This is a genomic window from Acidovorax sp. GW823-FHT02H02 (assembly GCF_058797075.1).
Genome location: NZ_JBXAJH010000013.1, coordinates 112,332 through 154,404 on the forward strand (window position 1 = coordinate 112,332; position 42,073 = coordinate 154,404).

Annotated in this window: 46 protein-coding genes and 2 tRNA genes (1 of these 48 running past the window's edge); 35 read left to right on the top strand and 13 right to left on the bottom strand. The window is 62.9% G+C overall.

The features are described from left to right. The 17 genes from hisG to tatC all read left to right on the top strand — a co-directional run. Positions 1-133, top strand: partial view of an ATP phosphoribosyltransferase gene (gene hisG / locus AC1RDS_RS14745; RefSeq protein ID WP_026437142.1) — the end only. It extends 515 nt beyond the left edge of the window; 133 of the gene's 648 nt are visible here — the last part of the coding sequence; its start codon lies off the left edge, out of view; it ends in the stop codon at positions 131-133. Positions 134-153: 20 nt separating this feature from the next. Further along, positions 154-1,476, top strand: a complete 1,323-nt coding sequence (gene hisD, locus AC1RDS_RS14750; protein ID WP_348682300.1) for a histidinol dehydrogenase — start codon at positions 154-156, stop codon at positions 1,474-1,476. Positions 1,477-1,582: 106 nt separating this feature from the next. Beyond that, a complete protein-coding gene (hisC, locus tag AC1RDS_RS14755) occupies positions 1,583-2,707 on the top strand; it encodes a histidinol-phosphate transaminase (RefSeq protein ID WP_348682299.1) in 1,125 nt (374 codons plus the stop codon). Beyond that, a complete protein-coding gene (gene hisB / locus AC1RDS_RS14760; protein ID WP_092699930.1) occupies positions 2,704-3,339 on the top strand; it encodes an imidazoleglycerol-phosphate dehydratase HisB in 636 nt (211 codons plus the stop codon). Before hisC ends, hisB begins: the two co-directional genes overlap by 4 nt. 51 nt (positions 3,340-3,390) lie before the next feature. Next, complete coding sequence (hisH, locus tag AC1RDS_RS14765) at positions 3,391-4,068, top strand: imidazole glycerol phosphate synthase subunit HisH (RefSeq protein WP_092699928.1); 678 nt, start codon at positions 3,391-3,393, stop codon at positions 4,066-4,068. 64 nt (positions 4,069-4,132) lie between these two features. Next, a complete protein-coding gene (hisA, locus tag AC1RDS_RS14770; protein WP_092699926.1) occupies positions 4,133-4,879 on the top strand; it encodes a 1-(5-phosphoribosyl)-5-[(5-phosphoribosylamino)methylideneamino]imidazole-4-carboxamide isomerase in 747 nt (248 codons plus the stop codon). Continuing rightward, positions 4,869-5,753 carry a D-hexose-6-phosphate mutarotase gene (locus tag AC1RDS_RS14775; RefSeq protein ID WP_348682298.1) on the top strand — a complete coding sequence of 295 codons (885 nt, stop codon included), beginning with the start codon at positions 4,869-4,871 and terminating at the stop codon, positions 5,751-5,753. The genes hisA and AC1RDS_RS14775 overlap by 11 nt, the downstream gene beginning before the upstream one ends. A gap of 489 nt (positions 5,754-6,242) precedes the next feature. Beyond that, the gene (gene galE / locus AC1RDS_RS14780) at positions 6,243-7,253 is read left to right on the top strand and encodes a UDP-glucose 4-epimerase GalE (protein ID WP_092699922.1); all 1,011 of its coding nucleotides are present in this window, start codon (positions 6,243-6,245) and stop codon (positions 7,251-7,253) included. Between the two features lie 116 nt (positions 7,254-7,369). After that, positions 7,370-8,170: an imidazole glycerol phosphate synthase subunit HisF gene (gene hisF, locus AC1RDS_RS14785; protein WP_092699921.1), complete on the top strand. Its 801-nt coding sequence runs from the start codon at positions 7,370-7,372 to the stop codon at positions 8,168-8,170. Between the two features lie 112 nt (positions 8,171-8,282). After that, entirely contained in the window at positions 8,283-8,681 is a 399-nt protein-coding gene (gene hisI, locus AC1RDS_RS14790; RefSeq protein ID WP_208859744.1) for a phosphoribosyl-AMP cyclohydrolase, read from the top strand. Positions 8,682-8,686: 5 nt separating this feature from the next. Then, a complete protein-coding gene (locus AC1RDS_RS14795; RefSeq protein ID WP_092699917.1) occupies positions 8,687-9,085 on the top strand; it encodes a phosphoribosyl-ATP diphosphatase in 399 nt (132 codons plus the stop codon). Then, a complete protein-coding gene (locus tag AC1RDS_RS14800; protein ID WP_026437581.1) occupies positions 9,082-9,468 on the top strand; it encodes a DUF4870 family protein in 387 nt (128 codons plus the stop codon). The genes AC1RDS_RS14795 and AC1RDS_RS14800 overlap by 4 nt, the downstream gene beginning before the upstream one ends. Beyond that, positions 9,461-10,492: a patatin-like phospholipase family protein gene (locus AC1RDS_RS14805; RefSeq protein ID WP_092699915.1), complete on the top strand. Its 1,032-nt coding sequence runs from the start codon at positions 9,461-9,463 to the stop codon at positions 10,490-10,492. Before AC1RDS_RS14800 ends, AC1RDS_RS14805 begins: the two co-directional genes overlap by 8 nt. 44 nt (positions 10,493-10,536) lie before the next feature. Then, on the top strand, positions 10,537-10,893 hold the full coding sequence (locus AC1RDS_RS14810) for a histidine triad nucleotide-binding protein (protein WP_092699913.1): 357 nt from the start codon (positions 10,537-10,539) through the stop codon (positions 10,891-10,893). 89 nt (positions 10,894-10,982) lie between these two features. Further along, positions 10,983-11,225 (top strand): Sec-independent protein translocase subunit TatA, encoded by a 243-nt coding sequence (tatA, locus tag AC1RDS_RS14815; protein ID WP_092699911.1) that lies wholly within the window; start codon positions 10,983-10,985, stop codon positions 11,223-11,225. Between the two features lie 20 nt (positions 11,226-11,245). Beyond that, positions 11,246-11,707 (top strand): Sec-independent protein translocase protein TatB, encoded by a 462-nt coding sequence (gene tatB / locus AC1RDS_RS14820; RefSeq protein ID WP_092699909.1) that lies wholly within the window; start codon positions 11,246-11,248, stop codon positions 11,705-11,707. A gap of 53 nt (positions 11,708-11,760) precedes the next feature. Continuing rightward, positions 11,761-12,555 (top strand): twin-arginine translocase subunit TatC, encoded by a 795-nt coding sequence (gene tatC / locus AC1RDS_RS14825; protein WP_287880295.1) that lies wholly within the window; start codon positions 11,761-11,763, stop codon positions 12,553-12,555. Between the two features lie 159 nt (positions 12,556-12,714). Here the strand turns inward: tatC and AC1RDS_RS14830 are convergent, their stop codons facing one another. Beyond that, the gene (locus tag AC1RDS_RS14830; protein ID WP_092699905.1) at positions 12,715-13,860 is read right to left on the bottom strand and encodes a S1C family serine protease; all 1,146 of its coding nucleotides are present in this window, start codon (positions 13,858-13,860) and stop codon (positions 12,715-12,717) included. A 369-nt stretch (positions 13,861-14,229) separates the two neighbouring features. Between AC1RDS_RS14830 and AC1RDS_RS14835 the strand changes: the two genes are divergently transcribed. Both AC1RDS_RS14835 and pdxA read left to right on the top strand, forming a co-directional pair. Continuing rightward, positions 14,230-14,979 carry a Nif3-like dinuclear metal center hexameric protein gene (locus AC1RDS_RS14835; RefSeq protein ID WP_092699903.1) on the top strand — a complete coding sequence of 250 codons (750 nt, stop codon included), beginning with the start codon at positions 14,230-14,232 and terminating at the stop codon, positions 14,977-14,979. A gap of 97 nt (positions 14,980-15,076) precedes the next feature. After that, positions 15,077-16,105, top strand: a complete 1,029-nt coding sequence (pdxA, locus tag AC1RDS_RS14840) for a 4-hydroxythreonine-4-phosphate dehydrogenase PdxA (protein ID WP_348682395.1) — start codon at positions 15,077-15,079, stop codon at positions 16,103-16,105. 78 nt (positions 16,106-16,183) lie between these two features. On the opposite strand, the gene mscL is transcribed toward pdxA, so the two are convergent. Continuing rightward, positions 16,184-16,612, bottom strand: a complete 429-nt coding sequence (gene mscL / locus AC1RDS_RS14845; RefSeq protein ID WP_026437572.1) for a large conductance mechanosensitive channel protein MscL — start codon at positions 16,610-16,612, stop codon at positions 16,184-16,186. A 144-nt stretch (positions 16,613-16,756) separates the two neighbouring features. Between mscL and petA the strand changes: the two genes are divergently transcribed. The 6 genes from petA (at position 16,757) to AC1RDS_RS14875 (ending at position 20,958) form a co-directional block, all read left to right on the top strand. Next, the gene (gene petA / locus AC1RDS_RS14850; protein WP_287880301.1) at positions 16,757-17,353 is read left to right on the top strand and encodes a ubiquinol-cytochrome c reductase iron-sulfur subunit; all 597 of its coding nucleotides are present in this window, start codon (positions 16,757-16,759) and stop codon (positions 17,351-17,353) included. A gap of 11 nt (positions 17,354-17,364) precedes the next feature. Beyond that, on the top strand, positions 17,365-18,780 hold the full coding sequence (locus AC1RDS_RS14855) for a cytochrome b (protein ID WP_287880304.1): 1,416 nt from the start codon (positions 17,365-17,367) through the stop codon (positions 18,778-18,780). Positions 18,781-18,798: 18 nt separating this feature from the next. Beyond that, positions 18,799-19,560 (top strand): cytochrome c1, encoded by a 762-nt coding sequence (locus AC1RDS_RS14860; protein ID WP_092699895.1) that lies wholly within the window; start codon positions 18,799-18,801, stop codon positions 19,558-19,560. A 100-nt stretch (positions 19,561-19,660) separates the two neighbouring features. Further along, positions 19,661-20,272: a glutathione S-transferase N-terminal domain-containing protein gene (locus tag AC1RDS_RS14865; RefSeq protein WP_007854512.1), complete on the top strand. Its 612-nt coding sequence runs from the start codon at positions 19,661-19,663 to the stop codon at positions 20,270-20,272. Positions 20,273-20,312: 40 nt separating this feature from the next. After that, positions 20,313-20,831 (top strand): ClpXP protease specificity-enhancing factor, encoded by a 519-nt coding sequence (locus tag AC1RDS_RS14870; RefSeq protein ID WP_092699893.1) that lies wholly within the window; start codon positions 20,313-20,315, stop codon positions 20,829-20,831. A 51-nt stretch (positions 20,832-20,882) separates the two neighbouring features. Further along, positions 20,883-20,958: transfer RNA gene (locus AC1RDS_RS14875), tRNA-Thr, on the top strand. A gap of 44 nt (positions 20,959-21,002) precedes the next feature. On the opposite strand, the gene AC1RDS_RS14880 is transcribed toward AC1RDS_RS14875, so the two are convergent. Then, positions 21,003-21,302: a DciA family protein gene (locus AC1RDS_RS14880; RefSeq protein WP_026437567.1), complete on the bottom strand. Its 300-nt coding sequence runs from the start codon at positions 21,300-21,302 to the stop codon at positions 21,003-21,005. A 367-nt stretch (positions 21,303-21,669) separates the two neighbouring features. Between AC1RDS_RS14880 and secA the strand changes: the two genes are divergently transcribed. The 4 genes from secA (at position 21,670) to AC1RDS_RS14900 (ending at position 27,129) form a co-directional block, all read left to right on the top strand. Beyond that, positions 21,670-24,423 (top strand): preprotein translocase subunit SecA, encoded by a 2,754-nt coding sequence (gene secA, locus AC1RDS_RS14885; RefSeq protein WP_348682684.1) that lies wholly within the window; start codon positions 21,670-21,672, stop codon positions 24,421-24,423. A gap of 96 nt (positions 24,424-24,519) precedes the next feature. Further along, positions 24,520-25,749, top strand: a complete 1,230-nt coding sequence (gene argJ, locus AC1RDS_RS14890) for a bifunctional glutamate N-acetyltransferase/amino-acid acetyltransferase ArgJ (RefSeq protein ID WP_287879201.1) — start codon at positions 24,520-24,522, stop codon at positions 25,747-25,749. Between the two features lie 56 nt (positions 25,750-25,805). Next, positions 25,806-26,678: an ATP-binding protein gene (locus AC1RDS_RS14895; RefSeq protein WP_092701225.1), complete on the top strand. Its 873-nt coding sequence runs from the start codon at positions 25,806-25,808 to the stop codon at positions 26,676-26,678. Next, the gene (locus AC1RDS_RS14900; protein ID WP_287879204.1) at positions 26,668-27,129 is read left to right on the top strand and encodes an NUDIX domain-containing protein; all 462 of its coding nucleotides are present in this window, start codon (positions 26,668-26,670) and stop codon (positions 27,127-27,129) included. Before AC1RDS_RS14895 ends, AC1RDS_RS14900 begins: the two co-directional genes overlap by 11 nt. An 81-nt stretch (positions 27,130-27,210) precedes the next feature. Here the strand turns inward: AC1RDS_RS14900 and AC1RDS_RS14905 are convergent, their stop codons facing one another. The 8 genes from AC1RDS_RS14905 to AC1RDS_RS14940 all read right to left on the bottom strand — a co-directional run bounded on the left by AC1RDS_RS14905 (position 27,211) and on the right by AC1RDS_RS14940 (position 33,918). Then, positions 27,211-27,429, bottom strand: coding sequence for a DNA gyrase inhibitor YacG (locus tag AC1RDS_RS14905; RefSeq protein ID WP_092701228.1), 219 nt, complete (start codon positions 27,427-27,429; stop codon positions 27,211-27,213). A 13-nt stretch (positions 27,430-27,442) separates the two neighbouring features. Next, complete coding sequence (zapD, locus tag AC1RDS_RS14910; protein WP_092701231.1) at positions 27,443-28,198, bottom strand: cell division protein ZapD; 756 nt, start codon at positions 28,196-28,198, stop codon at positions 27,443-27,445. A gap of 88 nt (positions 28,199-28,286) precedes the next feature. After that, positions 28,287-28,895, bottom strand: a complete 609-nt coding sequence (coaE, locus tag AC1RDS_RS14915) for a dephospho-CoA kinase (RefSeq protein WP_092701234.1) — start codon at positions 28,893-28,895, stop codon at positions 28,287-28,289. Positions 28,896-28,897: 2 nt separating this feature from the next. Then, complete coding sequence (locus AC1RDS_RS14920; RefSeq protein WP_092701237.1) at positions 28,898-29,767, bottom strand: prepilin peptidase; 870 nt, start codon at positions 29,765-29,767, stop codon at positions 28,898-28,900. Further along, positions 29,764-30,984 (bottom strand): type II secretion system F family protein, encoded by a 1,221-nt coding sequence (locus AC1RDS_RS14925; protein WP_092701240.1) that lies wholly within the window; start codon positions 30,982-30,984, stop codon positions 29,764-29,766. The genes AC1RDS_RS14920 and AC1RDS_RS14925 overlap by 4 nt, the downstream gene beginning before the upstream one ends. A 20-nt stretch (positions 30,985-31,004) precedes the next feature. Continuing rightward, the gene (gene pilB / locus AC1RDS_RS14930) at positions 31,005-32,741 is read right to left on the bottom strand and encodes a type IV-A pilus assembly ATPase PilB (RefSeq protein ID WP_092701243.1); all 1,737 of its coding nucleotides are present in this window, start codon (positions 32,739-32,741) and stop codon (positions 31,005-31,007) included. A 125-nt stretch (positions 32,742-32,866) separates the two neighbouring features. Next, a tRNA-Pro gene (locus tag AC1RDS_RS14935) sits at positions 32,867-32,943 on the bottom strand. Positions 32,944-32,988: 45 nt separating this feature from the next. Continuing rightward, positions 32,989-33,918, bottom strand: a complete 930-nt coding sequence (locus AC1RDS_RS14940) for a polyprenyl synthetase family protein (protein WP_208859756.1) — start codon at positions 33,916-33,918, stop codon at positions 32,989-32,991. Positions 33,919-34,150: 232 nt separating this feature from the next. On the opposite strand from AC1RDS_RS14940, the gene rplU reads away from it, so the two are divergent. The 4 genes from rplU to proB all read left to right on the top strand — a co-directional run bounded on the left by rplU (position 34,151) and on the right by proB (position 37,205). Further along, the gene (gene rplU / locus AC1RDS_RS14945; protein ID WP_005794184.1) at positions 34,151-34,462 is read left to right on the top strand and encodes a 50S ribosomal protein L21; all 312 of its coding nucleotides are present in this window, start codon (positions 34,151-34,153) and stop codon (positions 34,460-34,462) included. A gap of 15 nt (positions 34,463-34,477) precedes the next feature. Next, positions 34,478-34,735: a 50S ribosomal protein L27 gene (gene rpmA, locus AC1RDS_RS14950; RefSeq protein WP_026437555.1), complete on the top strand. Its 258-nt coding sequence runs from the start codon at positions 34,478-34,480 to the stop codon at positions 34,733-34,735. Positions 34,736-34,901: 166 nt separating this feature from the next. After that, positions 34,902-35,972: an Obg family GTPase CgtA gene (cgtA, locus tag AC1RDS_RS14955; RefSeq protein ID WP_092701246.1), complete on the top strand. Its 1,071-nt coding sequence runs from the start codon at positions 34,902-34,904 to the stop codon at positions 35,970-35,972. 93 nt (positions 35,973-36,065) lie between these two features. Next, a complete protein-coding gene (gene proB, locus AC1RDS_RS14960; protein WP_092701249.1) occupies positions 36,066-37,205 on the top strand; it encodes a glutamate 5-kinase in 1,140 nt (379 codons plus the stop codon). Between the two features lie 107 nt (positions 37,206-37,312). Here proB and AC1RDS_RS14965 read toward each other — a convergent pair whose 3' ends face one another. Beyond that, a complete protein-coding gene (locus AC1RDS_RS14965; protein ID WP_287879215.1) occupies positions 37,313-37,993 on the bottom strand; it encodes an RNA pyrophosphohydrolase in 681 nt (226 codons plus the stop codon). Between the two features lie 91 nt (positions 37,994-38,084). On the opposite strand from AC1RDS_RS14965, the gene AC1RDS_RS14970 reads away from it, so the two are divergent. Then, positions 38,085-39,827, top strand: a complete 1,743-nt coding sequence (locus tag AC1RDS_RS14970) for a proline--tRNA ligase (RefSeq protein WP_348682683.1) — start codon at positions 38,085-38,087, stop codon at positions 39,825-39,827. Further along, the gene (locus tag AC1RDS_RS14975; RefSeq protein ID WP_348682682.1) at positions 39,824-40,501 is read left to right on the top strand and encodes a lytic transglycosylase domain-containing protein; all 678 of its coding nucleotides are present in this window, start codon (positions 39,824-39,826) and stop codon (positions 40,499-40,501) included. Before AC1RDS_RS14970 ends, AC1RDS_RS14975 begins: the two co-directional genes overlap by 4 nt. A 28-nt stretch (positions 40,502-40,529) precedes the next feature. Here the strand turns inward: AC1RDS_RS14975 and paeA are convergent, their stop codons facing one another. Continuing rightward, positions 40,530-41,870 carry a polyamine export protein PaeA gene (gene paeA / locus AC1RDS_RS14980; protein WP_092701261.1) on the bottom strand — a complete coding sequence of 447 codons (1,341 nt, stop codon included), beginning with the start codon at positions 41,868-41,870 and terminating at the stop codon, positions 40,530-40,532. Between the last annotated feature and the right edge of the window lie 203 nt (positions 41,871-42,073).

Consider the following 42,073-nt stretch of genomic DNA (forward strand, 5'->3'; position numbering starts at 1 on the left):
TGTTGAGGTCGAGCGCATCATGGACATCAGCTCGCACCTGGTGGTCAACCAGGCGGCGCTCAAGCTCAAGCAGGCGCCGCTGCGCCGCATCATCGATGCGTTTGCCTCGGCCATCCCTGCGCCAAAGAACTGAAACCTCCACTGCATAACACTATGACTTTGGTAGCTGCTCCCGCCCGTCTGTCAACCGCTGCAGCCACTTTTGAGGCTGATTTTGCAGCCCGCCTGCACTGGTCTGCCGATACCGACGCGGCCATCGAGCAGCGCGTGGCCGACATCCTGGCCGATGTGCAGCAGCGCGGCGATGCGGCGGTGCTGGAGTACACCGCCCGCTTCGACGGCCTCTCGGCGCCGGGCATGGCGGCACTGGAGCTGACGCAGGTCGAACTCAAGGCCGCGTTCGACGCCATTCCCACCGTGCAGCGCGCCGCCTTGCAGGCGGCCGCCGCTCGCGTGCGCAAGTACCACGAAGCGCAGAAGAAAGCCTCGGGCGAGAGCTGGAGCTACCGCGACGAAGACGGCACGCTGCTGGGCCAGAAGGTCACGCCGCTCGACCGTGTGGGCATCTACGTGCCCGGCGGCAAGGCCGCCTACCCGAGCAGCGTGCTCATGAACGCCATCCCCGCCCATGTGGCCGGTGTGGGCGAGATCATCATGGTGGTGCCCACGCCGAAGGGTGAAAAAAACGCCCTGGTGCTGGCCGCCGCCTACGTGGCCGGTGTCACGCGCGCCTTCACCATCGGCGGCGCGCAGGCCGTGGCCGCGCTGGCCTACGGCACGGCCACGGTGCCGAAGGTGGACAAGATCACTGGTCCCGGCAATGCCTATGTGGCCAGCGCCAAGAAGCGCGTGTTCGGCACGGTGGGCATCGACATGATCGCCGGCCCCAGCGAAATCCTGGTGCTGGCCGATGGCAGCACACCGGCCGACTGGGTGGCCATGGATCTCTTTTCCCAGGCCGAGCACGACGAGCTGGCGCAATCCATCCTGCTGTGTCCTGATGCGGCCTATATCGATGCCGTGCAGGCCGCCATCGACCGCCTGCTGCCCACCATGCCGCGCGCCGAGATCATCGCCAAAAGCCTCACCGGCCGCGGCGCGCTGATCCACACGCGCAGCATGGAAGAGGCCTGCGCCATCAGCAACCGCATCGCGCCCGAGCACCTGGAAGTGAGCAGCCGCGACCCGCACCGCTGGGAGCCCCTGCTGCGCCACGCGGGCGCCATCTTCCTGGGCGCCTACACATCCGAGAGCCTGGGCGACTACTGCGCCGGCCCCAACCATGTGCTGCCCACCAGCGGCACGGCGCGCTTCAGCTCGCCCCTGGGCGTGTACGACTTTCAAAAACGCAGCAGCCTCATCGAGGTGAGCGAAGCCGGTGCGCAGACGCTGGGCCAGATCGCCAGCGTGCTGGCCCATGGCGAGGGCCTGCAGGCCCACGCGCGGGCGGCGGAGCTGCGCCTCAGGCCGTCGTAACCCTGGCCGCCGTGCTGACCGAGGCCTGTGTACACGCTGCGCCGCTGAACGCCTGGCGCGTGCTCCACCCCTTTCTTGTGGCCCCCAACGAACTGGAAACCGCCGAATGACCCACGCCGATCCATCTTCCCCGCTGCAGGCCCTGGCCCGCATTCGCCCCGATGTGCGCGCCATGCACGCCTATGCCGTGCAGCCCGCCACCGGCATGCTCAAGATGGACGCGATGGAGAACCCGTTTCGCTTGCCCGCCCATCTGCAGGCCGCGCTGGGCCAGCGCCTGGGCGCGCTGGCGCTCAACCGGTACCCGGGAGAACGCATGGCCGACCTGCAGGCCGCGCTGGCGCGCCATGCCGGCATGCCCGAAGGCCACCGCATCGTGCTGGGCAATGGCTCGGACGAGCTCATCGGCCTGGTGTCGCTCGCCTGCGCCCGACCGGGCACCGGTGAGCGCCCCGTGGTGCTGGCACCCGTGCCGGGCTTCGTGATGTACGCCATGAGCGCCCAGCTGCAGGGGCTGGACTTCGTGGGCGTGCCGCTCACGCCCGACTTTGCGCTGGATGAGCCCGCCATGCTGGCCGCCATCGCGCGGCACCGGCCCGCCATCACTTTCATTGCCTACCCCAACAACCCCACGGCCACGCTGTGGGACGAGGGCGCGGTGCAGCGCATCATCGACGCCGCGGGTGCCCAGGGCGGCGTCGTGGTGGTGGACGAGGCCTACCAGCCCTTTGCCAGCCGCACCTGGATCGACCGCATGCGGGCCGAGCCCGCGCGCAACGCCCATGTGCTGCTCATGCGCACGCTCAGCAAGTTCGGCCTGGCCGGCGTGCGCCTGGGCTATCTCATCGGCGCGGCCGCGCTGGTGGCCGAGATCGACAAGGTGCGCCCGCCCTACAACGTGAGCGTGCTCAACTGCGAGGCGGCGCTGTTCGCGCTGGAACATGCCGAGGTGTTTGCGGCGCAGGCGGCCGAACTGCGCGCCCAGCGCACCGAGCTGCTGGCCGCGCTGCGCGCCATGCCGGGCGTCGAGAAGGTGTGGGACAGCCAGGCCAACATGGTGCTGGTGCGGGTGGCGGATTCGGCCAAAGCCTACGAGGGCATGAAAACCCGCAGCGTCCTCGTCAAGAACGTTTCTACAATGCACCCATTGCTGGCCAATTGCCTGCGTCTCACGGTGGGCGCCGCCGAAGACAACACCCAGATGCTGGCCGCCCTGCAGGCTTCCTTATGACTTCCTCCGCTCTCGTCACCTCCACGTCTCCCGATCCCCTGGCCGACCGCATCGCCGAGGTCAGCCGCAACACCGCCGAAACCCGCATCTCGGTGCGCGTGAACCTCGACGGCACCGGCCAGGCCAAGCTGCACACGGGCATCGGCTTTTTCGACCACATGCTCGACCAGATCGCCCGCCACGGCCTGATCGACCTCGATATCGATTGCGAGGGCGACCTGCATATCGACGGCCACCACACGGTGGAAGACGTGGGCATCACCCTGGGCCAGGCGTTTGCGCGCGCTGTGGGCGACAAGAAGGGCATCCGCCGCTACGGCCACGCCTACGTGCCGCTCGACGAAGCGCTCTCGCGCGTGGTGGTCGATTTTTCGGGCCGCCCGGGCCTGCACATCGATGTGAAGTTCACCTCCGGCAGCATCGGCCAGCTCGATACGCAGCTGGTGTACGAGTTCTTCCAGGGCTTCGTGAACCACGCAGGCGTCACGCTGCACATCGACAACCTCAAGGGTGTCAACGCGCACCACCAGTGCGAGACCATTTTCAAGGCGTTCGGGCGCACGCTGCGCGCGGCGCTGGAGCGCGATCCACGCTCGGCGGGTGTCATCCCGTCCACCAAGGGTTCGTTGTGAGATATTTGGTCAAATCAGGCGCTGGCGCTTGATGGATAAGTGCTGGTAGCTATGAATATGGAAGTAAAAACCGTTGCGGTGGTCGATTACGGCATGGGCAACCTGCGCTCGGTGTCTCAGGCCGTGCAGGCTGCGGCCCACGATACGGGCTGGACGGTCGTGGTCACCTCCCGCCCCGAGGACGTGCGCGCCGCCCAGCGCATCGTGCTGCCAGGGCAGGGCGCCATGCCCGACTGCATGCGCGAGTTGCGCGAATCCGGCCTGCAGGAATCGGTGCTCGAAGCTGCGGCCACCAAGCCGATGTTTGGCGTCTGCGTGGGCATGCAGATGCTGCTGGACCACAGCGCCGAGGGCGACACGCCGGGCCTGGGCCTGATCCCCGGCGACGTGCTCAAGTTCGATCTGGCGGGCAGGACGCAGCCCGACGGCAGCCGCTACAAGGTGCCCCAGATGGGCTGGAACCAGGTGCGGCAGATGCCCCACGCCCACCACGGGGGCGGCGTGCACCCGGTGTGGGCTGGCGTGCCGGACAACAGCTACTTTTACTTCGTGCACAGTTTCTACGCTGTGCCGCAGAATCCTGCCCATTGCGCAGGGCAAACGGACTATGGCGGCTGGTTTGCGGCCGCCATTGCGCGCGACAATATTTTCGCCACGCAGTTCCATCCGGAAAAGAGTGCGGAGCACGGCCTGGCGCTGTACCGCAATTTTCTGCACTGGAATCCCTGATTTCTTAACTTCCACCCGTTCGGGCCGAGCCGTGCTCGCCCTTTCCCTCCCGAACTTCACCACCATGCTGCTCATTCCCGCCATCGACCTGAAAGACGGCCACTGCGTTCGCCTCAAGCAAGGCGATATGGACCAATCCACCACCTTTGGCGAAGACCCTGCCGCCATGGCCCGCAAATGGGTGGATGCCGGCGCGCGCCGCCTGCATCTGGTGGACCTGAATGGTGCCTTCGCCGGCGTGCCCAAGAACCACGGCGCGATCAAGTCCATCCTCAAGGAGGTGGGCGAAGAGATCCCGGTGCAGCTGGGCGGTGGTATCCGCGACCTGGACACCATCGAAAAATACATCGACGGTGGCCTGCGCTACGTGATCATCGGCACGGCAGCGGTCAAGAACCCCGGCTTTTTGAAAGACGCCTGCAGCGCCTTCGGCGGTCACATCATCGTGGGGCTGGATGCCAAGGACGGCAAGGTCGCCACCGACGGCTGGAGCAAGCTCACCGGCCACGAAGTCGTGGACCTGGCCCGGAAGTTCGAGGACTGGGGCGTCGAATCCATCATCTACACCGACATCGGCCGCGACGGCATGCTGTCGGGCATCAACATCGATGCCACCGTGAAGCTTGCGCAGGCGCTGTCCATCCCCGTGATCGCCTCGGGTGGCCTGTCGAACATGGCTGATATCGAGCAGCTGTGCGCTGTGGAGAGCGAAGGCGTCGAAGGCGTGATCTGCGGCCGCGCCATCTACAGTGGCGACCTCGACTTTGCTGCGGCCCAGGCGCGCGCCGACTCGCTGGGCCATGCCGCCTGACAGCGCGGCGGTGGCTGCGTGGGGTGGCACAGAGATTTTTCAGGGGCAGCCCTGCATCCGCCTGCAGACGCCCCTGGGCGATAGCGCGCTGGTGGCCTTGCATGGTGCCCAGGTGCTCTCGTGGGTGGCCGGCGGGCGCGAGCGCCTGTACCTGAGTCCCCAGGCGGTTTTCGATGGCCAGTCGGCCATCCGTGGCGGCATCCCGCTGTGCTTTCCCCAGTTCAACCAGCGCGGCCCCTTGCCCAAGCATGGCTTTGCGCGCAATCTGGCCTGGCGCCGCGTGTTGTCGGGCGGTGATGGCGATGCGCAGTCGGTTGTGTGCCTGGAACTTGCCGACAGCGAGGCCACGCGCGCCTGGTGGCCCGAGCGCTTTGCGGCGCAGCTGACGGTGGCGCTGGGGGCAGGCAGCCTGCGGGTGCAACTGGCGGTGCGCAATACGGGCGACACGGACGCCGATGCCTGGAGTTTCACCACCGCGCTGCACACCTATCTGCGCGTGGAGAATGTCGAGCATGTCCACCTGCGCGGACTCGATGGCTGCGCGCGCTGGGACGCAGTGGCGGACGCACGCGGCGTGCAGCGGGGCGCGGTGCGCCTGGCGGGTGAATACGACTGCGTCTTTCAGGCGCCCGCCGGGCCCATGCAACTGCTCGACGGTGCCCAATGGCTTCAGATCACCCAGAGCGCCAGCCTGTCCGACACCGTGGTCTGGAACCCGGGGGCTGAACTCTGCACCCGGCTGGCAGACATGCCACCCGATGGCTACCGCTCCATGCTGTGCGTGGAAGCGGCCCGGATCGACCAGCCCGTGACCCTGGCGCCGCAGGCGCAGTGGCAAGGTTGGCAAGAACTCAGGGTGCTGCAGGCGTCCTAGTGCGACAGCCTTGTCGCGTTCGCTAGGGGATGCAGAGGGACGTGATCAAGGTGCGCTCGGCAGACCGTGCGCACGGCCAGGGATCGTTCGCGGAAGGTGGGCGCAGATCCGATGGTTCCGGCCGGATGATGCGGTGGGCGGTTACGGATATCCTATAAGAGCTTGTTGACGATCTCGCAGGGGATCGCGTTGGAGCGCAATCGGGATGAGTGGATGCTTCAGGTGCGCCGCATGGGCTCGTGCCCATGCAAGCGGCCGGGGCAGCCTTGTCGCCCGATTTCGCTCCAACCCTTCGGGCAGCGGTCTTTGCGGGCGGTCTGCGGCGTTGCGGCGCTTGTGGATAGCCGGGCTATCCACTGCGCACCGCGCTTTGCATCCCATCGCGCAAAGACCGCTGCGCGACCCCAGGGAGATCGTCAACAGGCTCTGAGAACCTGTGCAAAGAGCGGGTCGATCGATTCCCGTCGTTTCATGGAAGTGGTGCTTTAGATGATTCTTGTAACCGGCGGCGCCGGCTTTATTGGCTCGCACACCTGCGTGGCTCTGGCCCAGGCGGGCATTCCCTGTCTGATTCTGGACAACTTTTGCAACAGCCGCCGCTCGGTGCTGGAGCGCCTGGGGCGCATCACGGGCACGCAGCCCCTGTGCATCGAGGGCGATGTGCGCGATGCACAGGGGCTGGCGCGCGTGTTCGCGCAGCATCCCATCGAGGGCGTGATCCACTTTGCCGCACTCAAGGCCGTGGGGGAGTCGGTGCGCGAGCCGCTGCGTTATTACGACAACAACGTCGCTGGCACGGTGACCTTGCTGCGCGCCATGCAGGCGGCGGGCGTGCACACGCTGGTGTTCTCCTCATCGGCTACTGTCTATGGCGAGCCTGCGTCGGTACCGATCCGCGAGGATTTTCCCCTGTCCGCCACCAACCCCTACGGCTGGAGCAAGCTCATGATGGAGCAGGTGCTGGCGGATGTGGACCACGCCGAGCCTGGCCAGTGGCGCATTGCGCGGCTGCGCTATTTCAACCCCGTGGGCGCGCACGAGAGCGGGCTCATCGGCGAAGACCCCCAGGGCGAGCCGGGCAACCTGATGCCCTATGTGGCGCAGGTGGCGGCCGGGCAGCGCGCATCCCTGAGCGTGTATGGCAACGACTACCCCACGCCCGATGGCACGGGCGTGCGCGACTACATCCATGTGTGCGATCTGGCCGAGGGCCATGTGGCCGCCCTGCGTTATCTGCGCGAGCACGCCGGGCTGCTCACCGTGAACCTGGGCACCGGGCAGCCGGTGTCGGTGCTGGAGATGGTGCGCGGCTTCGAGCAGGCCAGCGGCCGTGCCGTGCCCTACCAGATGGTGGCGCGGCGGCCGGGTGATGTGGCGCAGTGCTGGGCCGACCCGGCGCTGGCCGAGCGGCTGCTGGGCTGGCGCGCCCGCCACGGGGTGGACCGCATGTGCGCCGATGTGTGGCGCTGGCAAAACGGGGTGGCGCGCACGCTGGGGTGAGATCGTCCACTCGTTCCGTGAACATGCACAGGTTCTGAGGGCTGCACTGCACTGGTGGTGCGCCTGCGTGGTATCTTGTTGCCCCCAACCAGCCTTGCCGATAGCGCTTTCATTCCATGCTTGCCAAACGCATCATCCCCTGCCTTGACGTGACCGGTGGTCGTGTCGTCAAGGGCGTCAACTTTGTCGAATTGCGCGATGCGGGCGACCCGGTCGAGATCGCCGCGCGCTACAACGCGCAGGGTGCCGACGAACTCACGTTTCTGGACATCACCGCCACTAGCGACGGGCGCGACCTGATCCTGCACATCATCGAGGCGGTGGCCAGCCAGGTGTTCATTCCGCTCACCGTGGGCGGGGGCGTGCGCACGGTCGATGACGTGCGCCGCCTGCTCAACGCGGGGGCCGACAAGACCAGCTTCAACTCGGCCGCCATTGCCAATCCCGACGTGATCAGCGCGGCATCGGCCCGCTACGGCGCGCAGTGCATCGTGGTGGCCATCGATGCCAAGCGCCGCTCCGAAGAGGAGGCGCTGCGCCAGGGACCCGATGGCCGGACCGTGGGCCCCGGCTGGGATGTCTACAGCCATGGCGGGCGCAAGAACACCGGCCTGGATGCCGTGGCCTGGGCGAGCGAGATGGCGCAGCGCGGCGCCGGCGAGATCCTGCTGACCAGCATGGACCGCGACGGCACCAAGGCGGGCTTTGATCTGGCCCTCACGCGCGCCGTGAGCGATGCCGTCAGCGTGCCCGTGATTGCCTCGGGCGGTGTGGGCAACCTCGACCATCTGGCTGACGGCATCCAGATCGGCGGTGCCGACGCCGTGCTGGCCGCCAGCATCTTCCACTACGGCGAGTTCACGGTGTTGCAGGCCAAGCAGCACATGGCCGAGCGCGGGATTCCGGTGCGTCTGTGATCGTCATTTGCTCACTATTTGATGGCTTTAGCGCTTGATACATAAGCGCTATAGCCTCAAAAGGCTTCAAGGCCGGGGTGGGCGCACCGCGCCGTCACCCAAATCATCGACAATCGCACCCATGAACTGGCTCAACGAAGTGAAGTGGGATGCGCAGGGCCTGGTGCCCGTGATTGCGCAAGAGCAGGGCACGGGCGACGTGCTGATGTTTGCCTGGATGAACCGCGAGGCGCTGCAAAAAACGGCAGAACTGGGCCGGGCCGTGTACTTCAGCCGCTCGCGCAAAAAGCTGTGGTTCAAGGGTGAAGAGTCGGGCCATGTGCAGACGGTGCATGAAATCCGCCTCGATTGCGACAACGACGTGGTGCTGCTCAAGATCACCCAGCTCGGGCACGAGCCCGGCATTGCCTGCCATACCGGCCGCCACAGCTGCTTTTTCAGCGTGCTCCGGGACGGCGCCTGGCAGGCGGTCGAGCCGGTCTTGAAAGACCCTGAATCCATCTACAGATAACACCCATGAGTTCCAACGATTCCCTGGCCCCGACTTCGCAGGACGCGCTGGCGCGTCTGGCTGCCGTCATCGAAAGCCGCAAGCCGTCGAACGGCGGCGATCCGGATAAGAGCTACGTTTCGCGCCTGCTGCACAAGGGGCCGGATGCGTTCCTGAAGAAGATCGGCGAAGAGGCCACCGAGGTGGTCATGGCGGCCAAGGACGTGGACCATGGCGCCGACAAGGCCAAAATCGTCTACGAAGTGGCCGACCTGTGGTTCCACTCCATGATTGCGCTGGCCCACTATGGCCTCACGCCCGCCGACGTGCTGGCCGAACTCGAGCGCCGCGAGGGCACCAGCGGTATCGAGGAAAAAGCCTTGCGCAAGGCGGTTGCGCGTGCGGCCCAGGAAAAATCGCCATGAACGACATCATCGATGTGCAGACCAACGACGAGAAGGCCGAGGGCCTCAAGGCCTGGGGCTGGGTCAGCTATGTGCTGCACCTGATCGTGGCCGTGGGTGCCGTCATCCCGGGCGCGCAGCCGGGCGCGGCGCTGCTCATCATCGCGCTGGTCATCGACCTGGTGAAACAGGGCGAGGGCGCGGGCACCTGGCAGGCCAGCCACTTTGCCTGGCGCATCCGCACGGTGTTGTGGGCGGGGGTGCTGTACATCGTCACGGCGCCGCTGTGGCTGCTGTTTTTCTTTCCCGGCTGGGTGGCCTGGGGCCTGATCTCCATCTGGTTCCTGTACCGCATCGTGCGCGGCATGGTGACCATGAACAACAGCCAGGCCATCGATGCCTGAGCGCGGCACGCTGACACCCATCAATCTGGCGCTGCAGGGCGGCGGCTCGCATGGCGCGCTGACCTGGGGCGTGCTGGACGCGCTGCTCGAAGATGGGCGCCTGATGATCGGTGGTATCAGCGGCACCAGCGCCGGAGCCATGAACGCCGTGGCGGTGGCGCATGGTTTTGCGCAGGCGGCCCAGCAGCACAAAGATCCGAAAGAAGCCCACGCGGCCGGATGCGAACTGGCCCGCGCTGCGCTGACGCGGCTGTGGGAAGGCGTCGGGACGCTGGGCAGCCTGATGTGGGGCACGCCGCTGGCAGCCGCCAACCCGCTGCTGGGCATGATGAACCGCTGGTTGTCGCCCTACCAGACCAATCCCCTGGACATCAACCCCCTGCGCCGGCTGCTGGAGCGCGAGGTGGATTTCGAACTGCTGTGCGCCGCCAAGGGCGCCTCCGGCCCCAAGGTGTTTGTGTGTGCCACCAATGTGCGCACCGGGCGCGGCGAAATCTTCTCGGGCGCACGGCTCAGCGCCGACGCGGTGATGGCGTCGGCCTGCCTGCCGCTGTTGTTCAAGGCCGTGGAGATCGAGGGCGAACGGTACTGGGATGGGGGTTATTCCGGCAATCCCGCGCTGCACCCGCTGATCTACCAGACCGACACCTCCGACATTCTGCTGGTGCAGATCAATCCGACCGAGCACCACGGGCTGCCCGACACGGCCCCCGAAATCCTCGAACGCATGAACGAGGTGACCTTCAATGCCAGCCTGCTGGCCGAACTCCGTGCCATCGAGTTCGTGCGGCGCCTGCTGGCCGAGGGCAAGCTGGACGCGCGCCGCTACAAGAACGTGCGCATGCACCGCATTGACGGTGGCGCGGTGCTGGCCCCATTTGGCGCTGACAGCAAGGCGCGCGCGGACATGGCCTTTGTGCGCAAGCTGTTCGCGCTGGGGCGCACGGCAGGCCAGGACTGGCTGAAAGCGCACCACCGCGATGTGGGTGTGCGCCCCTCCCTCAACATCGCCGACAATGTGTAACTGCCCGTGTGCCTTTGGGCGCTGAGCCAGCCTTCTTTTTCGCCATGCACGATCCAAACTGCCTTTTCTGCAAAATCATCGCAGGCCAGATTCCTTCGAAGAAGGTCTATGAAGACGAGGAAATCTTTGCCTTCCATGACATCCACCCCTGGGCGCCGGTGCACTTTTTGATGGTGCCCAGGCTGCACATCCCCTCGATGGCGCAGGTCACGCCCGAGCATGCCGGCCTGCTGGGCCGCATGCTGGCACTGGCGCCGCGCCTGGCCCTGGAGCAGGGCTGCAATCCGTATCCAGAGGGGGGGTTTCGCATCGTGGCGAACACGGGGCTTGAAGGCGGGCAGGAGATCCACCATCTGCACATGCATGTGATCGGTGGTCCGCGCCCCTGGCTCAAGGGCTGAATGCTTTTCCCCCTGGGGGTTGTGCAGGCGCTTTGAACTCCTGTCGCGGCCGCCGTCTAAAATGATTCCAATTCGTTAGGAGATATTCCATGGGTTCTTTTTCCATCTGGCACTGGCTGATCGTGCTGCTGATCGTTGTGATGGTGTTTGGCACCAAGAAACTCAAGAACATGGGTTCTGACCTGGGAGGCGCTGTCAAGGGCTTCAAGGACGGCATGAAGGATGGCTCCTCGCCGGACACCAACGCTGCAACGCCCCCCGCCGGTCAGGTGGCCAACCAGGCCACCGCCGACAAGACCACCATCGATGTCGAAGCCAAGCAAAAGAGCTGAGTTCGGGCGCTGGCGCTTCCATGATTGATATTGGCCTGTCCAAGATGGCGCTGATCGGCGTGGTGGCACTCATTGTCATCGGGCCCGAGAAGCTGCCGCGCGTTGCCCGCACGGTGGGCGCCTTGCTGGGCAAGGCGCAGCGTTACGTGGCGGACGTGAAGTCCGAGGTGAACCGGTCCATGGAGCTCGACGAGCTCAAGAAGATGAAGGACACGGTCGAAAACGCGGCCCGGGATGTGGAGCAATCCATCCAGACCAGCGCCAGCGAATTCGAAAAGGACCTGGCCCAAGCCAGCGGTACGGCCAGTGCCGACCTGCATGACCCGTTCGCCGTGGTGCCCGCCTACAGGCACCCGGGCAAGAACTGGCGCCTGAAAAAGGGCGCCATGCCCCAGTGGTACAAGGCGCGCAGTGGCGTGCGTACCAAGGCCCTGTCGGGCGCGGCGCGCGTTGCGCGCTACCGGCCACAGAAATTCCATTGATGCTGCATCCTGCCGCGCAGCGGGGGCGTTGCTGACGCCCGCGAAATTCCAACATGTCCGAAACCCCCTCCCAAGACGAACTGGCCGGCACCGAGCAGCCGTTTGTGCAGCACCTCATGGAACTGCGCGACCGCCTGGTCAAGGCCATCATCGCCATCGGTGTGGCGGCAGCGCTGCTGTTCTTCTTTCCCGGCCCTGGCGCGCTCTACGACTTTCTGGCGGCGCCGCTGGTGGCCCATCTGCCCAAGGGGGCCACGCTGATCGCCACCTCGGTGATCTCGCCTTTCATGGTGCCGCTCAAGATATTGCTCATGTCGGCATTTCTGCTGGCATTGCCTGTCGTGCTGTGGCAACTGTGGGCGTTTGTGGCGCCCGGCCTCTATTCGCACGAAAAGAAGCTGGTGCTGCCCCTGGTGGTGTCGAGCACCGTACTGTTTTTCATCGGGGTGGCTTTTTGCTACTTCTTCGTCTTCGGGCAGGTGTTCAGCTTTATCCAGGGCTTCGCGCCCAAGAGCATCACGGCGGCGCCAGACATCGAGGCCTACCTCGGCTTCGTGCTGACCATGTTCCTGGCGTTCGGCATGGCATTCGAGGTGCCCATCGCGGTAGTGGTGCTGGCCCGCATGAACATTGTGAGTGTGGAAAAGCTCAAGAGCTTTCGGGGTTATTTCATCGTGATCGCGTTCATCATCGCGGCCGTGGTCACGCCTCCGGATGTGGTGTCCCAGCTGGCATTGGCCGTTCCGATGTGCCTGCTCTACGAAGTGGGTATCTGGGCGGCCCAGATCTTCATCAAGCACACCAAGGCACCCGAAGACGCCGAAGAGGCGGCATCCTCCTCGTCCTGACCACGGCGGAACCGGATGCCGATCCTGGTCTGAAGTAAAAATAGCTTCCAGTGCTTGTCCATCAAGCGCTGGAAGCTATTTTTTTAGGAGCTTCAGAGAGTGCGTTGCAGTGCCAGCGCGACGATGACATCACCGCGCCAGCGCTTCAACATCGCCTTGTCAGCGCTTCACGGCACGCTGCGGCCTGGGGCGAACCCCGGGGGTGACCTTCAGGTCCACCATGGCATCGCCGCGCTGCACGGCAAATGGGGTGGCGGTGCCGGGCTTGAGGGCCGCCACTGCCGTGAGCAATTCAGAGACGTTGGTAACGGCCTTGCCATCGACGCGCACGATCACGTCACCGGGTCGCAGGCCGGCCTGGGCGGCCGGTCCATCCTGCAGCACGCCGGTGATGATCACGCCCTCGGTGGCTTTCACGCCAAAGGTTTCTGCCAGTTCGGGCGAGAGTTCATTGGGCTCTACGCCAATCCAGCCCCGGGTCACCTGACCGTCTTTCACAATGCCGTCGAGCACCAGCCGGGCGGTGGACACGGGGATGGCGAAGCCTATGCCCATGCTGCCACCGGAGCGCGAATAGATGGCCGTGTTGATGCCCAGCAGGTTGCCATTGACGTCCACCAGCGCGCCCCCCGAGTTGCCGGGGTTGATGGCTGCATCGGTCTGGATGAAGTTTTCGAAGGTGTTGATGCCCAGCTGGCTGCGGCCCAGCGCGCTGATGATGCCGCTGGTCACCGTCTGGCCCACGCCGAAGGGATTGCCGATGGCCAGCACCCGATCGCCCACGGCGACCTGGTCGGAGTTGCCCAGCACGATGACGGGCAGCTTGTCGAGTTCCACCTTGAGAATGGCCAGATCGGTGTCGGGGTCAGTGCCGATCACGGTGGCCCGGGCACGGCGGCTGTCGGTGAGCGTGACCTCGATCTCGTCAGCGCCCTCGACCACATGGTTGTTGGTGAGGATGTAGCCGTCGGGGCTGATGATCACACCGCTGCCCAGTCCGGTTTGGGACTGGCTGCCCTGGTCGCCAAAGAAGAACTGGAACCACGGATCGTTGCTGCGCGGGTGCCGCACTTCCTTGCTGGTGTTGATGCTGACCACGGCAGGCGCGGCTTTGCGGGCGGCGCTGCTGAGGCTTCCAGGTTCCGGTTGCGCGGAACTTGTGGCGGGCGCCTCGACCAGCGCAATGCCTGCACCCGAGCGCGTGGTGCCCCGGCCCAGCCAGTCCGGCTGCAGGGTGGCGACAACAAAGTAGGCGGCAACGAGCACCGTCACGGACTGGGAAAAGAGGAGCCAAATGCGCTTCATGGTGTTTTGAGTGACTCTGGGAGTGGGTGCCGGGAAAGCCGTGTCCACATTGTTGGCGGACCGCCGATGATTGTCGCTGAACGGTCAGTTTCCTGCGCACGGCTGCCTTCAGTTGTGAGGGCGGTTCTCTGCTTTGCGAGAGGGGTGATCGTGAAATTTTATTCAGCGTTGTTGCCGTGTTGCGCATGGTGTAAACCCACTTGGGCCTGGCCGAATCCCCCAATCCCGGGGCGGCGGCCGCAGGCGCGTCTGCGGCATTGTGCTGGCGGCAGCGCTGTCGGCAGCGCACCTTTGGCGTGGCCAAAGAGTTGATGTTTCTTGCCGCCAAGACCAGCGCCATGGCGTGCGGGCGGCGGTGACAATACCGTGATGAGCATTTCCCGCACCACACTCGTGCAGGCATTTGACAGCCTGCTGCAACCCGAGCGTTTCAAGGACTACGGCCCCAATGGCCTGCAGGTCGAGGGCAAGGCCGACATTGCCTGCATCGTGAGCGGCGTGACGGCCAGCCGGGCGTTGATCGAAGCCGCCATTGCGCGCCGGGCCGACGCCATTTTTGTGCACCATGGCCTGTTCTGGCGCGGACAGGATGGCCGCATTACTGGCTGGATGCGCGAACGCCTGCGCCTGCTGCTGGCGCATGACATCAACCTGTTTGCCTACCATCTGCCGCTCGATGCGCACCCCGAAGTAGGCAACAACGCGCAGCTGGGGCGGGTGCTGGGCTGGACGGCCGACCAGCGCTTTGGCGAGCAGGACCTGGGCTTTGCCGGGCCGGCCGCGCTGGATGGCGCGCAGGCGCTGGCAGACCATGTGGCACGGGCGCTGGGCCGCCCCGTGACGCTGGTGCAGCCAGCGGCGCGGCGCATCCGGCGCGTGGCCTGGTGCACGGGCGGGGCGCAGGGTTATTTCGAATCGGCCATTGCCGCAGGGGCCGATGCCTTCATCACCGGCGAAATCTCGGAGCCCCAGGCCCACCTGGCGCGGGAAACGGGTGTGGCCTTCATTGCCGCCGGCCACCATGCCACCGAGCGTTATGGTGCCCCCGCCGCTGCCGCGCGGGTGGCGCAGCAGTTGGGGGTGGAGCACCATTTCATCGAGATTGACAACCCGGCGTGAGCGGAGTGTGGTGCTCCATGTATTCATGCTATTTAATTGATAGCTTCTGGCGCTTTATTTAAGGGCGCTTGCGGCTGATTTGATCCAAAATTTCATCATGCAAACCATTGCCATCACCCAGGGTGACCCAGCCGGTATCGGTCCCGAAATCGTTGCCAAGGCCTTTCGCGACGCTCCCGACATGCTGCGCGGCTGCTTTGCGGTGGGCGATCTGGCCACCCTGCGCCGCGCTGCGCAGTGCATCGTGCGCCCTGGCGTGCCGGAGTTGCCGGTAGCGCTGATCGCATCGCCCGATGACGCCTGGCAGGTGCCATCGCGCTGCATGCCGGTGCTGCAATTGCCTGGCTTGCCCGGCCCCGTGCCGTGGGGCCAGGTGAGTGCCGCGGCCGGCCGTGCTGCAGCCGACTGCGTGGTGTGGGCCGCGCGAGCCGCCCTGCAGGGCCACATTGCGGCCCTGGTGACGGCGCCGTTGCACAAGGAGGCGCTGTCTGCCGCGGGGGTGAGCTTTCCCGGCCATACCGAGTTGCTGCAGGCCGAGGCGGCGGCCTATCAGGGCGTGCCGCTGGCTGCCATGCCGGTGCGCATGATGCTGGCCAGTGATGAACTGCGCACGGTGCTGGTCAGCATCCACCTGTCGCTGCGCGACGCCATTGCGGCCGTGACGCGGGAAAACATCTTGCAGACCCTGCAGATCACCCATGCCGCGTTGCTGCGAAGCCTGGGGCGGGCGCCGCGCATGGCGGTGGCGGGCCTCAATCCGCACGCCGGCGAAGGGGGCTTGTTCGGGCGCGAGGAAATCGACAGCATCGTGCCCGCCGTCGCCGATGCGCGTGCGCTGGGCATGGATGTGCATGGCCCGTTGGCGCCCGACACGGTGTTCATGCGCGCGCGCCACACGCCGCAGCATGCCGGGGAGTTCGATGTGGTGCTGGCCATGTACCACGACCAGGGCTTGATCCCCGTGAAATACCTGGGGGTGGACAAGGGGGTAAACGTGACGCTGGGCCTGCCGCTGGTGCGCACCAGTCCAGACCACGGCACCGCTTTCGACATTGCCGGCCAGGGCGTTGCCGATGCTGCAAGCCTGGTGGAGGCGGTCCGGATTGCGCGCCAGATGGTCCGATAAAAACAAACGCCCTCAGCAGGTGCTGAGGGCGCTGGCAATGGTGGAGCGGCAAGGGTGCCGCGTGCCCATGAACGCGTTTCAGCGCTTGAGGCTGTCGCGGATTTCGCGCAGCAGAACGATGTCTTCAGCGGGTGCTGCAGGGGCTTCTGGCGCTGCGGGCGCTTCGCGCTTGAGGCGGTTGATCTGTTTGACCATGATGAAGATGATGAACGCAAGAATCAGGAAATTCACCGCCACGGTGATGAAGTTGCCGTAAGCGAACACCGGGACACCGGCCTTCTTGATGGCATCCAGCGTCTGCGCCGTCCCCGCCGGTACCTCGCCCAGCGCGATGAACATGTTGGAAAAATCGAGCTTGCCAAACACCAGGCCCACCAGGGGCAGGATCAGGTCGGAAACCACCGAATCGACAATCTTGCCGAAAGCGCCACCGATGATCACGCCGACGGCCAGGTCGATCACGTTGCCCTTGATCGCAAATTCGCGGAACTCTTGCATCATGCCCATGGTTATTTCTCGATTAATTGCGGATGCGCAAGTATTGCTCAGTTTGCAAGCCTGTCAACGCGGGCCTGCACATTGAATTACCCATTTTCACTCCGCTACAATTCGCAGTTGACCCCAATCTAGCGATGTTCATCGAGGATCCCCATGAGTGACACTCCAATCGACTCCAGCAAGCGGACGTGGATCATCACGTCTGCCTGCGCTGGTGCGGTGGGCGGCGTGGCAGCTGCCGTACCTTTCGTGAGTTCTTTCCAGCCCTCCGAGCGAGCCAAGGCCGCAGGTGCCGCCGTTGAGGTGGATATCTCCGCCCTCAAGCCCGGAGAAAAAATGACCGTGGAGTGGCGCGGCAAACCGGTGTGGATCCTGAAGCGCACCGCCGAGCAGCTGGAATCCCTGGCGCAAACCGAGCCCCAGGTGGCCGATCCAAAATCCGATCGCAAGGCCTACCCTATTCCTGAGTACGCCAAGAATCAGCACCGCTCGATCAAGCCCGAAGTGTTTGTCGGCGTGGGCATATGCACCCACCTGGGCTGCTCGCCAGGTGACAGGTTCCAGACTGGTCCTCAGCCGTCGCTGCCCGATGACTGGCATGGTGGCTTTCTGTGCGCTTGCCATGGCTCCACGTTTGACGTGGCCGGTCGGGTGTTCAAGAATAAGCCCGCACCTGACAACCTCGAGGTGCCGCCGCACATGTATCTCTCCGATACACGTCTGATCATCGGCGAAGACAAGAAGGCCTGAAGGAGCACTACATGGCCCACGAATTCAAAGAAATCTCCCCCAACGCCTCGGCCGGTGCCAAGGTCACGAACTGGTTCGAAAACCGTTTTCCAACGGCGTTCGATGCCTACCGCGTGCACATGTCGGAGTACTACGCTCCGAAGAACTTCAACTTCTGGTACGTCTTTGGCTCGCTGGCACTGGTGGTGCTGGTGATCCAGATCGTCACCGGGATCTTCCTGGTGATGCACTACAAGCCAGATGCAGCGCTGGCGTTTGCATCGGTCGAATACATCATGCGTGATGTGCCCTGGGGCTGGCTGATCCGCTACATGCACTCTACGGGGGCCTCGGCGTTCTTCATCGTCGTCTACCTGCACATGTTCCGTGGCCTGATCTATGGCAGCTACCGCAAACCGCGTGAACTGGTCTGGATCTTTGGCTGCGCGATTTTCCTGGCGCTCATGGCTGAAGCCTTCATGGGCTACCTGCTGCCCTGGGGTCAGATGTCGTACTGGGGTGCGCAGGTGATCGTCAACCTGTTTGCCGCCATTCCTTTCGTCGGTCCTGACCTGGCACTGCTGATTCGTGGCGACTATGTGGTCGGCGATGCGACGCTCAACCGCTTCTTCAGCTTCCACGTGATTGCTGTGCCGCTGGTGCTGCTGGGCCTGGTGGTAGCCCACTTGCTGGCCTTGCACGATGTGGGGTCCAACAACCCCGATGGCGTGGAAATCAAGGCGCCCAACGCGCCCAAGGATGCCAAGGGCAAGCCGCTCGACGGCGTGCCGTTCCATCCCTACTACACGGTGCATGACATCTTCGCGCTGAGCATGTTCCTCATGGCTTTCACGGCGGTGGTGTTTTTTGCACCCGAGTTCGGTGGCTATTTCCTGGAGTACAACAATTTCATCCCGGCAGATCCGCTGGTGACGCCGCTGCACATTGCACCTGTCTGGTATTTCACGCCGTTCTACTCCATGCTGCGTGCCATCACCAGCGAGATGATGTATGCGCTGATCGCCTGCGTGCTGGCGGGCGCTTTCCTCGGCGTGGTCAAGGCCCGGCTGCCTGGATTCCTCAAGGGTGGCATTGTGATTGCAGCCGTGGTTGCGGTTCTGCTCATGCTGGCGATCGATGCCAAGTTCTGGGGCGTGGTGGTGATGGGTGGTGCCGTGATCATCCTGTTCTTCCTGCCATGGCTGGACGCCTGTGAAGTGAAGTCCATCCGCTATCGCCCCAACTGGCACAAGTATCTGTATGCCGTCTTCGTGGTCAACTTCCTGATTCTGGGGTACCTGGGCGTGCAGCCGCCATCGCCCGTGGGTGAGCGCGTTTCGCAGGTTGGCACGCTGTTCTATTTCGGTTTCTTCCTGCTGATGCCCTGGTGGAGCCGTATCGGTGCAACCAAGCCAGTGCCTGACCGTGTCAACTTCACTGCGCATTGAGCCCTGGAGATAACAACAATGAAGAAACTCATCCTCACGCTGGTTGCTGCACTGGGCTTGGCAGCCGGTGCTGCGCATGCCGCCGGTGGCAGCGCCATTGCCTGGGACAAGGCTCCCAATAAGACCAACGACCTGGCTTCGCTGCAAAACGGCGCCAAGGTGTTTGTGAACTATTGCCTGAGCTGCCATTCGGCCGCGTTCATGCGGTTCAACCGCCTGCGCGACATTGGTCTGACCGATCAGCAGATCAAGGACAACCTTCTGTTCACCACGGAGAAGGTGGGTGAAACCATGAAGGCGTCCATCGATCCCAAGCAGGCCAAGGAATGGTTCGGTGCCAATCCGCCTGACTTGACGGTCATCGCACGCTCGCGTGCGGGCCACGGTGGCACGGGGGCGGACTACCTTTACACGTTCCTGCGCACGTTCTATCGTGATGGAGCCAAGGCTACTGGCTGGAACAACTTGCTGTTCCAGAATGTGGGCATGCCCCATGTGCTCTGGGAGTTGCAAGGCGACCGCCGTCCCGTGTTCGAGGCGCATGAAAGCCACGGACAAACGACCCAGGTTTTCAAGGGCTGGGAGCAAGTCACCCCTGGTACCATGACGCCCCTGCAGTATGACCAAACCATTGGCGACCTTGTGAACTACCTGCAGTGGATGGGCGAGCCCGCACAGAACACCCGCGTGCGGGTGGGTGTGTGGGTACTGATTTTCCTGGGCTTCTTCACGGTCATTGCCTGGAGGCTGAACGCAGCCTTCTGGAAAGACGTCAAGTAAACCTTGGATCCGCTGACCGCGCGCCCCGCTGGCGCGGCGGGACTTTACAGAGTGGGCGCTTTTTGCGTCCCACTCTTTTGATTTTTAGGAGCCTCCCACCATGATGGTGCTTTATTCGGGTACGACCTGTCCCTTCTCCCACCGCTGCCGCTTTGTCCTGTTTGAAAAAGGCATGGATTTCGAGATCCGCGATGTGGACCTGTACAACAAGCCCGAAGACATCAGCGTGATGAATCCCTATGGTCAGGTGCCGATTCTGGTGGAACGTGACCTGATCCTGTACGAGTCGAACATCATCAACGAGTACATCGACGAGCGGTTTCCCCATCCTCAGCTGATGCCAGGTGACCCTGTGGACCGTGCCCGCGTGCGCCTGTTCCTGCTCAACTTCGAGAAGGAATTGTTCGTGCATGTGAACATCCTGGAGTCGCGCGCCACCAAGGGCAACGAAAAGGCGCTGGAAAAGGCCCGCGCCCATATCCGTGACCGCCTGACGCAGCTGGCCCCCGTGTTCCTCAAGAACAAATACATGCTGGGTGACAACTTCTCGATGCTCGATGTCGCCATTGCTCCACTGCTGTGGCGCCTGGATTACTACGGCATTGATCTCAGCAAGAACGCGGCGCCATTGCTCAAATATGCAGAGCGGATTTTTTCGCGTCCTGCCTACATTGAGGCGCTCACACCATCTGAGAAGGTGATGCGCAAGTAAGCCCATCTGCTTGACCCGACACTTGCACCGTAGCGACACCATGAATGCCCAGGACTCCACCTCCACGCGCCCTTACCTGATCAGGGCCCTTTATGAGTGGTGCACCGACAACGGGTTCACACCCTATGTGGCGGTGCGTGTGGATGGGTCCGTTCAGGTGCCGCGTGAATATGTGAAGGATGGCGAAATTGTCCTGAACATCAGTTATGACGCGACGAGCTCCTTGCAGCTGGGCAATGACTTCATCGAGTTCAAGGCACGCTTTGGCGGCAAGCCGCGTGAGATCCTGGTGCCCGTGGGGCGGGTGATTGCCATTTATGCGCGTGAGAATGGGCAAGGCATGGCATTTCCTGCGCCGGTGGATGTGGATGCTGCCGTACTCGACGGAGGCCTTGTTTCAGCTGCTGTGCCCCCGCCGGTGCCGGCCGAGGATGCCGAAGACCGTGTGGTGCAACTGGTGCCCAGCGATGGCATGCCCGCCGAGGAAGGTGGCGGCGATCCCCATCCCCCGCGCACCTCGGGCAGAAGTGCGCGCCCCTCTCTCAAGCGCATCAAATAGCCACCACACGCCGCAAAAGACGCTGTTTTTGCAGGATAAAATGCAGCCTTCGCCGATTTAGCTCAGTTGGTAGAGCAACCGCCTTGTAAGCGGTAGGTCGTCAGTTCGATTCCGACAATCGGCACCATTTTTCGCAGAAACGCCCGGGCTTACACCTCTCTCAGGGGTATATCAGGCCTGAATCTTGAGGCGAATGGAGTCCACCTCCCACCCCCGGCTGCGCAAGTGCGCCAGCAACGCTGGCAGCAACTGGCGTATTTTTGCCGCCGCAGCGTTGCTTTTCACCAGCAGACACCAGTTGCCTCCATCGATAGGGCCTGCTTGCACCGTCGAGCGCAGGGCTGAAGGGATCAGCCGTTCAATCGCCTGAAGCCGTTCACTGGAATCCCGTGTGAGCGCCGCCAGTTTGGCCAGCGTCGGAGAGTCCTCGCTGGCTTGCTGCAGTGTGATGGCGTAGTGGCGGCGATTCATGGGGATGGTGTGATGGGGCCGGGCAGGGCGGGACGGCATTGGATTATCGCGGACGCCTGGTTCGCGCCTTGTCGTTCAACCCGTTGGCCTGCTGGTGCTTGGAATCGGGGTGCCTTTTCGGGTGCGTCGGGAATTTCCGATGTGGGGGCAATGAATCCTGCGCCCCGGTTGCAGGTGCCCACGCAGTGCCTTGGGCTGCGGTGCCGGGAGTCTTGGCACCAGGCAGGTAAAATCATCGGTCCGGAGTTTGTTGCCTGGCATTGCAGTGCTTGCAATCGGGGGCAACCGACCCACCTGAAATCAATTCATCTTAGGGGTTTCGGTCGTCTCACATGCTTTTCGGCGCATGTCAGGCGGTCCTGTTCGCATGGCCACCAACTTCCTTACCAAATTATTCGGCAGCCGCAATGACCGGCTCCTCAAGCAATATCGCAAAACGGTTGCCCGCATCAATGCGATGGAGCCCGACTATGAGAAGCTGACCGATGACGCGCTGCGCGCCAAGACGCTGGAATTCAAGGAGCGTGTGGCCAAAGGTGAGTCGCTTGACGACATGTTGCCGGAGGCATTCGCCGTGGTGCGAGAAGGCTCCAAGCGCATCATGAAGATGCGCCATTTCGATGTGCAGCTGCTCGGCGGCATGGCATTGCACTACGGGAAAATCGCGGAAATGCGCACGGGGGAGGGCAAGACCCTCACCGCCACCTTGCCGGTCTACCTGAATGCACTGTCCGGCAAGGGCGTTCATGTGGTCACGGTGAACGACTACCTGGCCAACCGGGATGCCATGTGGATGGGGCGTCTTTACAACTTCCTGGGGCTGACGGTGGGCATCAATCTGCCCAACATGCCGCGCGAAGAAAAGCAGGCCGCCTACGCCGCAGACATCACCTACGGCACGAACAACGAATATGGGTTCGACTACCTGCGCGACAACATGGTCTATGAGGCACGGGACCGCGTGCAGCATGGCCTCAACTTCGCCATCGTGGACGAGGTGGACTCCATCCTGATCGACGAGGCGCGCACGCCGCTCATCATCAGCGGCCAGGCCGAGGACCATACGGCGATGTACATCGCCATGAACAAGGTGGTGCCACTGCTGGTGCGCCAGGAAGGCGAAGCCGATCCGCGCACCGGCGAGGGTGTGACCAAACCCGGCGATTTCACGCTGGACGAAAAAACCCACCAGGTATTCCTGACCGAGCAGGGCCATGAAAGCGCCGAGCGCATCCTGGCTGCCCAGGGCCTGATCGCCGAAGGCGCGTCGGTGTATGACCCGGCCAACATCACGCTGATGCACCATCTGTATGCGGCGCTGCGGGCCAACCACCTGTACCACCGCGACCAGCACTACGTGGTGCAGAACGGCGAGATCGTCATCGTGGACGAGTTCACCGGCCGCCTGATGTCGGGTCGCCGCTGGAGCGAAGGCCTGCACCAGGCCGTGGAAGCCAAGGAGGGCGTGGCCATCCAGGCCGAGAACCAGACGCTGGCGTCCATCACGTTCCAGAACTACTTCCGCTTGTACAGCAAGCTCGCCGGGATGACCGGAACGGCCGATACCGAAGCCTATGAGTTCCAGGAAATCTACGGCCTGGAAACCGTGGTCATTCCACCCAACCGCCCCAGCCGGCGCGATGACCAGCTCGACCGCGTGTACAAGACCACGCGCGAGAAATACGAGGCGGCCATCAAGGACATCCGCGAGTGCCATGAGCGCGGCCAGCCCGTGCTGGTAGGCACCACGTCGATCGAGAACTCCGAGATCATCGACCAGCTTCTGAACAAGGAAAACCTGCCCCACCAGGTGCTCAATGCCAAGCAGCATGCCCGCGAGGCGGACATCGTGGCCCAGGCCGGACGCGCCGGCATGATCACCATTGCCACCAACATGGCGGGCCGCGGCACCGACATCGTACTGGGTGGCAACATCGAAAAGCTGGTGGCTGCCGTGGAGACGGACGAGACGCTGGATGAAGCCACCAAGCAGGCCCGCATCGCCGAAGTGCGCGCCGAATGGGCGCGCGACCACGAAAAGGTGAAAGAACTGGGCGGGCTGCGCATCATCGCCACCGAGCGCCATGAGTCGCGCCGCATCGACAACCAGCTGCGGGGCCGTTCGGGCCGCCAGGGCGACCCGGGTTCGTCGCGCTTTTACCTGAGCCTCGATGATTCGCTGATGCGCATCTTCGCGGGCGACCGCGTCAAGGCCATCATGGACCGCCTGAAGATGCCCGATGGCGAGGCCATCGAGGCGGGCATTGTCACGCGCAGCATCGAGTCGGCCCAGCGCAAGGTCGAAGCCCGCAACTTCGACATCCGCAAGCAGCTGCTCGAGTACGACGATGTGGCCAACGACCAGCGCAAGGTCATCTACCAGCAGCGCAACGACATCCTCGATGCCGCCGAACTGTCCGACGTGATTGCCGCCATGCGCGAGGACTGCATGACCGATCTGGTGCGTTTGTATGTTCCCGCGGAATCGGTGGAGGAGCAGTGGAACCTGCCGGCCCTCGAAAAGGTCCTGGCCGACGAATGGCAGGTTTCGATTGCGTTGCAAAAGGAGGTGGAGGGCGCGCACAGCATCACCGACGACGAGATTCTGGACAAGGTGCTTCAGGCTGCACATGCGTCGTTCGACGCCAAGATCGAACAGGTGGGGCGTGACAACTTCACCCAGTTCGAACGCGTGGTGCTGCTGCAGAGCTTTGACTCCAACTGGCGTGACCACCTGAGCGCGCTCGACTACCTGCGCCAGGGCATTCACCTGCGCGGTTATGCGCAAAAGCAGCCCAAGCAGGAATACAAGCGCGAGGCGTTCGAGCTGTTCCGCCAGCTCATCGACCAGGTCAAGAACGAGGTCACCAAGATCCTCATGACTGTGCAGGTGCAGTCGCCAGCGCAGCTGGACCAGGCCGCGCAGGACATGGAAAGCCGTGCGGAAAGCATTGCCAATGTGACCTACACGGCGCCCACCGAAACGGGTGAGGTGGAGACCACGGTCGATGCCCAGACGATGGACCAGGCCTTGCCGCAAGGCGTTCGCGTGGGGCGCAACGATCCCTGCCCTTGCGGCAGTGGCAAGAAGTACAAGCAGTGCCACGGCAAGCTGGCCTGATTGAATGGAACCAAACGACACGGGCCGCGGCCCGTGTCTTCATTTGCGCACCACGGTTTTCCGGATAATCCAACGCAGTTTTTGAGAAAGACCACCATGCCCGTCAATCTACTTGCCCCCGTTGCCGCCGATCTGCACCCGATTGCCGGCGTCCGCATCGGCGTTGCCGAAGCCGGTATCCGCAAAGCCAGCCGCAAGGATCTCACCGTGTTCCTGCTGGACGAAGGCGCCAGCGTGGCTGGCGTGTTCACGCAGAACCGCTTTTGCGCGGCCCCGGTGCAGATCAGCCGCGAGCATCTGGGCCGCGGTCAATCCATCCGTGCCATGGTCATCAACACCGGCAACGCCAACGCGGGCACCGGTACCGACGGCCTGGCGCGCGCACGTTCCACCTGCATTGCGCTCGCACGCCAGCTGAGCGTGGCGCCCGAGCAGATCCTGCCGTTCTCCACCGGCGTGATCATGGAGCCGCTGCCCAACGACCGCATTGAAGCCGGTCTGCCCGCTGCCATTGCCGATGCGCAGCCCGGCCACTGGGCGCGCGCGGCCGAGGGCATCATGACCACCGACACCCTGCCCAAGGCCTTCTCGGCCCAGGTGCAGATCGGTGGGGCCACCGTGTCCATCACCGGCATCAGCAAGGGGGCGGGCATGATCCGTCCCAACATGGCCACCATGCTGGGCTTTCTGGCCACGGACGCCTGCGTTGCACCTGCCGTGATGCAGCAGCTGGCGCGCGAACTGGCCGATTGCTCGTTCAACCGCGTCACCATCGACGGCGACACCTCCACCAACGATTCGTTCGTGGTGGTGGCCACCAACAAGGCAGCGCACAGCCCTGTCACCACGCTGGCCAGCGTCGAGGGGCAGGCCCTCAAGGCGGCCATGCTGGGCGTGGCGCAAAAGCTGGCCCAGGCCATCGTGCGCGACGGTGAAGGCGCCACCAAGTTCATCACCGTGCGTGTCGAAGGTGGCAAGACAGGCGAGGAGTGCCGCAAGGTGGCCTATGCCATCGCCCATTCGCCGCTGGTCAAGACGGCTTTCTTCGCCAGCGACCCGAATCTGGGCCGCATCCTGGCGGCCGTGGGCTATGCAGGAATCGAAGACCTGGACCAGACCGGCATCGATCTCTACCTCGACGACGTGCATGTGGCGGTGCATGGTGGGCGCAACCCTGCCTACCGCGAGGAAGACGGTCAGCGCGTGATGAAGCAAAGCGAAATCACCGTGCGCGTGCTGCTGGGCCGCGGTGGTGCGGTGGACACGGTGTGGACCTGCGATTTCAGCCACGAATACGTCACCATCAATGCAGATTACCGCTCCTGAAATACTCCTGTCTTGCTAGCTGCTGGCGCTTGCTGGATAAGCGCTGGATGCCAAAAATGAATCAAAAATTTGAACACCTGATCGAGCGCGCCGAGCAGCTCATCGCCCGCATCGAGTCCGTGCTGCCGCAGCCTCTGGGCGCGCCCGACTGGTCGGCTTCCATTGCCTGGCGCTATCGCAAGCGCAGCAGCGGCCATGGCAGCCTGGAGCCCGTGCGCCATGTGGCAGCGATACAGCTGACCGACCTCCAGGAGATCGACGGGCAAAAAGAAAAGATCGAGCGCAACACCCAGCAGTTCGTGCAGGGCAAACCGGCCAACAACGTGCTGCTGACCGGCGCACGTGGCACGGGCAAGTCTTCGCTCATCAAGGCCTGTCTGAATGCCCACGCGGCCCAGGGCCTGCGCCTGATCGAGGTGGACAAGGCCGACCTCACCGACCTGCCCGACATCGTGGACGTGGTGTCGGAGCGGCCCGAGAAATTCATCGTCTTCTGTGATGACCTGAGTTTTGAAGACGGCGAGCCGGGCTACAAGGCGCTCAAGTCCATCCTCGATGGCTCGGTGGCCGCCGCAACGCCCAATGTGCTGATTTATGCCACCAGCAACCGGCGCCACCTGGTGCCCGAGTACATGGCAGAAAACCGCAGCTACACGCACACCGACGACGGCGAGGTGCATCCTGGCGAGGCGGTCGAGGAAAAGATTTCCCTGTCGGAGCGCTTTGGCCTGTGGGTCAGTTTCTATCCATTCAGCCAGGATGAATACCTGACCATCGTGGCCCAGTGGCTGGCGTCGCTCGGCGTTTCGGCGGCAGCCATCGCGGCGGCCCGGCCCGAGGCGCTGGTCTGGGCGCTGGAGCGCGGTTCGCGCAGCGGCCGCGTGGCCTACCAGTTTGCGCGCGACTATGCGGGGCGGCATGGTGGCTGACACGGTTCATCCTGATGCGGCCGGCACCGCCGACCGCGCGCACACCGAGGTGGCCGTGGGCATCCTGCTGCGGGCCGATGGTGCGATGCTCCTGTCCACGCGCCCGCCCGGCAAGCCCTATGCGGGCTATTGGGAGTTTCCGGGCGGCAAGCTGGAGGCGGGCGAGACGGTGGAGCAGGCGCTGCGCCGCGAGCTGATCGAGGAGCTCGGCGTGACCATCGGCCCCGCCAGCATCTGGAAGGTGACCGAGCACGACTACCCGCATGCCCTGGTGCGCCTGCATTGGTGCAAGGTGCGGGAGTGGTCGGGTGCGTTCGAGATGCGCGAAGGCCAGACCATGGCCTGGCAGCAGATGCCACTGACTGTGGCGCCAGTGTTGCCCGGTGCGTACCCGGTACTGCAATGGCTGGCCGAAGAGCGTGGCCAGAAGTTTTCTTTGGATAGCTATTAAATAAATAGCTGTAAACTCATTATGGATAGGCTCTAGAGTCTGATTTTCCTGTTATTCAGCGCTGTATGCAGTCGATATCCCTCAGTGCTGCAGGCGGGGATCGCCATACGGTGCGTCGTCAGGAGGCGCCTCGGTAGGCATGCGAAAGTCCTCGCTGGCCCAGGCGCCCAGGTCCATCTGCTTGCAGCGCTCGCTGCAAAAGGGCCGAAAGGGGTTTTGCGTGCTGTAGATGCTGTCGCCGCCGCACTGGGGGCAGGTGACATGGCGGGTGACTTCACCCGGCGGGAGTTGGGTTGCCATTGGCAGGCCTTCTTCAGGCGCAGAGCGTGAGCTCGAACGCGGCATCGTCGGTGGACGATTGCAGGTGTCCATCGGGTTCCTGCCGCATCAGGCGCACCGACACAATGAGGCGATTGCCGCTGATCTCCGGGATCAGCTCCAGTGCGGGGTCGATGCGCAGGCGCAGCAGCTGGAATGTGCGGCCCTGCGGAAGGTTTTGCTGGAACTGGCCACGCTCGGCGGCCACCTTTTGGGGCACCCCCGAGTCCCGCAGCAGCTTGAGCAGCACGTAAATCGACTCGGCCAGCGGTGCAAGGGTGGAGGCCCATTGCTCCAGTGCCTGCTGGCGCACCGCCACTTCCTTGTGTTGCCAGGTGTAGTAGGCCGGCAGATCAAACCCGCAGGTGCCGCCAGGGATGCCCACGCGGCTGCGGATGCTCATCAGCCAGTCGTTTTCGGTCAGGGCATGGCCTGCCTTGCCGGTTTGCTGGTTGAGCGATGTAAAGCAGTGGTCCAGCTGAGCGACCACAGCATCCAGTGCCGCCTCGGAAATCGAGGGATTGCCCCGGTAGCTGTCGAGCTGGTGCTTGTGTTTCTCGATATCTTTGAGAACGTCGGATTTCAGGTCGGCACGCGCCGCCACGTCCATGATTTCGAAGATGGTGACCAGGGCAAAGTGGTGGTCCAGCGGGTGCTGGCGGGGAATCAATTCACCCAGCCTGCGAAACAACTGTTCCAGTCGCAGGTAGGTTCTGATGCGTTCGTTAAAGGGGTATTCGTAAAGGATCACGCTGGCGGATTCCTGGGAGCTCAGTGGATGTTCTGACGCCGGTGGCGCACGCCATGGAAAGGCAGCACAAACAGGCTCCAACGCATCATCATAGCCCGAACAGGCGCGCAAGCTGCGTTGCATGGCCTCGCAGTGCCTCCAGCGAAATGCCATCGTTCACCACGATGGCATCTGCTGCGGCCCGACGGGCCTGGCGGGATGCCTGCGTATCCAGAATGGCCTGTACTGCCGCGCGCTGCAGCCCATTGCGCGCCATGACACGGTGGATCTGCGTTTCGGTGCTGCAATCCACCACCACCACGGCGTCGAGCTTGCGCGCCCAGCGGCCCGACTCCACCAGCAGGGGGATGTCGAAGACGATGGCGCGATGTCCGGCGGCCGCGGCGTCCCGGGCTTGCTGCTCGCTCAGCCGGGTCACCCAGGGATGCACGATGGCTTCGAGCTGGGCGCGTGCCTGGGGGCTGGAAAATGCCAGCGTCCGCATGCGGGCGCGGTCCATGGCGCCGGTGGAGTCGATGGCCTCCGGTCCAAAGGCGGTCCGGATGTCGCCAATCGCGGCTCCACCGGGTGCGGTAACCGAGCGGGCGATGGCATCCGCATCCATCAGCGCTGCCCCGCAGGACTGAAGCATCTGTCCGAGCGTGCTTTTGCCGCTGCCAATGCCCCCGGTCAGACCCACGTGCACTGGCCGCTGCATGCTCACAACCCGAACAGGTTCAGCACCGTTTGCAACATGGCCTGGGGCCCGAACACCATGGCCGTCAAGCCGGCACCCACGAGGAAAGGGCCGAAAGGTACATAACCGCCTTCACGCAGGTTGTTGAATACCTTGAGACCGATCCCGACCAGGGCCCCGATCACGGAAGACATCAAAATGATGGGAACCAGGGCCTGCCAGCCGAACCAGGCGCCCAGGGCAGCAAAGAGCTTGAAATCGCCATATCCCATGCCTTCCTTGCCGGTGGCCAGCTTGAAGGCCCAGTACACCAGCCACAGGGAGAGGTAGCCGGCAGCGGCACCCGTCACGGACGCCAGCAGGGGAACGTCGATCCAGTGCATGGCCGACGCGATCAAGCCAGCCCACAGCAAGGGCAGGGTGATGTCGTCAGGCAGCAGGGTAGTGTCCCAGTCGATGAACGCCAGTGCCACCATGGCGGCAGAAAAACCGGCCCATGCCAGACCTGTGGCAGTGAACCCCCACCGGTGGGCGCAGAATGCGAAAAGCACGCCCGTCAGGATCTCCACCAGGGGGTAGCGTGCGCTGATGCGCACCTTGCACGCAGAGCAGCGACCCCGCAGAAAAAGATAGCTCAGCACCGGGATGTTTTCATACCACTGCACCGCATGCCCGCACGCCGGACAACGCGAGCGGGGCGTGCACAGATTGAAAGCCGCCTCGGTGCCGGGCGTTGGCGGGGCATCCGTGCCGGCCGCGAATGCCGCGTGCTCCTGCGCCCATTGGCGCTCCATCATCTGGGGCAAGCGGTGAATCACCACATTGAGAAAGCTGCCCAGCAGCAGACCCACAAGGCCCGCAATGGCGGGTTCTGCCAAGATATCCACGATCAAACGACCTGACCCAACTTGAAGATCGGCAGATACATCGACACCACAATGCCCCCAATCAGCGTGCCCAGAAACACGATGATGATGGGTTCCATCAGGCTGGACAGTCCGGCCACCATGTCATCCACTTCCGCTTCATAGAAGTCTGCCGCCTTGCCCAGCATGTGGTCAATGGACCCTGACTCTTCCCCAATGGCGCACATCTGCAGCACCATGGACGGAAAGATATTGGCATTGCCCATGGCAGCTGTCAGGCTCGTTCCGGTAGAAACTTCTTGCTGAATCTTGTCGGTCGCCATGGAATAGACCGAATTGCCGGCTGCGCCCCCCACGGAATCGAGAGCTTCCACCAAGGGCACGCCCGCGGCAAACATGGTCGAGAGGGTACGGGTCCAGCGGGCCACGCAGGACTTTTCGACCAGCGCACCAAAAACGGGCATGCGCAGCATCAGGCGGTCCATGAACATCTGGACTTTCTCACTTCGGCGCCAGGCCTGCATGAAAAAGTAAAAACCTCCACCCAGTACACCGAAAATCAGCCACCACCACTGGACGAATACTTCGCTGATCGCCATGACGAACAGGGTAGGGGCAGGCAAATCGGCACCGAACGAGGTGAATACTTCCTTGAAGGCCGGAATCACAAAAATCATGATCACGGTGACCACCACAAATGCCACGATCACCACCGAGATCGGGTACATCAGTGCCGATTTGATCTTGGATTTGATGGCTTCGGTCTTCTCCATATAAAGCGCCAGGCGATCGAGAAGCGCTTCCAGAATGCCCGCTGCCTCACCCGCCTCGACCAGGTTGCAATACAGGCTGTCGAAATACATGGGGTATTTGCGAAATGCACCATTCAAGGAGGTGCCGGTTTCGACGTCCGAACGCACATCGTTGAGCAACTTGGTCACGCTGGCATTGGTGTTGCCTCGTCCCACGATGTCGAATGCCTGCAGCAAAGGCACTCCGGCCTTCATCATGGTGGCGAGCTGGCGGGTGAACAGTGCAATATCTTTGGGCTTGATCTTCTTGCCCGAGCGCATCCGGCGCTTCTTGATCTTGGTGGGAAATACACCTTGCCGCCGCAGCATGGCCTGCACCTGATTTTCACCGACTGCGCGCGTTTCTCCCCGGACAATCTTTCCGTTGCGGTCTTTGCCTTCCCACTCAAAGACAAAGTCCTTGATTTCGCGTTTGGATGCTGCGGTTGCCATGATGCTCCCTCGTTCTTGAATTATTCGTTGGTCACTGCCAGCACTTCTTCCAGAGAAGTAAGACCTAACTTTGCTTTATGCAGCCCGGCATCACGCAGGGAGCGCACACCCTCCAGTTTGGCCTGTTCCGCAATTTCGAGCGCACTGCCGTCGCGCAGGATGATGCGCTGAATCTCTTCAGAGATCGGCATCACCTGATAGATCCCTAGACGGCCCTTGTATCCATTGTTGCAGGCAGAGCAGCCAACGGGGCGATAGGTGACCCAGGAGCCATCGAGTTCGTGCTCGGGGTAGCCTGCATCCACGAGTGCCTCATGTGGAATATCAGCAGGCGTCTTGCAAATAGGGCAAAGCCGACGCGCCAGGCGCTGGGCGGTGATCAGTATGACGCTGGAGGCAATGTTAAAGGGGGCAATCCCCATGTTGCGCATGCGAGTCAGCGTGGTGGGGGCGTCATTGGTATGCAAGGTCGACAGTACCAAGTGCCCTGTCTGAGCTGCTTTGATGGAAATATCGGCGGTCTCCAGATCCCGAATTTCACCCACCATGATAATGTCAGGGTCTTGGCGCAGAAAAGACTTGAGGGCGACGGCAAAAGTGAGTCCCGCCTTTTCGTTCACGTTGACCTGGTTGACCCCGGGAAGGTTGATTTCGGAGGGGTCTTCGGCCGTGGCGATATTGACGCCAGACTTGTTGAGCAGATTCAAGCATGTATAGAGCGAAACGGTCTTGCCCGACCCCGTGGGGCCCGTGACCAAAATCATTCCGTAAGGACGCCCAATTGCTGTCAACAGGCGTTCCTTCTCCGCCGCCTCATAGCCGAGTGCATCGATCCCTAGTTTTGCGCTACTGGGATCGAGAATACGGATCACGATTTTCTCGCCAAACAGGGTAGGCAAGGTGCTGACGCGAAAATCGATGACCCGGTCTGGCCCCACCTTCAGTTTCATGCGCCCATCCTGGGGCACCCGTTTTTCGGAAATGTCGAGGCGGGAAATAACCTTGATCCGGGAAGCTAGTTTGTCCTTGATGGCAATGGGAGGCGACGCGATTTCGCGCAATTCACCGTCAATGCGAAAACGTACCCGGTATTGGTGCTCGTAGGGCTCGAAATGCAGATCGGATGCCCGCATGTTGAATGCGTCCAGCAGCATCTTGTGGAGAAACTTGACGATGGGAGCATCTTCAACTTCGGTTGCCGCGTCAGCGCTCTCAGTGGCCTCTTCCACTGCAACATCATCAAATTCAAAATCACTTCCAGCGCTGATCAGCGTATCCATGGCTTCACCCGTGGATTTTGTGCTGATTTCAACCAAGCGGTTTAATTTATCGTATTCCGCAATAATCCAGTCCACCCCCATTTGGGTGGTGAATTTGATTTTTTCGGCGGCCTCTTGATCTGTGGGGTCCGCCGTGGCAACGATCAGTCGGTTGTTTCGTTTGCTGAGAACAACCACCCGATAGGCGGTGCAAATCTTTGCATCCAGGAGGTCTTTGGGAAGGCGCTGGGGGTCTATGGCGTCCAGATCGAGCAATGGAGCACCAAAAACAGCCGAAACGGTATGTGCCAAATCCGCAGCTGAAACAACGCCAGAGCCGGTCAGTTCAGCGATAAAGCTGGTGCGGCTGTTTTGTGACTTTTTGTAAATTTCCTCGGCTGATTTTTGTGTCAGCTTTCCCGCAGACATCAGTGCGCGACCCAATCCCGGGAGAGCTACTGAAGAGGCTTCTTTCTGGGCGGTATCGACAACGGCCATTTAACCAGGGCAATTAGTGGTGAAAAAACCATCCTATCATCCCCGAACACTCGTGCCCTGTACAGCGCTGCCGAATTGGCAGGATTGCCACAGTTGGAGGAATGCTGCTTGATTGGTGCGGAAAATGGTCGGGGTGAGAGGATTCGAACCTCCGGCCTCTACGTCCCGAACGTAGCGCTCTACCAGGCTAAGCTACACCCCGCGCATTGACGCCGCTGATTACAAATTCTGCTGGATTCGGCAGAATTCAGGCGCGGCGCTCAAGCAATTGAGCTGCCAATTGTAGCAAGCTCGCTGAGTAGTCTCCCTTTGGCAGTTGCTCGGCAGCAGTCATGGCGCGACGGGCTTCAGCGAAGGCCGCTGTGCGTGCTGCTTCCAGGGCTCCGGTGCTTCGTACAATGGCCACCACATCGTCAAGGCGATCTGTGGAGCCCTCTTCAATGGCGTGTCGCACGATGGCCGCCTGTTCTGGTGTGCCTCTTTGCATGGCCACGATGAGGGGCAGGGTGGACTTTCCTTCGCGCAGGTCATCGCCAAGGTTTTTCCCCATTTCCAGGGTGTCCCCGTCATAGTCAAGTACATCGTCGATGATCTGGAACGCCGTGCCAAGGGCCTGCCCATAGATTGCGCAGGCCTCTTCGATTTCAGGGGGGCTTTCGGCAAGAATGGCGCCCAGCCGTGCGCTGGCTTCAAACAGCTTGGCGGTCTTGGAGCGGATGACCTGGAGGTAACCTGCCTCATCCAGGGAGGCATCGTGCATGTTCATCAACTGCAATACCTCGCCTTCGGCAATCACATTGGTGGCTTCAGACAGTACTTCCATGACGCGCATCTTTCCCGTCTCCACCATCATCTGAAATGAGCGTGAATGCAGAAAATCGCCCACCAACACGCTCGCAGGGTTGCCGAAGGTCTGGTTGGCTGTGGCGCGCCCTCTGCGCAGGGTGGATGCATCCACGACGTCGTCGTGCAGCAGGGTGGCCGTATGGATCAGTTCGACTACGGCGGCCATGCTGAAACGGTGGTGCTGCCGATAGCCGAGAGCGCCGCATATCAGCAGCAACAGTGCCGGTCGCAGCCGCTTGCCTCCGGCGGCGATGATGTACTGGGAGATTTGCGCCACCAGGGGCACGCCGGATGTCAGGCGCTGGGCTATGACGTTGTCCACTTCACGCATGTCGTCGTTGATGATCGTCAGCGGTGATGTGGCGGTGGGGGTGAGGGGGGATGTCAAGATGAAGTGGCACGCAGAAAGTGCTGCGAATTATAGGAAGGACCGCACAGGGGCAGGCCATTGCCAATGTCGCGGCAGTTCGGCGCGTGCAGAGGGGTTGGCTGCTTTTGTGCTTGGTGGTATAATTTTTGGCTCTGCGGAAATCCGTCTGCAGAACTCATATCAAGAGGTCAACATGTACGCGGTCATAAAAACCGGCGGCAAGCAGTATCGCGTTGCTTCCGGCGAAAAAATTAAAGTAGAACAGATTGCTGCGGACGTAGGCCAGGAAATTGTGATCGACCAGGTTCTGGCTGTCGGCAACGGCGCTGAACTGAAGGTGGGTACTCCCCTGGTGTCCGGCGCAACCGTGAAAGCCACTGTCGTGGCCCACGGCAAGCACGACAAAGTGCACATCTTCAAGATGCGCCGTCGCAAGCACTATCAAAAACGCCAAGGCCATCGCCAGCAGTTCACCGAGCTGCAAATCGGTGCGATTGCTGCTTAAGAAGGAGCTGATGTCATGGCACAGAAAAAAGGCGGCGGCTCTACGCGAAACGGGCGCGACTCCAAGCCAAAGATGCTGGGTGTCAAGGCGTTCGGTGGTGAACTGATCAGTGCTGGCTCGATCATCGTGCGCCAGCGCGGTACGCGCTTTCACCCCGGCAGCAATGTCGGCGTGGGCAAGGACCACACCTTGTTTGCCCTGGTGGACGGCCATGTGTCGTTTGGCACCAAGGGTGCGCTGTCCAAGCACACGGTCAATGTGACTCCCGCCTGAGGTTGATTCCTCTGGCAGCAATCGAAGCCCCGCCCTGTCGGGGCTTTGTTGTTTAAGGCGCTGGCCGGTGCTATGGTGCTGGCCCGCGTGCCCCGCATGGACGGGGCTTTGTGCTTTCCGGAGGGTTCGCTTCCTGGCTTGCGCTCTTTTGTAAACTGGATACCCCATGAAGTTCGTCGATGAAGCCTATATTGACATTGCTGCCGGTGATGGTGGCAATGGCTGTGTGTCGTTCCGGCACGAAAAATACAAGGAATTCGGCGGTCCCAATGGGGGCGATGGAGGGCGCGGGGGGCATGTGTTTGCAGTGGCCGACCCCAATCTCAATACGCTGGTGGATTTCCGTTATTCGCGCCGCCATGAAGCCAAGCGGGGCGAGCACGGCATGGGTTCCGACATGTTTGGCGCTGCGGGCTCGGACATCACCCTGAAGATGCCTGTGGGCACCATCATCACCGACGCGGAAACGGGCGAGGTGCTCTATGAGCTGCTCAATCCCGGCGAGGTCATCACCATCGCCAAGGGCGGTGATGGCGGCTTTGGCAACATGCGTTTCAAAAGCGCCATCAACCGGGCGCCACGCCAGAAGACGCCCGGATGGCCGGGCGAGAAGAAAAACCTGAAACTCGAGCTGAAGGTGCTTGCCGACGTGGGCCTGCTGGGCATGCCGAACGCGGGCAAGTCCACCTTCATCACGGCGGTTTCCAATGCGCGCCCCAAGATCGCCGACTACCCCTTCACCACGTTGCATCCGAATCTGGGGGTGGTGCGCGTGGGCCCCGAGCAGAGCTTTGTGGTGGCCGATATTCCTGGTCTGATCGAGGGTGCCTCGGAAGGGGCGGGGCTGGGTCACCAGTTCTTGCGCCACCTCCAGCGCACCCGCCTGCTGCTGCACATTGTGGATCTGGCGCCATTTGACGACGCGGTGGATCCTGTGGCCCAGGCCAAGGCCATCGTCAACGAACTGAAGAAATACGACCAGCAGCTCTACGACAAGCCGCGCTGGCTGGTGCTGAACAAGCTCGACATGGTGCCCGCCGATGAGCGGGAGGCCCGCGTCAAAGATTTCGTGAAGCGATTCAAGTGGAAAGGGCCGGTGTTCGAGATTTCTGCGCTGACACGCGAGGGCTGCGAGCCGCTGATCCATGCCATCTTCCGCCATGTGCAGTCGGAGCAGCGCATCGAAAACGAGCCGGAGGAAGTGGATCCACGGTTTGCTGGAGATGCCCCCGTCTGACGGGATGTGCTGTTCGTGTTGTTTATTTCGCTATATTTATAATAGCTGTTGGCGCTTTATTCATAAGCGCTAGTGGTAAAAACTGCTCAAAAAATGGTTTCCAGCGTATTGCGCGATGCCCGCCGCATTGTGGTGAAAGTGGGTTCCAGTCTCGTTACCAACGAGGGGCGCGGCCTGGATGAGGCCGCCATCGGCGAGTGGAGCCGCCAACTGGCGGCCCTGGTGCGCGGCGAGGGCGGCGCGCCCCGTGAGGTGGTGATGGTGTCCAGCGGCGCGATCGCTGAGGGCATGAAACGCCTGGGCTGGACGGCGCGCCCCCAGGAAATCCACGAGCTGCAGGCCGCCGCCGCTGTGGGACAGATGGGACTTGCGCAGATGTACGAGACCAAGCTGCGCGAGCAGGGCATGGGCAGTGCGCAGGTGCTGCTCACGCACGCCGATCTCGCAGACCGTGAGCGGTATCTCAATGCGCGTTCGACCCTGCTGACCCTGCTGCGTCTGGGCGTGGTGCCGGTGATCAACGAAAACGACACCGTGGTCAATGACGAAATCAAGTTCGGCGACAACGACACCCTCGGTGCGCTGGTCGCCAATCTGGTGGAGGCGGATGCGCTGGTGATTCTCACGGACCAGAAAGGTCTTTATACGGCCGATCCTCGCAAAGACCCGGCCGCGCAGTTCGTGCACGAAGCCCAGGCGGGTGATCCGGCCCTGGAAGCCATGGCCGGCGGGGCGGGCTCCAGCATTGGCAAAGGTGGGATGATCACCAAAATCCTGGCCGCCAAGCGGGCGGCGGGATCCGGGGCTTCCACCGTGATCGCGTGGGGGCGGGAAGAAAACGTGCTGCTGCGTCTGGTGCATGGCGAGGCGCTGGGCACCTTGCTGGTGGCCCAGACGGCCAAAAAGCAGGCCCGCAAGCAGTGGATGGCCGATCACCTGCAGATGCGGGGCGCTGTCGTGGTCGATGCCGGTGCGGCAGCCAAGCTGCGCGATGAGGGAAAGAGCTTGCTGCCCATCGGCATGACGGCAGTGGAGGGAGATTTCTCGCGCGGCGAAGTGATTGCAGTGCGTGATCCGTCGGGGCGGGAGATCGCACGCGGGCTGGCCAACTACGCCAGCGCGGAAGCCCGGCTTTTGTGCCGCAAGCCATCTTCCGAGTTTGAAAAGCTGCTCGGTTATGTCGCAGAGTCGGAAATGGTGCACCGCGACAACCTGGTGCTGACCACAGGCTGATGGCTCCCTGCTGATCCAGGGGGCCTGGGTCAGCTTGCCGCAGGGGAGGCCGCCATCAGACCTTTCGGCAGGCCCTGCATGCCGAAGGGCTCTTTCCGGCAGTCTCCCTAGACCGGTCGCGATACCAAGTTGGGAAGCGGCAGGGCTTCCAGTTCTGCCGGCGCACTGTTTTGCGGATCTGGGTCAAAACTTGCGCCCGGAGGCAGTTCCACCCCTGGGTTCAACAGCAGGGAGCCCGCACGGTGCATGGGGCTGCCTTGCGGCTCCGTGTCGCGCGCACGCATGCCGCTGCGCAGGTACCGGTTGCGCTGTTCGTGGCGTGGAAGGTAACGGGCCAGCTCGGTCAGGGCCATCTCATAGACGCCCCGTTTGAACTCGACCACCACATCCAGCGGAACCCAATAGTCGTGCCAGCGCCAGGCGTCGAACTCGGGATGGTCGGTGGCCCGCAGGTTCAGATCCCAATCGTGGCCCACGAGCTGAAGCAGATACCAGATTTGTTTCTGGCCCTTGTAATGTCCGCGCGCGTCGCGCCGGATGTACCGGTCAGGCACCTCATAGCGCAACCAGTCCCGTGTTCGTGCGACCAAGCGCACATGGTTGGGATGCAGTCCCACCTCTTCGTGCAGCTCGCGGAACATGGCCTGCTCGGGGGTTTCGCCCCGGTCGATGCCACCTTGCGGAAACTGCCAGCTGTGGGTGCGAATGCGTTTGCCCCAGAACACCTGGTTCTTCTGGTTGAGCAGGATGATGCCGACGTTCGGCCGAAAGCCGTCCCGGTCAAGCATAATCAAACCCCAATTTTTAAACTGTGTCCATTATGCACGGCGCCTACTGTGCGGCAAGTGGACCATTACGTTCCGCCCGAAGCCGATCCCGATGAAAGCCTCCCAATTCTTCATTTCCACCCTCAAGGAAGCCCCGGCCGACGCTGAAGTGGTCAGCCACAAGCTCATGATGCGGGCAGGTCTGATCAAGAAGCTGGGCGCAGGCATCTACAACTACATGCCCATGGGCCTTCGGGTGATTCGCAAGGTCGAGGCCATCGTGCGCGAGGAAATGAACCGTGCCGGTGCCGTGGAACTGACCATGCCCGTGGTGCAGCCGGCAGAGCTGTGGCAGGAGACGGGGCGGTTTGACAAGATGGGCCCCGAGTTGCTGCGCATCCAGGACCGCCATGGCCGCGACTTTGTGGTGCAGCCTACGAGCGAAGAAGTGATCACTGACATTGCGCGCCAGGAGATCAAGAGCTACAAGCAGTTGCCGAAGAACTTCTACCAGATCCAGACCAAGTTCCGCGACGAGCGCCGTCCGCGTTTCGGCCTCATGCGCGGCCGCGAATTCACCATGAAAGACGCCTACAGCTTTGACAAGGACCAGGCGGCCGCCAAGGCCAGCTACCAGGTCATGGCGCAGGCCTACCGTCGCATCTTTGACCGCTTCGGCCTGACCTACCGCGCCGTGGCCGCCGACAGCGGCGCCATTGGTGGCGACCTCTCCGAAGAGTTCCAGGTGATCGCCGCCACGGGCGAGGACGCCATCGTCTATTGCCCGGGGAGCGACTACGCTGCCAACATGGAAAAGGCCGAAGCCCTGGCGCCCGCGGGTCCGCGTCCAGCACCCGCCAAGGCGATGGAAAAGACCGCCACCCCCGGCAAGGCCACCTGCGCCGATGTGGCGCAACTGCTGGGCGTGCCATTGCGCACCACCGTCAAGTCGCTGGTTCTGGCCACCGACGAGACCAATGAGGCGGGCGAGATCGTCAAAAGCCAGGTCTGGCTGCTGCTGCTGCGCGGCGACCATGACATGAACGAGATCAAGGTCGGCAAGGTGCCTGGCCTGGCGGGCTTCCGCTTTGCCACGCTGGGTGAGATCGACGAATACTTTGGCTGCAAGCCGGGTTATCTGGGGCCCATCGGCCTGAAAAAGCCTTTGAAGATCGTGGTGGACCGCGAAGTCGCCCTGATGGCCGACTGGATCTGCGGCGCCAATGCGCCCGACTTCCACATCACCGGCGTGAACTGGGGCCGCGACCTGCCCGAGCCGGATGCTGTGGCCGACCTGCGCAACGTGGTGGCGGGCGACCCCTCGCCTGACGGCAAGGGAGTGCTGGCGATTGAGCGTGGCATCGAGGTGGGCCATGTGTTCTACCTGGGAACCAAGTACAGCCGGGCCATGAACGCGACCTTCCTGGACGAAACCGGCAAGCCCCAGCCGTTGGAGATGGGCTGCTACGGCATTGGCGTCACGCGCCTGCCTGCCGCCGCCATCGAGCAGAACCATGACGAGCGCGGCATCATCTGGCCCGACGCCATTGCGCCGTTCACCGTGGTGGTCTGCCCGGTGGGCATGGACCGCAGCGAAGCCGTCAAGGCCACGGCCGAGCAGCTTTATGCCGGTCTGCTGGCCGCTGGCGTCGACGTGATCCTGGACGACCGCGGCGAGCGCCCGGGTGCCATGTTTGCCGACTGGGAGCTGATTGGTGTGCCGCACCGCGTGACCATTGGCGACAAGAGCCTCAAAGAAGGCGTGGTCGAGTACCAGCACCGCCGTGATGCGGCTGCCACCAAGGTGGCAGCCGCCGACATTCTGGCCCATGTGAAGGGGCGTATGGCCGTATGACGAGCGAGCGAGACCGGCCTGCCAGCATATCGGCCCTGAGCGGCGTGTCTCGCCGTGCGTGCCTGGTGTCGCTGGCCGCACCGGCTGCATGGCTGGTGGCGCCGGCGCAGGCCCACGCAGGCGGGCAGCTGGAAGAACCCTTGATGGATTCCGTGCGCACGGCGCTGGCCTCGGCCGTGGGTAACTACGCGCCGCCCGAGCCGGAGTTTTTCACCACCGAGTCCCGGCTGTACTACCTGCGCTGGCTGGGCACCATGAGCGACCGCCTGCGCCGCCGCAAACCCGAGTGGGAAGTGCGTCGCGATTTTCTGCAGACCGTGTGGTACGAGTCCAAGCGTGCGGGGCTGGATGTTTCGCTGGTCTTGGGGCTCATCCAGGTGGAGAGCGCCTTTCGCAAGTTTGCCGTGTCCAGCGTGGGTGCGCGGGGCTATATGCAGGTCATGCCGTTCTGGACGCGCGTGATCGGCGACGGCGACCCGGGCAAGCTGTTTCACATGCAGACCAACCTGCGCTTTGGCTGCGTCATCCTGCGTCACTACATTGATCGTGAACGGGGCGACCTGTTCATGGCGCTGGGTCGCTACAACGGCAGCCGGGGGCGCTCGCCCTATCCTGATGCCGTGTTTGGAGCGCAGCGCAACTGGCTGTTCAACGAAACACCCGCAGCGGCCTGATGCACCAGGGTGGCGCGGGGCGCAAGATCTACGGTGCCGCCGGCTCTGCAGGGGTTGCCGCGCTGCCACTGTCGGCCGGCACAGGCGTCAGGCGTGACACCATCACCTGGTCGATGCGGAAGCTGTCCACGTCCAGCACCTCGAACTTGTAGCCGCCCCAGACCACGTTGTCGGTGCGCCGGGGGACGCGGCGCAGCATCACCATCAGGAAGCCGGCCAGGGTTTTGTACTCGTCGCTGTGCGGCAGTTCATCGAGACCCAGCGCGTGCAGCACGTCTTCTACCGGGGTGACGCCATCGATGAGCCATGAATTTTCGTCGCGACGCACGATCAGCTCTTCATCGGCCGGGCCCACCAGATCGCCCATCACGGTGCTCATCACGTCGTTCAGCGTGACCACGCCGACCACCAGGCTGTATTCGTTCACGATCACGGCAAAGTCCTCGTGCACCTGGCGGAACTGCTCCAGCACCTCGGACAGGGTGAGCCGGTCGGGCACGATGAGCACCTTGCGCACCAGGCTGTCGTCGGCCAGCGAGATCGGCTGGTTGTTCAGCACGCGCTGGAACAGGTCCTTGGCGTCCACGTAGCCCACCACATGGTCGATGTCGCCCTCGCATACCGGGTAGGTCGAGAAGGGCTCGGCCGCGATGCGCAGGCGGATGACGGCGTCCGGTTCGTCGCGCAGGAAGAACGCCACGCGGTCGCGCGGGGACATGGCACTGGACACCGTGCGCGTGTCCAGCTCGAACACGTTGGTGATGACCTGCTGCTCGCGCGCAGCCAGCACGCCCGCGCGCGCGCCGGCTTCCATCATCGCCAGGATGTCGTCGGAAGTGATGCGGTCGTCCCGCAGCGAGGACATTCCCAGCAGGCGGAACAGGGCGTCCGCGCCCTTGCTGTAGAACCACACCAACGGGCGCAGCAAGGTCATCAGAAACACCATGGGCTGCGCCAGCCGCACCACGGTGTTTTCTGGATCGGCCATACCCAGGCGTTTGGGGAACAGGTCGGAAAACAGGATGAACAGCGAGGTGATGGCCACGAACGACACCAGAAAACCGAGGTTCTGCGCGCTGCCCTCTGACAACCACAGCCCGAACAATGCCGTGAAATGCGGGCTCAGTGCGCCTTCGCCCACAATGCCCCCCAGGATGGCCACCGCGTTCTGGCCCACCTGCACCACGGTGAAATAGTCGCCCGGTTGCTCCTGCAGGCGCAGTACCCGGTCGGCGCGGGCATCGCCCTCGTCCGCCATCTGGCGCAGGCGCAGCCGGCGCGCTGCAGCCAGCGAAATCTCGGCCATCGAAAAGAAGGCACTGGCCGCGATGAGCAGGCCTATGACGAGCAGGCTTTGGGTCAGGGTCATGGTGGTGGACAACGGGCAACTCCGGGCGGCGCTGCCACGGGGCCCTGTGAGTGTAGCGGCGCGCGTGCGCAGCCTGGCCCCGGCCGCGCCGCACCAGCGGCTGCCGCCATGCAAAAGGCCGCCCGGGGGCCAATGCCAGTCAGTTAAGCTTGGCTTGATCTGATTGGCAGTAAAAAGGGAACGTGTTTCACGTTCCCTTTTTA

Bases quoted from the DNA above. Each gene is read 5' to 3' on its own strand.
- AC1RDS_RS14975 (WP_348682682.1), top strand. From the start codon at position 39,824: ATGACGAGCGAGCGAGACCGGCCTGCCAGCATATCGGCCCTGAGCGGC.
- AC1RDS_RS14830 (WP_092699905.1), bottom strand. From the start codon at position 13,860: ATGAAGCGCATTTGGCTCCTCTTTTCCCAGTCCGTGACGGTGCTCGTT.
- hisF (WP_092699921.1), top strand. From the start codon at position 7,370: ATGCTTGCCAAACGCATCATCCCCTGCCTTGACGTGACCGGTGGTCGT.
- AC1RDS_RS14810 (WP_092699913.1), top strand. From the start codon at position 10,537: ATGCACGATCCAAACTGCCTTTTCTGCAAAATCATCGCAGGCCAGATT.
- galE (WP_092699922.1), top strand. From the start codon at position 6,243: ATGATTCTTGTAACCGGCGGCGCCGGCTTTATTGGCTCGCACACCTGC.
- rpmA (WP_026437555.1), top strand. From the start codon at position 34,478: ATGGCACAGAAAAAAGGCGGCGGCTCTACGCGAAACGGGCGCGACTCC.
- AC1RDS_RS14880 (WP_026437567.1), bottom strand. From the start codon at position 21,302: ATGAATCGCCGCCACTACGCCATCACACTGCAGCAAGCCAGCGAGGAC.
- AC1RDS_RS14800 (WP_026437581.1), top strand. From the start codon at position 9,082: ATGAACGACATCATCGATGTGCAGACCAACGACGAGAAGGCCGAGGGC.
- AC1RDS_RS14905 (WP_092701228.1), bottom strand. From the start codon at position 27,429: ATGGCAACCCAACTCCCGCCGGGTGAAGTCACCCGCCATGTCACCTGC.
- AC1RDS_RS14805 (WP_092699915.1), top strand. From the start codon at position 9,461: ATGCCTGAGCGCGGCACGCTGACACCCATCAATCTGGCGCTGCAGGGC.
- rplU (WP_005794184.1), top strand. From the start codon at position 34,151: ATGTACGCGGTCATAAAAACCGGCGGCAAGCAGTATCGCGTTGCTTCC.
- paeA (WP_092701261.1), bottom strand. From the start codon at position 41,870: ATGACCCTGACCCAAAGCCTGCTCGTCATAGGCCTGCTCATCGCGGCC.
- coaE (WP_092701234.1), bottom strand. From the start codon at position 28,895: ATGCAGCGGCCAGTGCACGTGGGTCTGACCGGGGGCATTGGCAGCGGC.
- pdxA (WP_348682395.1), top strand. From the start codon at position 15,077: ATGCAAACCATTGCCATCACCCAGGGTGACCCAGCCGGTATCGGTCCC.
- argJ (WP_287879201.1), top strand. From the start codon at position 24,520: ATGCCCGTCAATCTACTTGCCCCCGTTGCCGCCGATCTGCACCCGATT.
- tatA (WP_092699911.1), top strand. From the start codon at position 10,983: ATGGGTTCTTTTTCCATCTGGCACTGGCTGATCGTGCTGCTGATCGTT.
- AC1RDS_RS14895 (WP_092701225.1), top strand. From the start codon at position 25,806: ATGAATCAAAAATTTGAACACCTGATCGAGCGCGCCGAGCAGCTCATC.
- AC1RDS_RS14925 (WP_092701240.1), bottom strand. From the start codon at position 30,984: ATGGCAACCGCAGCATCCAAACGCGAAATCAAGGACTTTGTCTTTGAG.
- petA (WP_287880301.1), top strand. From the start codon at position 16,757: ATGAGTGACACTCCAATCGACTCCAGCAAGCGGACGTGGATCATCACG.
- AC1RDS_RS14870 (WP_092699893.1), top strand. From the start codon at position 20,313: ATGAATGCCCAGGACTCCACCTCCACGCGCCCTTACCTGATCAGGGCC.
- AC1RDS_RS14900 (WP_287879204.1), top strand. From the start codon at position 26,668: ATGGTGGCTGACACGGTTCATCCTGATGCGGCCGGCACCGCCGACCGC.
- AC1RDS_RS14865 (WP_007854512.1), top strand. From the start codon at position 19,661: ATGATGGTGCTTTATTCGGGTACGACCTGTCCCTTCTCCCACCGCTGC.
- hisC (WP_348682299.1), top strand. From the start codon at position 1,583: ATGACCCACGCCGATCCATCTTCCCCGCTGCAGGCCCTGGCCCGCATT.
- hisB (WP_092699930.1), top strand. From the start codon at position 2,704: ATGACTTCCTCCGCTCTCGTCACCTCCACGTCTCCCGATCCCCTGGCC.
- hisH (WP_092699928.1), top strand. From the start codon at position 3,391: ATGAATATGGAAGTAAAAACCGTTGCGGTGGTCGATTACGGCATGGGC.
- AC1RDS_RS14835 (WP_092699903.1), top strand. From the start codon at position 14,230: ATGAGCATTTCCCGCACCACACTCGTGCAGGCATTTGACAGCCTGCTG.
- pilB (WP_092701243.1), bottom strand. From the start codon at position 32,741: ATGGCCGTTGTCGATACCGCCCAGAAAGAAGCCTCTTCAGTAGCTCTC.
- tatB (WP_092699909.1), top strand. From the start codon at position 11,246: ATGATTGATATTGGCCTGTCCAAGATGGCGCTGATCGGCGTGGTGGCA.
- AC1RDS_RS14860 (WP_092699895.1), top strand. From the start codon at position 18,799: ATGAAGAAACTCATCCTCACGCTGGTTGCTGCACTGGGCTTGGCAGCC.
- hisA (WP_092699926.1), top strand. From the start codon at position 4,133: ATGCTGCTCATTCCCGCCATCGACCTGAAAGACGGCCACTGCGTTCGC.
- AC1RDS_RS14970 (WP_348682683.1), top strand. From the start codon at position 38,085: ATGAAAGCCTCCCAATTCTTCATTTCCACCCTCAAGGAAGCCCCGGCC.
- mscL (WP_026437572.1), bottom strand. From the start codon at position 16,612: ATGGGCATGATGCAAGAGTTCCGCGAATTTGCGATCAAGGGCAACGTG.
- secA (WP_348682684.1), top strand. From the start codon at position 21,670: ATGGCCACCAACTTCCTTACCAAATTATTCGGCAGCCGCAATGACCGG.
- AC1RDS_RS14775 (WP_348682298.1), top strand. From the start codon at position 4,869: ATGCCGCCTGACAGCGCGGCGGTGGCTGCGTGGGGTGGCACAGAGATT.
- AC1RDS_RS14795 (WP_092699917.1), top strand. From the start codon at position 8,687: ATGAGTTCCAACGATTCCCTGGCCCCGACTTCGCAGGACGCGCTGGCG.
- hisD (WP_348682300.1), top strand. From the start codon at position 154: ATGACTTTGGTAGCTGCTCCCGCCCGTCTGTCAACCGCTGCAGCCACT.
- tatC (WP_287880295.1), top strand. From the start codon at position 11,761: ATGTCCGAAACCCCCTCCCAAGACGAACTGGCCGGCACCGAGCAGCCG.
- AC1RDS_RS14965 (WP_287879215.1), bottom strand. From the start codon at position 37,993: ATGCTTGACCGGGACGGCTTTCGGCCGAACGTCGGCATCATCCTGCTC.
- cgtA (WP_092701246.1), top strand. From the start codon at position 34,902: ATGAAGTTCGTCGATGAAGCCTATATTGACATTGCTGCCGGTGATGGT.
- AC1RDS_RS14940 (WP_208859756.1), bottom strand. From the start codon at position 33,918: ATGCGTGAAGTGGACAACGTCATAGCCCAGCGCCTGACATCCGGCGTG.
- proB (WP_092701249.1), top strand. From the start codon at position 36,066: ATGGTTTCCAGCGTATTGCGCGATGCCCGCCGCATTGTGGTGAAAGTG.
- AC1RDS_RS14855 (WP_287880304.1), top strand. From the start codon at position 17,365: ATGGCCCACGAATTCAAAGAAATCTCCCCCAACGCCTCGGCCGGTGCC.